Here is a 54,759-nt window from a genome sequence, read left to right as displayed (position 1 = left end):
TATTTATTCACAATAGAAGAAGTACCACCAAATTTGACGAAGAACCCGATTTGGCAATTCTATTTCTCATATTCTCATGAATATAAGTCAACCTGTTGAAACATAATGTAATAGAATATGAGAAATACTTTTAAAAGTTGGCATTTCTCATACTTTTCCTGTGATTTATCCCTAAAAATAGGCATTTCTCATACTCATTCTCGTTATTTCTCATAGTAGTTGTATAACAATCTACTGCTATTTTACGCCTGAATCATTAATAGCAAAGTTATTCTTCATTATAGATAAACTTGTTTTGGATTAATTGTAAACTTGCTTTTCATCTATTATAAACTATAATTGCAAGCTTTGATTATATAATTGCAAGTTTCATTTTTATAAATGCAACCTTTGATTATAAAAACGAAGCTTGCAATTATAGTTTATGATTAGTCGAAAGCTACTTTATATATAAAGGATTGAAAGTTTGCTATTAGGCAATAGCAACTTTACTATTAATACTTTCCGGACGGACAAGTAATAGTTTGTATGTGTTGATAAGGAGTAGCTGTGTTATGCGCGATGGAATAACAAAAGTAACAATGGCAGATAGTCTTTTAGTTCATTACGTAAAAGTTCCATCGTTTTTTGTTTATATCGATTGATAGACTTCACACTAAGATTCATCTCTTCTGCAATCTCTGTATGAGTTTTGCCTTCAAAGAAACTTTTCATAAATACTGTACGATAGTTTTCTGGAAGTTTGTCTAATGTCTCATACAACATTCTGTATAGCTCATCAAGAGTATATACACTATCCGGTTCTGTTTCATAGACAGGAGCTTTCTTCTGTATATTTTCCGCATAGCTCCATTCATATTCCTGATGTTTCAGGAAATTCAGGCAGCTATTTTTTACACACATTTTGATGTAAGCTAATGCAGTGTTCGATTGAAGATCAAAAGAATCAGTATCCAGTTTATCCCATAATGAGGTGAATACATCCGAAACGATATCTTCACGTGTTTCTTTATCATCAACAAACCTTTTTGCATACAGACAAAATGGGGCGTAATACTCCTCATAAAGTTGTTTGAAAGTCCGTTCTTTAGTTTGTTTGGAAAAAGATATTTTCATTATTTAGAGATTCTGTAGTTTTTCATTTCGTTGCAAATATATAATAAGATAATTATCAAAGCCTCATTTTCGATTCTTTTTTTTGCTTTCACCCCTAATGAATAGAAAATAATCAGATAAGACTGTCCTTTTGTATATAGGTTGATTGTATTATATATAAACAGGATTAAAATATGAAAAACAAGTTTTTTTTATTGGCTATAACCTTTTGTTTGCCAATACATTCTCAAGAAGTTTCCAAATCTTTTATTCCGATGGCTGAAATACCTGCCGGAAGTTTTTATATGGGAAGTGACGGATTAGGCGAAGATTTTGATGAGGCTCCTATCCATCAGGTAGTAATCTCCCGCCCGTTTCGTATGGGAATTACTGAAATAACGAATGCGCAATATGAATCATTCTGTCCGGAACATCGGGCATTACGAGGAAAAAACGGTGTTTCGCTGGAAGATGATGAAGCAGTCGTCAATGTAAGTTATTCCGATGCTGTTGCCTTTTGTGAATGGCTTAGCCGGAAAGAAGGCAGAAACTATCGTTTGCCAACAGAAGCGGAATGGGAATATGCTTGTCGGGCAGGCACATACACACTATTTTCTACAGGAGACGGGTTACCTGCAGTTTATCATCGGAATCAAAAAGTGGTTCGTGACTTTGATCCGGTATCTTTAAAAGTAGCCCAGACTCCTCCTAATACATTCGGGCTTTATGATATGCATGGAAATGTGGAAGAATGGTGCTTGGATAGGTATGCTCCTTATTCCGCAGAAAAGCAGAAAGACCCGGCAGGACCATTGACAGGAGAGTTTCGGGTCACTCGAGGAGGGAGTCATCACACCCCGGAGAAATACTTGCGAAGTGCCAATCGACTGGCTATGCTCCCGGAAGATAAACATTCCCAAACCGGATTTAGAATTGTGGAAGCCGATACTCGTTTGAATGTATCGGGAACATCTGCCCCTGTCCCGTTCAATCAGAAGTCTGTAGAAAATACATCTATAAAATGGAAGAAAGTATCTGCTATCACACCGATGTTTTTGCCTCCGATACCATTTGTGGTACGTCCGGCATGTGATTCGAATACCCCATTTTATCTACATAATCATCAGCCTGCAGTTACGTGGTGTGATAATGGAGATTTGCTGGCAATATGGTTTTCTGCAAATGAAGAGAATGGGAGAGGGATGACAGTACTCGGTTCCCGCTTGCGTGCTGGGCATACTGATTGGGATGTGGCTTCTTTATTCTTTAAGGTTCCGGATCGGAATATGACAGGAAGCGCTTTGCTCAATGACGGGAAAGGAAAATTGTATCATATCAATGGAGTGGAAGCATCGGGTGACTGGCAGAATCTCGCAATGGTACTACGTACCAGTACAGATAACGGTGCTTCATGGAGCACTCCTAAACTGATAGCTCCCGAACATGCCAAACGTCATCAGGTAATAGCTGGTACGATTCGCACACGTGAGGGATGGCTGGTTCAAGCCTGTGATGCGGGTCCTGGCAGTCATGATGGGGCAGCTGTTCAAATCAGTAAAGATGGAGGAAAAACATGGTGCGATCCTTGGGATGGTGCTCCTTTGCCGGATTTCAAAGAAGGAGGAACGGGAAGTACAATCGCAGGCATCCATGCGGGAATTGTACAATTAGGAAACGGAAGTTTGATGGCTATGGGGCGTGGTAATAGCATACGGAATAAAGAAGGAAAGCTCCGAATGCCTATGAGTATATCAGATGATATGGGAAAGACCTGGAAATATGTAGCAAGCGAACTCCCTCCTATTGACGGAGGTCAGCGTCTTGTTTTAATGAGACTGAATGAAGGACCTTTGCTATTGGTTTCTTTTACAGACCATCCGCAACGTACGCCTTTGGAAGAACGTGGTCTGGAATTTAAGGATAAAAATGGAAATGTGAAGAAAGGATATGGCATGTATGCGGCTCTTTCCTACGATGAGGGAAAAACATGGCCGGTAAGAAAACTACTGACGGACGGTGAATATCGCTTTTTAAACGGTGGAGCATGGACGGGATATTTCGAAATGGATGAAAATCATGCTGAACCACGTGGTTATCTTGCAGGAACACAAACTCCTGATAATGTGGTTCATATCCTTAGTAGCCGATTGCATTACCGCTTCAATTTGGCATGGCTCAAAAAATAAAATAAAAAAAGTTTGTTTTTGCTGTCCTTTTCCAATTGCTTCAGTTGTATTATAAGTGTAATTACAATTAAAAGATAAGATTTTGAAAGAAAATATGGAAAATATGAGTCCGGAATCATTGCTCCGTAAAGCACAAGCATTGGGAGATGATATTAAAGAAATGGAATCCATTGATGTATTGGGTGCCTATTATCAAGCACAAGCCAAAATAAAAACTAATAGAAGAAAGAACATGTATAATCAACTGATGCGTTATGCAGCATTTCTGACTATACCTTTATTTCTCTCTTCTCTGGTTTTGGGATATTTATATTTTAGTGGAACAGAAACCGACGAAAAATATGCAGAGGTGGTAACTGCTACCGGTTCTGTCATACGTTATGAACTTCCGGATCATTCTGTAGTATGGTTGAATGCAGGTAGTACATTGCGTTATCCTACCACTTTCAAGAAAGACAACCGGTTGGTAGAGTTGAAGGGTGAAGCATATTTCGAAGTGCAGGCAGACAAAGATCGTCCTTTCTATGTAAATACTCCGAATGGCTTGAGCGTATATGTTTATGGTACCAAATTTAATGTAGCTGCTTATGAGGATGATAATTATATAGAAACAGTATTGGAAAAAGGTAAGGTAAATGTGATAACCCCTAATCAGGAAACAATTGTATTGGCTCCTGGAGAACAGTTGCTTTACGATAAACAGAGTCAAAAGTCGAAAAAAAATAAAGTGGATGTCTATGGAAAGATAGCTTGGAAAGATGGAAAACTAATTTTCAGAAATGCTTCATTAGAGGAAATCCTGAAGCGTTTGGAACGACACTTCAATGTGGAAATTCAGTTTAACAACAAATCCGGGAAAGAATATAAGTACCGGGCTACTTTCCGAACTGAAACTTTGTCGCAGATATTGGATTATCTGGCCAAGTCAGGCGGTTTAAAATGGTACATCGAAGAACCGCAGCAGCAGGCGGATGATACATTGTCAAAGACTAAAATCAGAGTAGATTTATAGTAGAGTAGTAACCTTTAAAATAAAAGCCCATGGAATAACACAAGAGAATAAAAAGAAAGGAAGAAAGCTGCTACCAACAGCCGTCTTCCTCAAGTTTTTAAGATTTTCGGTACAAGTCTAGCAAACATGATATCCGAAATCAAACCATAGTTCATTTAGTAATAAACTTTAGTTAGCCACAAATGTATGAAAAAAAATCATTCATTTACAGCATTATGTCCTAAATATGCTTTAAATCTAAAACTTCCGTTAGTTATGAGGATTAGTCTAGCACTACTTTTCGCAGTAGTATTACAACTTTCTGCCGAAGATGGCTATGCCCAGCGAACGCGGGTTGCCATTTCAATGAATAATGTATCTGTAGAACAGGTACTGAATAAAATAGAGGAGACGTCCGACTATGTTTTTCTCTATAATGATAAAACAATTCAGAAGAACCGTATTGTTTCTGTGAACAGTAAATCAGGAAATATTACTGATGTCTTGAATGCCATGTTTAGAGGTACGGATATCTCTTATACGGTGATTGATAAACAGATAATTCTGTCCAAATCGAATGGAATCAACCAAAATGCCAGAGTAATTCAGGCACAAGGTACGGTGAAAGACGGTAATGGTGATCCTTTGATTGGAGTAAACGTGAAAGTAAAAGGAGCTGCAACCGGAACAATTACTGACATTGACGGTAAGTTTACTTTGAGTGTCAGAGAAGGAGAGGTAGTGGAATTCTCTTACGTTGGTTATACGACTAAAACGCTGAAACTAGTAAACGAAAATCCACTTATTGTTGTATTACAGGAAGACACGAGGACATTGAATGAGGTCGTAGTTACTGCTTTGGGTATCAAGAAAGAAGCAAAATCCTTGTCTTACAATGTTCAGCAGATCAGCAATGATGAAATAACCCGTATCGCTGATGCCAATTTTGTAAACAATTTGAATGGTAAGGTTGCGGGTGTTACTATTAATAGCTCTTCTGCCGGTGTCGGTGGTTCTTCACGTGTGGTAATGCGTGGTGCCAAGTCGTTGAATGGAAATAACAATGCCTTATATGTGGTGGATGGTATTCCCATGATTGATATGACAGCGGCTTCTACTCAACCCACGGACTCCTACGAAGGGGCAGGACAGTCGGGAGACCCGATTTCCGGCTTGAATCCGGATGATATTGAAAGCATTTCCGTATTGAGCGGTTCTTCTGCCGCGGCTTTGTATGGTAGTGCCGCTGCCAATGGAGTGGTGATGATCACTACTAAAAAAGGTAGGGAAGGACGTACCACAGTCTCTATATCTAACAATACAACATTCTCCGCTCCGTTGGTTTTGCCGGAATTTCAAAATACATACGGACAGACTGAAACGGGAAGTTATTATAGTTGGGGATCGAAGCTGAATACTCCCAGCAGTTATGACCCTGCCGATTTTTTCCAGACGGGAGTCAACGTGACAAATTCAGCCAGTTTGTCTACAGGAACGGATAAGAATCAGACTTATCTTTCTTTGGGTACTACGAATGCGCATGGCATTATTCATAATAATAACTTTGAACGTTATAATGCTACGGTACGCAATGTCTCAAAAATGGCGAAAGATAAACTGACGCTCGATCTTAGCTTTATGTTGAGTTCCGTGAAAGAACAGAATATGACGGCTCAAGGGCTTTATTTCAATCCGTTAGTGTCACTCTACTTGTTCCCTGCCGGTGATGATTTTTCCAAAGTTCAGGCTTATCAGCGTTACAACGGAGAACGTAACCTGCAAACTCAATATTGGGATTACAGTACCAATCTGGCTTTGCAGAATCCTTACTGGATTACAGAACGCATCAAAATGCCTAATCATAAAAACCGTTATATGGCTTCGGCTTCTTTGAAGTATGATTTTGCCGATTGGATTAATTTGACGGGACGTGTGAAGATGGATCGTAACAATGAACGCCGTGAACGTATGTACGATGCCGGGACAAACACACTTTTTGCTTCAGACTACGGTTACTATTCAAAGAGCAATGTCGAGAGCCAGCAGTTGTATGGAGAGTTACTATTGAATGTGAATAAGTATTTTGTAGATAATACGTATAACTTGACGGTCAATGCAGGCGCGAATTTTGAAAATAATGATTACCAATCAGACTACTTTGGTGGTAAATTGAAGTCGACCGCCAATTTATTCACTTTTGGTAATATAGATACTACAGGTGAGAATTTGGCTAATCAATATGGTTATCACATGAAGAAACGTGCCATTTTCGGTAGCGCGCAGTTGGGGTATAAATCAAGGGCTTATTTGGATGCAACTCTTCGTAATGACTGGTCGTCCACTTTCAAAGGGACGGATACTTCTTCATTCCTGTATGGTTCTGTCGGCCTTTCCGGAATCATCACGGATATCTTTCCTATCAGTAGTGATATCATGCCCTATATGAAGGCGCGTATATCTTATTCGGAAGTCGGAAATTCACCAGAAGTCTTTTTGGCCATTCCGACTTATAGTCTGGTCGGTGGCACGCCTGTAACAATGACACGTCGTCCGAACAGTCATTTGAAGCCAGAGCGTACCAAATCATGGGAGGCTGGTTTAAACTTTGTTTTCTTTAACAACAGACTGAAGCTGGATGCTTCTTTCTATCAGTCACGTACTTACAATCAATTCTTCACGCGTACCTTGTCTTCAACGACGGGATATACTTCGGAGGTCGTAAACGGTGGTCGTGTAGACAACAAAGGTATTGAATTGTCTTTGCGTTTTGATGACAAATGGGGAGACTTCGGTTGGAGCACTTATCTGACTTATTCATTGAATAAGAATAAAGTCGTAGAACTGTTGCGTAACTATGAAGATCCTTACACGCATGAACTCACTTCTTTGGACCGTATTGATATGGGAGGTACCAGTATGTATAAGATGATACTGACCGAAGGAGGTTCTATCGGAGATATTTATGTAAACACATTGCGGACAGACGAACATGGAGCCATTTATGTTCACCCTTCCGATCAGGTGGTAGTCCCGCAGTCTGATGAATTTGTAAAGGCTGGTAACAGTGCCCCTAAATATAATTTGGGTTGGGGAAATACGTTTACCTATAAAGGAATATCCTTAGGATGTTTGTTTACCGCACGTGTAGGAGGTATTGTTGTTTCTCAAACGCAAGCCACTATGGATGCTTTTGGAGCATCAAAGGCGACAGCGGACGCGCGTGATAACGGCGGAGCTTTGGTAAATGGCCGTCCTATTGATGCGGAAGCTTATTATACGACGATTGGCGGTTCGGGTTCTCAAGGTGGCATAGGTTCCATGTATGTGTATAGCGCTACCAATGTTCGTTTGGCGGAACTGTCTTTAGGATATGACATACCGATTAATAAGTATGTAAACTGGATAAAGGGGCTCAATGTTTCATTTATAGGTAAGAATTTGTTCTTCCTTTATAGAAAAGCACCGTTTGATCCTGAACTGACTGCAAGCACCGGTACTTACTTTCAGGGGATTGATATGTTCATGTCGCCCAGTTTACGTAATTTGGGATTTTCAGTGAAAGTTAATTTTTAACCAAACTCTTAATAGTCGAAGATATGGTATTAAATAAAATATTATCATGGAACAGACTTTCCATTTTGGGAATGTCGTTTCTTCTATTCAATAATACCTCGTGTATTGATTACGAGGACAATGTGAATCCGAATGAAGTCACCAATGCGATGATGGAGGTGGATAACTTGAAAACCGGAGCTTTTTTTTCACAGATGTTGCGCCGGGTGGTGCTCATTAATGATGGCTCTATCCTTGATTCCGATTATCAGATTGCGCAAAACCTCTCTCATGATCTCTATTCCGGATATATTGCGGCAACGTTGGGATCTACCAACCATAACGGGCAATATAATTTTCAGGAGAATTGGGTAAATGCAACGTTTGACTATGCTTATACCGGAGTGATGGCTCCGTGGCAAAGTATTCATAGTCTTGCCGCAGAGCAAAATTTGCCGGAAGTAGATGCGTTGGCTACTGTAGTGAAAGTAGCAGGTATGCATCGTATTGCTGATACGTTTGGTCCGATTCCGTATGTAAACTACGGCTCTTCCAGCTTGTATGACGCTTTGGATAAAGTGTATGCCAAGTTTTTTGAAGAATTAGACGATGCGATAGAAGTGTTAGGCAATTATGTCAGTGGAAATGTCGACGCGCGATTACTTAGTAAATATGATTATGTGTATGGCGGTGATGTAAAGCAATGGGTGAAGTTTGCCAACACTTTACGTTTGAGGCTTGCCATGCGTGTCGCTTATGCTGATGCGACATTGGCAAGGCAGGAGGCTGAAAAGTCTGTTCAAAATATGTATGGTCTCATAGAGAGTACTGCCGATCGTGCGCAATTATCCCACAATACATTGGAATACCATCATCCGCTGCATGAGATAGCTTATAATTTTAATTCCGGAGATTGTCGTCCGGGAGCCAGCATCGTTTCATATCTGAACGGATTGAACGACCCTCGTGTCAGTCGTTATTTTATTGCAGCAAGTGATGATGGTGGTTATCATGGCGTGCGCATTGGTATTACTACTAGTAATATGAGCAATTATCAAGGCAATAAGATTTCGAACTTTAATATTGACCGTGCTTCTACTCCTGTGGTCTGGATGACGGCTGCGGAATCTTTCTTTTTGCGTGCGGAAGGTGCGTTGAGGGGTTGGAATATGGGCACGGGTACGGCACAATCTTTCTATGAAGCCGGTGTACGGATGTCATTTGAAGAAACTGGTGCGGGCAGTGCTGACAGCTATCTGGCGGACAATACATCCGTACCGGGCGCATTTGATGATAATGTGGGCAGTGATAATTATTCTTTCAGCACTACTGTAACTCCGGCGTGGGATGCTGCCGCAAGTTTTGAAGGACAGTTGGAACGTATTATCACACAGAAATGGATTGCGATTTATCCTGACGGTCCTGAAGGCTGGAGTGAATATCGTCGTACAGGCTATCCTGAATTGATACCGGTAGTGCGAAATAGTAGTAATGGAACAGTGGATACGGATTTGCAAGTTCGTCGTTTGCCATATACCCGCGATGAGAAGTCAAATAATGCGGCGGGAGTAAGTAGCGGTAAAGCTGCCTTAGGTGGTCCGGACAATGGCGGAACCAAACTTTGGTGGGACAAGAAGGCTCGCTGATGGGTAAGAGAACATTGTTTAAATCTAAAAAACAGTTACGTATGAAAACAAAAATAACAAGTTTATTCATTTCCTTCATTGCAACGTTCGGTTTTTATAGTTGCGATACGGATGTTGAAAACATGGAGATTCAGAAATTGAAGACTTATGATGAACAATATTTCCAGAATCTGCGTGATTTTAAAAAAAGTGATCATGAAATAAGTTACGCCTATTATGAGGGTTGGTCGCCTATCGAAGGTGTTACCGGATATAAAGATCCCGCTTCATGGGGAGAACGTATGGTGGGATTGCCCGACAGCATTGATATTGTAAATCTTTGGATGGGCATACCGACGGCGGAAACTCATCCCATTGCCTATCAGGACATGAAGTATTGTCAGGAAAAGTTGGGCACTCGCTTTGTTATGCACGCCGATGCTTCCAACTATCGGCATCAGTTTACGGTTGACGGTGTGGATTATGATATGGGAGGTTCTAGTCCGAGCGATGAAGTAATGGCAGCTTATGCTAAGTGGATTATCAAACAGGTAGTGGATGGTGAGCTGAATGGTGTAGATATTGACTGGGAAGGTTGGAGCAGTGAAGACTTGATAAGATTGGTAACCATCATTGGCGAAACTTTCGGACCGAAGGGAAAACAACCGGATATGTTGCTGATTGTTGATTATTTTAGTGGGTCTCCTTCGGCCGATATTGCTCCTTATTGTGATTATATTGTCCAACAGGCTTATAGTAATCAAACAGGTTTTTTGAGCGAACCATCCAATCTTCCTTCGGAGAAAATGATTTATTGCGAATCCTTTGGAGTTTTCTATGAAGATGGGGGACAATTGATGAACTATGCGCGCTGGGAGCCGTCAAAGGGGCGTAAAGGCGGTTGTGGAGTATTCTATCTAGGAAGAAATTATTATTCTGCATCCGGTGTACCTTATAATGAATTCAGAGAGGCGATTCAAATAATGAATCCTGCGATTGAGTAAACAAATAATGATTAAACTAAGATTAGGATGAAAACATATATCTTTAAACATTCTTTATTAGCTGCCATATGGGGATTATCGGTCTTCGGTTGTGCGGATGGTGATAGTTTTGATTATAATAAGAATGTCGCTTTCATAACAGGTACTGAAACAACGCCTGTTGTCAAATTTGTAGTAGAAGATACTCCTTCTTCGTATACTGTAACCGCTTCTTCTACCAATAAAGTAGACAAAGATGTCAAAGTGAAGTTTGCTATTGACAACTCATTGGTGGAGGCTTATAATCAGGAACATAATACAAGCTATTATGCCATTCCGGAAAATGCGGTAGTTTTGGAGAATAAAGAGGTGGTTATTGAGGCGGGAAAGGCCTTTTCTACCCCCGCCACTGTCAAGGTCGTTTCTACAGAGGATTTTGCGGAAGGGCGTGTTTATGTAATTCCTGTTACGATGTCACAAGTGGAAGGTTTGGAAGTGTTGCAACCTTCCAAAACCGTTTTCTTGAAAGTAGCCCGCGTATTCTATTTCACTTCGTTGAATATCAGTAATACGGGACTTTACAGTAATTTTATCTTTCCTGATGACAAGAAGCAGGAACTTGCCAACTTTACGTATGAAATCAAGTGTTATTCTCAAGAATGGCATCGCATAGCCCGTTTGTGCAGTTTTACTTCGAAGAATGAGTCACGTTCTAGTATGCTTCGGTTCGGAGAAAACGGCTTGGACATCAATGCACTGCAATGGGTAAGCCCATCCGGAAGCATCGTTTCCACTACTCGGTTTAGCACCGACCGTTGGTATATGATTTCTTTGACTTATGACGGCAGTAAGCTGACAATGTATGTGAATGGCGTAAAAGACGCTCAAGGGGACGGTGACCGTAAACCGGTGGATTTCCAACGTTTTGAACTCGGTATGTCGTGGGCCGGATATCCGGGTAGCCAATATTTCCGCGGTCGTATGGCTGAAGTGCGTGTATGGAATCGCGCGTTAAGTCCGGCAGAGCTTCAGACAAACCTTTGTGGCGTTGATCCCCAATCGGATGGGCTGGTCGCTTACTGGAAAATGAATGAAGGCGAGGGACATATCTTTACAGATGCAACCGGGCATGGCTATGATATGGATTGGTCAAATACTGCTCGTGAAGTGACAGAATCAAGTGGTATGCAGTATAACCTTGATTACAGTGCTGCTATAGCATGGGATAGTGACGAGAAAAACAGATGTGCACAATAATAAAGTCGGTAAATTATGAATTTGAATAAATATATAATAGGATTGTTGGCTGTGGGTGGAATATTCTGCTTTCAGGCATGTAGCGACGAAAGTTATGATGTGGAGGGAAGTAGCTTGAATCAAGTGTATATCAATATGAATCGCTGGTCTTCAACGGAAAATCTTCAAAACGCGTTTGTCTATGAGGTGATGAGGACACCGGTGGGGTCTACGCTTAAAAGCGGACCGGAAAAAGTAAAAATAGGCGTCCGTTCTACTAAAGTCGCTTCGGAAGATATTACAGTGACTTTGGATATTGATAAAAATACGTTTATAGGCAATTACTCTTCTTTCCCGAATGGGGTAAATATAAGTTTGGATAAACACACACTTACTATACCTGCGGGAAGTATGCTTTCTTCTGATTCTGTTACTGTGGAAATAGAAGATGGAAAGTGGGATGAGTTTGCGGATGATTCATATCTTTTACCTCTGAAAATTATATCTGTATCTAATGCTGAATTGAGCGAAGGACATTCTTTGGCTTATTTGGTGGTTAATACGGCTTTTACTAATTGTGTGGAAGGAGCTACAAGTGTGGAAGGAACGTTGGTGAGCGATAGAAGTTCATGGACTGCTACCTATAAAGGTGCGGATGCCGGACGTGTATTCTTTGACGGGAATAATAGGTCTTATATCTCTCAAGATCGTTCCAATGTAGAACTTATTGTTGACTTGTCTAAAGAGTGTACAGGAATTTCAGGATTTAGGTTGACACATTATGGCAGCTGGTATTCTTGTTCCAGCGCAACTGTTTCTATTAGTGTGGATGGAGAAAGTTATATGAATCAAGGTAGTGTAAGTCTTCCGTCATATTCTTCTCCCCAATATATTCGCTTTTATGAAAATGTCAATGCCCGTTATCTTAAATTAGATTTGGCACCGGGCGGTTATGGCGTTGTCCTTACAGAGTTTGATATGTATCAAAACAATTAATTAGTACTTTTAAGTCTCTTGCAATGGTGTGTTGTACTTATTGCAAGAGACTTTATTTATAAAAGAAAATATGATGTTTCGCTTTATTCTATTATTGCTTTGTCTTAGTTCGCATCCTCTGTTCTCACTTTCACAAGAACCGCAACTTTCTGAAGCACTTCAGTTTGAAGAACGGAAGTTTGATTTTGGGGAAATTCAGGAGCAAGATGGAATCGTGTCTCATGTATTCCTGTTTAAGAATATAGGGAGGACGGTGGTTCATATAAGCGGCATAAGTGCTGGTTGTGGATGTGTGCAATATGAATTTCCGCAGGAGCCTATTTTACCGGGGAAGACTGGGGAAGTAACCGTCAGCTATAATCCGGCTTATCGTCCGGGCTTTTTCAGTAAGGAAATTGTCGTGTTGAGTAATAATAACACTTGTTATAATCGTATTTGGATAAAAGGGAGCGTCATCCCCTGCCGGCATTCTGTGTCGGAAAACTATCCATACGGGTATGGAAGCGGGTTGTGGATGAATTTCGAGGTAATGACATTTGGCACTATAAGTAAGGGGCACTCAAGAACAATGAAACTGAAATATGCGAATGATACCGATAAGGATATGCAACTTATGTTTGTGGTAGTGGGTGGAAATACGGATATTAAATTTATCAGCCCACATCTGGTGAAACCTCACGAAGAGGGGATAATGCCCATTACTTATCAAAATTCGGGACAGTTTGACGCGGAAACAAATATCTATCCGGTGGTGAACGGAAAGGTGCTGGCGAAACCGTTGAAAGTAACTTATATAAAAAGATAAATCTCAAAAACAATGATGGTAGAAAATGCCGTTAATTATAAATATCAGTTGAATCTTATACCATATTATACAATGATACAGCGCTTTTGTGTTTTGCTAATAATACTAGTAATGAGGGTGTCTGTTTTTGCTCAATCATCTCTGCCATATTATAAAAAGAAGGAGCTATCTGTTGATATAAGACTTTCAGATTTACTTTCCCGCATGACTCTGGAAGAAAAGGTCGGTCAGTTACTTTGTCCTTTAGGTTGGGAAATGTATGAAATCCATGGTAGTGAGGTTCATCCTTCCGGAAAGTTCAAGCAATTGATTAAAGAAAGAAATGCCGGAATGCTTTGGGCAACTTATCGTGCTGATCCCTGGACAAAGAAAACATTGGCTAATGGCTTAAATCCAGAATTGGCAGCGAAAGCCGGAAATGCATTGCAAAAGTATGTGATGGAGAATACCCGTCTGGGAATTCCGATGTTTTTAGCGGAAGAAGCCCCTCATGGGCACATGGCAATTGGTGCTACAGTTTTTCCTACGGGTATCGGAATGGCGGCTACCTGGTCACGGGAATTAGTAAAAGAAGTTGGTCAAGTTATCGCTAAAGAAATTCGTTCCCAAGGTGGGCATATTAGTTACGGTCCCGTACTTGATTTGACCCGTGATCCCCGTTGGTCCCGCGTGGAAGAGACATTTGGTGAAGATCCTGTGTTGAGTGGCATTTTAGGGGCGTCTATGGTTGACGGTTTAGGTGGAGGTAATCTATCACAAAAATACGCTACCATAGCTACCTTGAAACATTTTCTGGCATACGCTGTGCCGGAGGGTGGACAGAATGGTAATTATGCTTCAGTCGGTATTCGTGATTTGCATCAGAATTTTCTTCCTCCTTTTCGTAAGGCAATAGATGCAGGGGCATTGTCTGTAATGACTTCATACAATTCGATAGATGGGATACCTTGTACGTCGAACCATTATTTGCTGACTCAACTCTTGCGTAATGAATGGAAGTTTCGTGGCTTTGTAGTTTCCGATTTATATAGTATTGAAGGGATTCACGAAAGCCACTTTGTTGCTCCAACCAAAGAGAATGCAGCCATACAATCTGTAACGGCTGGCGTTGATGTTGACTTGGGTGGGGATGCTTATACCAACCTTTGTCATGCAGTTCAATCCGGACAAATGGATAAGGCTGTGATTGATACGGCTGTCTGCCGGGTGTTACGGATGAAGTTTGAGATGGGCTTGTTTGAGCATCCTTATGTGGATCCGAAAATTGCTGCTAAAACAGTACGCCGTAAAGAACATATCGACCTGGCACGTAAAATCGCACAGTCTTCCATAACACTTCTCAAAAATGAGAATTCAATTCTTCCTTTAAGCAAGACGATAAATAAGGTGGCGGTAATTGGCCCTAATGCTGACAATCGATATAATATGTTAGGGGACTATACAGCCCCGCAGGAAGATAGTAATGTGAAAACAGTTCTTGATGGAATTCTAACAAAATTATCTCCTTCTCGTGTGGAATATGTACGAGGCTGTGCTATTCGTGATACTACAGTGAATGAGATAGAACAAGCAATTGAAGCTGCCCGTCGCTCCGAAGTTGTAATTGTGGTTGTGGGTGGTTCCAGTGCCCGTGATTTTAAAACGAGCTATAAAGAAACAGGTGCGGCTGTAGCTGAAGAGGGTAGTGTAAGTGATATGGAGTGTGGAGAAGGATTTGACCGTGCTAGTTTATCCTTACTTGGTAGACAACAAGAACTATTGGAATCTTTGCAAAAGACAGGTAAGCCTTTGATTGTCGTTTATATTGAAGGTCGTCCTTTAGAAAAGAATTGGGCTTCGGAATATGCTGATGCACTACTGACTGCTTACTATCCGGGGCAGGAGGGTGGAAATGCCATAGCGGATGTTCTCTTTGGAGATTATAATCCTTCCGGACGTTTGCCAATCTCCGTTCCGCGTTCTGTAGGTCAGATTCCGGTTTATTATAATAAGAAAGCTCCTCGAAATCATGAATATGTGGAAGTGTCATTTTCTCCGTTATATAGCTTTGGTTATGGGATGAGTTATACCACTTTTGAATATTCTGATTTGCAGGTAGTGCAGAAATCTGCTCGTTGTTTTGAAGTCTCATTTAAAGTAAAGAATACAGGGAAGTGTGATGGTGAAGAAGTAGCACAACTTTATATGAGAGATGAATATGCATCAGTTGTTCAGCCGATGAAACAGTTGAAACATTTTGAACGTTTCCATTTGAAAAAAGGAGAAGAGAAAAAAGTTACTTTTGTTTTGACAGAGGAGGACTTTTTCTTGGTTAACTATACTTTGAAGAAAGTAGTAGAGTCTGGAAATTTCCATCTTATGATTGGTGCCGCTTCTAATGATATTAGGTTGCAGAATGTTATTTTAGTGGAGTAATTTTTATTAATATCTATATTAAGAGATTTCCAGTTTCGTTTTCTCTTAATAAAAAAGAGAGAATATTCCTTTTGCGGAAATATCCTCTCTTTCTCACCTAAAACCTAAACCTTTTATTTTAATTACTTGCTATTATAAGCAACCAACATCCAAACCAATTTTTCCTGTTCTTTCAGATAATCGCTCATCATCGAAACGGTTACTTCGTCTCCAGCTTGAGAAGCGATAGATAAGATCTTACGTTCTTCACCAATCAAATAGCTGATAGACTGAAGGATATTATTCAAAGCTTCGTCTCCGTTGCTTACCTTATCCACTTCATTCACATTTGCTACTTTTAGATAATCGCTGAATTTATTGGCAGGAGTACCACCCAGCATCAAGATACGTTCTGCGATTTCATCCACCTTTTCAGCCGTGTCATCATACATCTTTTCGAATTGACTGTGGAGTACAAAGAAATTATGTCCCTTGATATTCCAGTGGAAACCGCGAAGATTGGTGTAATACACTTGGAAGTCTGCTAATAGTTGTTGCAAAGATGCTACTACGTTGTTTGCTCCCGATTCGTTCAATTTGATAAATTCTAAAGTTTTCATATTCTTTTATTTTTAATGATTTATACTTGTTTTCTTTTTTTCTGTACTGCAAAGATAAGGCGTAAAATGCTTGTTGGCAAACTGAAAATTTCTATCTTTGCATAGATGAAATCTATAACTTAATAAGATTTGATAGATGACGATACAACAATTAGAGTATATACTGGCTGTAGACCAGTTCAGGCATTTCGCACGAGCAGCTGAATATTGTCGTGTGACGCAGCCTACTTTGAGTGCAATGATTCAGAAACTGGAAGATGAACTGGGAGTAAAGTTGTTCGATAGGACAGTACAGCCCGTTTGTCCGACAGCCATCGGACAGAAAGTGATAGACCAGGCTCGCGTGATTCTGGCGCAGGCAGCTCAAGTGAAAGAAATAATCAGTGAAGATAAACAGTCATTGTCAGGCGTATTCCGCTTGGGGGTATTACCTACTATCGCTCCCTATCTGCTTCCTCGCTTTTTTCCTCAACTAATGGAAAAATATCCCGAACTGGATATTCGTGTCACGGAAATGAAGACACAGGATATTCAGCAGGCTTTGCATGCCGGAGATTTGGATGCGGGAATTATTGCCAGCAAACTGGAAGATACGTTCTTGACAGAAGAAACTCTTTTCTATGAGCAATTTTACGCTTATGTGTCACGAAAAGAATCCTCTTTCAAGCATGATATGATCCGTACTTCTGATATAACAGGCGAACATCTTTGGCTTTTGGACGAAGGACACTGCTTTCGCGATCAACTCGTCCGTTTCTGTCAGATGGAGGCCGTGAAGGTTAATCAGATGGCCTATCGTTTGGGGAGTATGGAAACTTTTATGCGAATGGTAGAAAGTGGAAAAGGAATCACTTTTATTCCCGAACTAGCAGTGGTGCAATTGACGGAAGAACAGCGGCAGTTGGTACGTCCGTTTGCCATTCCCCGACCTACACGGCAAGTGGTACTGGCAACAAATAAAGATTTTATTCGCCACAGTCTCTTATGCGTCCTGAAAGAGGAAATAAAGGCGGCGGTTCCCAAGGAAATGCTTTCTTTACAGTCCATACAATGTTTGTTATAGCACATTAGGGAATCCCTTTTTCCATCGAGAACAATCTCTTTCTGTAAAAAATGTAGCAAAGTTGCGCTATAATAATACGGATATGTTTTGATTTCTAGTCTGAATTGCTTATTTTTGGAAAGTAAACAAAAAACAATATTAATTACTATGAAAAAGTACATTGCAGAAATGATTGGAACGATGGTGCTCGTCCTTATGGGATGTGGTAGCGCCGTCTTTGCTGGTGGTTTGGCTGATACAGTAGGTGCTGGTGTGGGAACGATCGGCGTAGCTTTAGCCTTTGGTTTATCCGTAGTGGCGATGGCGTATGCTATCGGAGGTATTTCGGGATGTCACATTAATCCTGCTATTACATTAGGAGTGTTTTTGACTGGTCGTATGAATGGAAAATATGCAGGTATGTATATGATTTTCCAGGTAATCGGAGCTATTATCGGCTCGGCTATTCTTTTTGCTTTAGTTTCTACCGGTGCTCATGACGGGCCTACAGCGACAGGTTCGAATGGTTTTGGCGATGGAGAAATGTTGCAGGCATTTATTGCGGAAGCAGTATTTACTTTCATATTTGTATTGGTAGTGCTCGGCTCTACCGATCCGAAGAAGGGAGCAGGTAATCTGGCAGGACTTGCCATCGGTTTGACTCTTGTGTTGGTACATATTGTATGTATTCCTATCACAGGGACTTCTGTGAACCCGGCACGTAGTATTGCTCCGGCATTATTCCAAGGAGGAGAAGCATTGTCTCAGTTGTGGTTATTCATCCTTGCTCCATTTGTAGGAGCTGCATTGAGTGCAGTAGTCTGGAATTATCTGGGAGATAAGAAATAACTCTTTTAGAAGAAAAAGAACATAAAATATAAAGAAGAAAGTAAAAGGGCGGCAGTTTCACAACTACCGCCCTCTTTTGCGTAATTAATATATTATATTAAAAAAGAGTGTGTTTCGCATGTTCACATTAGATTAGTCGTTTAAGGAAATTTTACTTCATAAGTTTTCGGCCCACCATAAATGGTGTTGACACGAATTCTTAGTCCCTTTTTCCCCTCCATCCGGTCTTTAATCTTATCCAGTTTGAAAGACACATATCCTTCACCCAAACGTTGAGGAGTATCTCCTTCACTGTTATGACGGAATTCCAGATTGATATATTCGTCCTCCGCATTGCCTTCGTCAGCAGTGGGAGCGGTCTCTTCTTTGTCGTTAATCACCAGATTCAGGAAATGTTTTTTATCTTCACTATGTGTTCCGTAATATTGGAATTCAATCGTCAGATATTTATTATCCTTATTGATCCACATATAAGTCGTGTTGATCTTATCATCTCCGATTTTCTCTTCGTCGTTGCCATCTTCACCCATTGTGACAATGTCTTTGGTTAAGATTGGATTGATACCTTTCACCTGAATATTAAGGTCGTATCCATTCACAGGCTCTTCCAGCTCGTTGAATATCACAAAAGCTCGTTGTCCTTCCACCCAATCTTCATTGTTCCATCCTTGTGAGTTGCTGGGATACATTTTTTTCCCGTTATCCAAAGTGAAATAAAATTCCTTGCTATCCTGGCTAATCATATTGATGGTGCTGATAGCCAGAAGATCGGACGAACTGTCATCGTCGTCCAAGCATGACTGGAGAATCGGCATGGTAGTCATAATAGCAAAGATAAAGGCAATGAATTTAAATTTCTTCATATACTTACTCGGTTTTAGATTTTATAATATTTGTTCTTTCTGTAGTGAAAATGCAAGGGGATAGAAAATATTGCATTCGGATCTGTTAAAGAAACAAAAGTGATAAAAGAGTTGTTCTCTCTGTGCAGTATTTCTATCTTTGTTGCATTTATAAGGTAAACACGTGTATAAGAGAATGGAAGAAATAGAGTTGTCGGAACAATGTAGGCTGGGTAATAACCGGGCCCGCAAGGAACTGTATGAACAGTATGCGGGGCGTATGCTTGGCATCTGTCTACGTTATACCGGCGACCGGGATACAGCCCAGGATCTGCTTCACGACGGTTTTTTAAAGATATTCGATTCGTTCGATAAGTTCACCTGGAGGGGTGAAGGCTCCTTGCGAGCCTGGATGGAACGGGTGATGGTCAACACAGCTTTGCAGTATCTTCGGAAAAATGATGTAATCAATCAGTCGACACCTCTCGAAGAGTTGCCCGAAGAGTATGAAGAGCCGGATGCTTCCGATGTAGAAGCGATTCCACAAAATGTGTTGATGCAGTTTATTGAAGAATTACCCGCCGGCTATCGTACAGTGTTCAACCTTTATACATTTGAAGACAAATCGCATAAAGAAATTGCACAGGTATTAGGTATCAATGAAAAATCTTCGGCTTCGCAACTGTTTCGTGCGAAGAGTGTATTAGCAAAAAGAGTAAAAGAATGGATAACGCATAATGGATAGATAGAGATGGAAGAGAAAGAATTGTGGATGAATAAGTTGAAGGAGAAGCTCGCGGATTATTCCGAGCCGGTGCCTGCTTCCGGTTGGGAACAACTGGAGAAAGAACTTATGCCTCCTGTGGAGAAGAAAATATATCCTTATCGAAAATGGATGATGGCTGCTGCAGCTGTTATAATATTAGCTGTCGTTTCGTCAGTAAGTCTGTATTTTCTAGGGACACCCGCTGCGGATGAAATACGTCATATACAAACTCCGGCATTGGCTTCCACGCCCGATGCATTGCCGGGTGTGCAACAACCGGATATGCAGGGAACTGCTGTGGAACCTGTCTTACGACCGGTAACTCGCGAAGATCGTTTGGCGAAAGTCGACAGGAATCATACGGAGCAGAAAACAGGTGTAGATCCATTAGGGATCGGTAATGAAAATGGACCTTCAACAGGAAATGGAGAGGACTCTTTGAGTGAGGAAGATAAGAATGTAAAAGGGGAGGGAGAAACTGAAAATGTAAAAGATGAACCGAAGCAGGCAGAAAATACAAATGTCAGTCAGGGACAGTCACAAGATACAGAGCGATTGAATAACAGACCGCGCCGCCCCTCCGGTAAAGACAAACTTCATATTCCGACAGAAAAAAGATCTTCTCAAAAGGGAACATGGTCAATGGGACTTTCGGTAGGAAATTCAGGAGGTGCTTCGACAGAAGTAGGTGCCGGATCTCATGCTTATATGTCCCGTGTGAGTATGCTTTCAGTTTCCAACGGTCTGATGGAGACGATTCCTAATGACCAAACATTGGTTTTCGAAGATGGAGTACCTTACCTGCGTCAGGCCAAACAGGTGGTTGACATTAAACATCATCAGCCTATTTCTTTCGGATTATCCGTTCGTAAAGGTTTGGCTAAAGGATTCTCTCTTGAGACAGGACTGACTTATACGCTGCTTTCTTCGGATGCAAAACTGGCAGGTGAGGAACAACAGATAGAGCAGAAACTACACTATATCGGTATCCCGTTGCGTGCCAACTGGAACTTCCTGGATAAGAAACTTGTCACTCTTTATGTTTCCGGTGGAGGTATGGTTGAAAAATGTGTTTATGGAAAGCTAGGTTCTGAAAAAGAAACAGTGAAGCCTTTGCAGTTCTCGGTATCCAGTGGTGTAGGTGCGCAGATCAATGCAACGAAACGTTTGGGTATTTACGTGGAACCGGGTGTTGCTTATTATTTCAATGATGGTTCCGATATACAAACTATACGTAAAGAGAATCCGTTTAACTTCAATATACAAGCAGGTGTTCGTCTGACTTATTAGTACGAATTACCTCACTAAATATAGTAACGCCATCCGGTTCGGATACCGTCACTATCCCGATTGGATAGCGTCATTATCCTGACCGGATGGCGTTACTATTTGCTATTTACTATCTTTTTCTTCAGAAAAGTCGGATAATTGAGAAAATATTAATAATATTGTCACCTGTTTATGACCTATGGCTGCATACCTTTGTTGCAAAATTCTAAGATATGGTAGATTCTACAGATGAAAAACATTTATTAATCGACTTAAAAGGCGGTTCCTTTCAGGCATTCGAAAGATTGTATAATATGTATAGTGGCAAACTGTACAATTTCATTATGCGACTCTCTTCCGGCAATCAATATATGGCCGAAGAAGTGGTGCAAGCCACTTTCATTCGTATATGGGAAGTGCATGAAAAAGTAGACCCGGCTTCCTCGTTTATCTCTTTTCTCTGTACGATTGCCAAAAACTTATTGATGAATATGTACCAGCGTCAGACCGTAGAGTATGTTTACAATGAATATCTCATGAAAAGTAGTGTAGACCGTGATTCACAGACAGAAGAGAATATTGATCTGCACTTTTTGAATGAGTATATCGATTCTCTTGCCGAAGAATTGCCTGCGCAACGGAAGAAAATATTCATTTTGAGCAAAAGACAGAATTACACAAATAAAGAAATAGCCGAAATCATGGGAATTTCCGAAAGTACGGTTGCTACTCAATTATCTTTGGCTGTGAAATTTATGCGTGAACAATTGATGAAGCATTATGATAAGGTAATTACCCTTTTGTTGGCCTTTTTTGTTAATGAAATGTAATAGTAATACTTGTTTTTGGATGGGAAGTAGGATGAAAGTGTATACTTGTAAATAAGTGAAAAGATGGATAAGACACATTATAAAGAGCTAATTGAAAAATATTTCGAAGAAACGATCACGGATGTCGAGATAAAAGAACTGTCAGACTGGATAAAGAATGACCATCAGTTGCACGACTGGTGGGAACAGGAGTTTGAGAGATCGGATTCCTCCATGAATCCGGTGTTGCGTGATAAACTTTTTGCCCAAATCAAAGAAGAGACTTTGGACAAGGAAGTGCGCCCCCTCCGTATCATCCCTTGGAAATGGGTTGCTGCAATTTTATTACCTGTCTGTGTCGCTTTCTTCACTTACTATCTTTTAGATTCTTCTCCAATAGCAGAAACACCCTTTATTGTGAAAGCGGCCAAAGGAGATAAAGCAACCATCGAGTTACCGGACGGAACAAATGTCGTGCTCAATTCAGCTTCCCAATTAAGTTATCTGAATAATTTCGGAGAAAAAGTTCGTCGCGTGCAACTGAATGGTGAAGCCTATTTTAAAGTAGCCCATGATGAGAAGCACGCCTTCATTGTGCAAATCGGTGATTTGGAAGTGAAGGTACTGGGTACCTCCTTCAATATATCTGCTTATAAAGATGATAAAGAGATAACGGTTGTTTTGCTGGAAGGAAAGGTAGGAGTATATGCACAAGAAAGATCCCATATCATGAAACCCGGAGATAAAATAGAGTATAACAAAACCACCCACCAAATAAAGACTACTCAAGTGCACCCGACTGACTATATTGAGTGGACAAAAGGAAATATGTACTTTGAGAAAGAATCTTTGGAAAATATCATGAAAACCCTTTCACGTATTTATGACGTAGAGATCCGCTTCGATTCCGGTAAACTACCTAAAGAATACTTCACGGGAACTATTCCGGGTGGCGGTATACAGAATGCTTTGAATATTCTGATGCTAACTTCACCTTTCTATTATGAGATGGACGGTTCGGTGATTGTCTTAAAAGAGAAATAAATAGATAAGCATTCTTTCAAATAATAATAAAAGCCATTTCGGAATTTCACTTCTAAGGAATGGCTTTTTTATTCTCTGGATTGAGTTGGTTAATAAGAGTTAAAGATTGATAGGCGCTTGGACGGGAGGATATAGCAGTCTGTATACCTATCAAACAACTTAAAAGTTTGGATATATGAAAAACAGAAAACACCTTGTAAATCTCCCTCAAACCCATGGGGAGAGAAGTAAGAACTGGAGAACGCTACGGGCTGTATGCTTGCTATTGTTCCTAAGCATCTCTTTTGCCGCTTATTCTCAAATAACGGTTAATTTGAAAGATTTGTCTTTAAGAGCCTCCTTAAAGAAGATTGAGCAAGTAAGCAGTTACAAATTTTTCTACAATGAAAATCTCCCCGAGTTAGATCGGAAAGTATCTCTGAATGTAAAGAACGCAACAGTAGAACAGGTGATGAACCAACTGTTGAATGGAATGGAACTGACTTATAAGCAAGAGAAGGATAATGTACTTGTTTTACTTCGTAAGTCATCGGAGAAGCAGGAGACAAAGAAAGTGACAGGAATCGTGGTTGATGAAAAAGGAGAACCCATCATCGGAGCCAGCGTTCAGGTGAAAGGAGAGAATAACGGTACGATCACCAATGTTGACGGATATTATTCATTGATGAATGTTCCCGAATCGGCTACCTTAACCATTTCCTATATCGGCTATCGGACAGTCACTCTTCCTGTTAAAAGCCAAAATACCGGTAAAGTGACATTGGTAGAAGATAGTAAGATGATTGATGAAGTAGTGGTGGTTGGTTATGGAGTTCAGAGAAAGAGAGACGTGTCCACCGCCATTTCCTCCATCCGTGCGTCGGATATTGCAGACGTTGCGGCAACAAGTATCGAACAGGCATTGGTCGGGCGTATGGCAGGTGTGCAAATCACTCAACCCAATGGTACACCGGGTGCAGGTTTTGAAGTCAAAGTGCGTGGAGTAGGAACAGTAACTGCCGGGAGTTCTCCGTTGTACGTTATTGACGGAGTGCCGTTGAGTGACGATACAGGAGATGCTACCGGTATCACGGTCAGCCCATTGGCATCCATCGAGACATCTGATATTGAATCTATCGAAGTGCTGAAAGATGCTTCAGCTGCCGCCATTTACGGTTCGAGAGGAAGTAATGGCGTTGTCATTATCACCACGAAACAAGGAAAAGAAGGAAAGCCGGTTGTGAAATACAACGGTTATGCAGGTGCGCAGATGGTGACCGATAAAATCGACGTACTCAATGCCTATGAATATGCCCAACTCGTATTCGACGGTCACAACAATGCCTATTATGACCAATTACGGACAGCCGGAAAAACGGATTTATATAACCCGTATGCAACGAATCTGGAACGTTGGAATAATCTGAAAACCGGAAGTATCAATGAAAATCAAGGCTGGATGCTCCCACCGGAAATACTGCCTTACGTCAAAGGTGAACAAGGATTAGTGGATACAGACTGGCAGGACGCAGTATTGCGTACAGGTTTCATCACGAAACATAACCTGTCTGTAAGCGGAGGAAACAAAAATATAAAATACATGCTTTCCGGAAACTATCAGAATGAAGAGGGAATAGTTATCAATTCCGATTTTACGAAGATGGGATTTCGAGCCAAAGTAGACGTGAACTATAATCGCTGGAAATTCGGAGGTAACATCAACTTAACCCGGAATATCTACAACCTGGTAAACACCGAAGGACGATATGGAGACGACGGTGTGCTGTCACTGGCATTGGGAGCAGCTCCTATTTATCCAATTTACGATGAAAACGGCGACTTCAATTATGAGCACAACAATACCAGCTACGGACAATCCAAACTGAATAATCCGGTAGCCGTAGCCACACTTATTGAAGACCAAATGACCTCCATCCAAATGTTGGGAACCGCATACGTAGAATATGAAATCCTGAAAGGATTGAACTACAAAATGCAGGGAAGCTGGAATTATAATAACTATGTGCGCGACTACTACCGTCCGGCCGCTTTGCCCAATTCGGCAAACCGCACCCCGCCATCCAATCCGACCGGAGAATCACGCACCAAGAACAAATATACCTGGGTTTGGGAGAATACATTAAATTATCAGAAGAAGATAAACAAACTGCATAACATTAGCGCACTGGCCGGATGGACAGCCCAACGTTATCAAAGTAACGCTAACCGGATAACGGCTACCGATCTTCCGATGAACGACCTGGTGCATACGATACCCGGCAATTCCACAGCCACCAAGTATGACTCCAATAAAGAAGCCTGGTCATTGCTTTCGGGTATTGCGCGTGCCCAATATAGCTACGCTGACAAATATATCTTTTCGGCCACCATTCGTGCCGACGGTTCTTCCCGTTTCGGAGAAAACAATCGTTGGGGATATTTCCCATCCGTGTCAGGAGCATGGTATGTGACAGAAGAGGAATTCATGAAACCGGTATCTTCCTGGTTGACTAACCTGAAACTTCGTGCAAGCTGGGGAGAAACAGGAAATATGAGTATCGGCAATTATGCTTCCTACGGCATTGTGAACGGAGACAACTACGTATTCGGCGGAGTGTATAGCATCGGCTCGAAAGAAAGTACTTATGGCAATCCCAATCTTAGTTGGGAGAAAACATCGCAAGTGAATCTGGGTGTTGAGATCGGTCTGCTCAACTGGTTGAATATTGAAGTGGATATTTATAAAGGTATGACCTCCGATATGTTGCTGGATGTGCCTGTTATGGAAGCTTCCGGTTTCTCAACCATTCTTCAGAATATCGGGAAAGTAGAGAATAAAGGACTTGAGATCACTTTAGGCACCAATCTCAAACTGGGTAAAGTGCGCTGGACCAATAGCTTTAATTATGCCATGAACCGTAATAAGGTGAAATCTCTGGGAGGTGCCACAGAAATGGTGACGCAGGCGAATAGCGTGATTGATTTCATCACTAAAGTGGGAGAGCCTATCGGCAATTATTATACCTATGTCACCGACGGGGTATATAAGAATCAAGCCGAGATCGAAACAGACATAGCCAATGGCATCATAGTTCCCAATGCACAGCCCGGAGATTTCCGGTTCAAGAAATTTGGAAAAGACGACACTATCAATGCCGACGATAAACAGATAACCGGAAACTATATGCCCGATTTTACTTATGGTTACTCTACTTCGCTGCGATACCAGTCGTTCGACTTTAGCCTCTCCCTGCAAGGAGTCCATGGTAATGAGATAGCCAATATTAATCGCCGTTACCTGGCTAACATGGAGGGAAATGCCAATCAGCTTGCCATAGCAAGAGAGCGCTGGCAGTCGAAAGACAACCCGGGCAGCGGCAGTGTATATAAAGCAAACCGTAGCGCAACGGGAATGAACTCCGTAATTTCTACCTGGCACATTGAAGATGGTTCGTATATGCGTATCCGCGAAATCACACTGGGATATACATTACCCAAATATTTACTGAAACGGATGGGAATAGGCAGTCTCCGCATTTATGGTTCGGCCTTCAATCCATTCACATTTACGAAATACAGTGGATACAATCCCGAAGTCAGCACCAATTCCAGCCCTATCATGCAAGGAGTTGATTACGGTACCTACCCGCTTTCGAAAAGTTTCGTGATTGGAATTAACTTTAGTCTGTAAAAACAAAAAATACAAATGAAAGATATGAAAACCATATTAATCCACCTGTGTATCATAACCGTTACCCTGTTCTCATTGTCGGGGTGTAGCGATTTTCTCGATGAGAAGCCAGAAGGAAACACCGGGACCACCGGGAACTTCTATAAAAACAAAGAAGACATAGAGTATGCGCTTACTGCTGCCTATGCCAACTTACAGGCAGGAGCTATGTATAAAGAATACATGGTGCTTATGACCGATGTCCGTTCGGACGATTTAGGATCATTTGCCAACACCGGAGGAAATGCCGGACGTGAATATAGCATTAAAATATTTACGGCACAGTCTGATAATCAGATCTTCCGTAGCGTATGGCAAAAAACATACGAAACGATATACCGCTGCAATAATGTGATTTACCACATTGACGTAGTAAAAGATAGCAAGTTGAAACTCCAGTACGAAGCCGAAGCACGTTTCCTGCGGGCCTTGTGTTACTTCAACATCGTTCGTTTCTGGGGCGATGCTCCGCTGATTCTCACTCCGCTGACGGCTACGGAGGTGGCAGAATGTGAACGCAATAAAGTGGCCGATATATACGCAGCCATAGAAACGGACTTGCAATTTGCTTCGGATGCGAATAACCTCCCGAAAGTGTTCACCGGGAAAAACTCCGGACGTGCCACCTCATTGGCCGCCAAAGCTCTGTTAGGCAAAGTGTATCTGCAGGAAAAGAAATGGCAGGCTGCCAAACAGTCACTGGGCGAACTTATAAATACGGATAATGTCGGCACACATACATTATTGCCCGATATTGCCAATGTATTCAGCACGGCACCGGTACAGGGAAGTTCGGCTTCCGATTTCAAGAATTATACCGGCTGGTCACCGCAAACCATGAATAAAGAAATCTTGTTTGAAGTCATTTTTGATAAAGATATAGCAGGAGAGGGACGCAATGCTCTGACCTATTACGCCAATCAGGCCGACTTGAACGAAGCATTCAAACTAAGTAATGCCGCTCAATGTATCTACCATTCTTCCGACCGTCGCGCCGATTTGATGCGAAGTATGAAAGGCACCAATACCGATAATAATCTGTTGGTGAAATATGCCGATATTCAGAGTACATTGGAACAGTACGGATACAATACTCCGGTGCTCCGTTGGGCGGATGTATTGTTGATGTATGCCGAAGCCTGCAATGAAGTTTCTTTCGATAATTCCGCAACCAGTCCGGCACTGTTGGCACTAAACGATGTCAGAACACGTTCTTACGCTGCCGGAGCATATACGGGCAATCAACTTTCCGATCAGGATACTTTCCGGGATGCCATCTTCCTCGAACGACGTTTGGAATTCCCGATGGAGATGCAACGCTGGTTCGACCTGATCCGTTCGGGAAATGCGATCAATGAACTCTCAAAGATTGGGATCATCATAGATAAAGACGATCTGTTGTTCCCGGTTCCCAATAGTGAAGTGACCTTGCGTGACAATCCGGACAAGTTCCCTCAAAATCCCGGCTACTAATGTGATATAATTGTATACTGTTATGAAAAACTAATAAGTATAACAACTCAGATGAAAATAAAGAAAACAATAATTGTACTGCTTTTATGTTTTCTCCCTATAGCCTCTTTCGCGCAGAAAGTGGGAGAGGCATTGCCTGCATGGGAGGAAGGATATATGGATATTCACCACATCAATACAGGCTGTGGAGAATGTGCCTATCTCATTCTTCCCGACGGCACCACGATGCTGATAGATGCAGGAGAAAACAAAGCCGGCAACCCCCGACACGTACTACCCAAACCCAATGCCGGCCGTACTCCCGGCGAATGGATAGTGGATTATATCAAAGCCATGGCACCTGCTCAAAATCAGAAGTTGGACTATGCGTTGATTACCCATTTCCATAGCGACCACATGGGAGGTGTACTCAAGATGAAGAACGAATCGGGCAGGTATTATAATACCGGAATAATAACGGTGGCAGAGAACCTTCAGATAAGTACACTGGTGGACAGAGGATTTCCGGATTACAAATTCCTGGTTGATACAGAAGATAAAATGATAAAGAATTACTTCAATTTTTTGCATTTTACGAAACGTAGAATCAATGCCGAACAATTCCGTCCGGGAGTGGAGAATCAATTCAAACTTTTGCATGATTCCATCCGCTATGCCGGGAATTTCAAAGTGCAAAACATCTATGCCAATGGCTGGCTATGGACGGGAAAGGGACACGAGACGAAATACCTGTTTCCCGATTTTAGTACATTGGAAAAGTATGATATTCCGCAAGAGAATACGTTGAGTTGTGCGCTGAAAATCACATACGGTCACTTTTCGTATTATACCGGAGGAGATGTAACCGGCTATCCGAAACCGGGAAGAAGCCTGTTTCATGATGTAGAAACGCCGATGGCTCCCGTCGTGGGGCGCACGGAGGTGTGTTGCGTGAATCATCACGGATACAACAATGCCACTAATGATGCCTTTATTTTAACTCTGTCTCCTCGGGTGTTTATTATTCAGGCAAGTGATGCCCTGCATCCCAATCATTCTACATTGGAACGAATGCTTTCCAAACAGTTGTATCCCGAAAAGAGAGATGTATTCGCCACCAATCTGCATCCTGCCGCTGAAATAGTCATCGGCAAGAATACGGAAAAGATGAAAAGCAAGCAAGGACATATTGTTGTCCGGGTATTGCCGGGAGGCGACGAATACTATGTTTACATCTTGGAGGATAACAATACCAAACGTAAAATCAAGCAGATATCCGGCCCCTACGTCTGTCGCCCGACATCCCGTCCGGAAGTTGCAAACTGATATGGAAATGAAGTTGAATTATAGCAGATAAAAAAGATATGAAAACAATCAATTATATAGTAAAGAGAGGCCCGTTAGCGGCATTATTTATCATGTTCATCGTGTTTTATGCTTGTAGCGATGACGACCAACCGCAGAATCAGAAAGCGGAAGTGACAGATTTCTCCCCTGTCACGGGCGGACGAAATACGTTGCTCACTTTGAACGGAACCAACTTTGGCACAGATCCCAATCATGTCAAGGTAACAATAAACGGAAAAGAAGCAGTGGTGAAAACAGTCACCAATGAAGTCATCACAGCCGAAGTGCAGAAAGGTACGAGCTCGGGAACAGTCAGAGTCATCCTCGGTGAAAGACCCAATGCGCAAATCTTGATTTATGACCAGAATTTCACTTATGTATCCAATCAGGTCGTGTCTACCTATTTAGGGGGAAAAGGCAGTGGTGAGACAGACGGAGCTTTTTCTGTGGCTACCCTGTCCAAACCCCGCTATTTGGCGTGGGGAAAAGACGAAGCATTGTATATTGTTGAAGACGGAGCAAGTCTGGCAGATGATATGGCATGTATCCGGGTGGCAGGGAACAACCAGCTGACCACTCTGCTGAAAGCTTCGGAAAGCTCATTGGTACAGCGAATGCGGGCTATCGACTTCTCATTGGACGAGAATACGATGTATATAGCCAATGATAATAATGCAGACGGAATTATGGGATTCGGCACAATGACTAGAAACGGAAATAAGTTCGAAAACCTGACTTCACTGTGGGAACAGGGAGGTATCACAGCCGTGAAAGTACACCCGAAGACAGGTGCTGTTTTCATTGGCTATCATTCCGGCTCATGGATATATCAGTATGACGGAACGAGCTTTATTCCTAAGTTCCAGCTCCCGGATGCTTCGGGCACGGCTGCGAGTAAGGGGAATATCAATGGAATTGCATTTGATAAGTCGGGCACGACCGCTTATATTGTTTCACGTAAGAATCATGTGATATATAAGGTAAGTTATGATCTCGTTACGGGAGAATTTAGTGGTGTGAAATTACTAGCCGGCTCTTTCGGAGTGACAGGATATGCTGATGGGACGGGCACTTCTGCCAAGTTCAACGAACCGTCACAAGGCGATGTGGGTGAAGATGGCAATTTCTATGTAGCCGACAGGGGAAACCATTGTATTCGCATTATCACTCCCGATGGCGAAGTTTCAACCTATGCCGGACAAAATAAAGCAGGCATGGCGGACGGAATTGCTTCACAGGCAGAATTCAATAATCCCGAAGGTTGCCAGTTCGGCCCCGACGGTGCATTGTATGTAGCCGATTACTCCAATCATGCCATCCGTAAGGTAGAAGACGGACCTGCGCAACCCTAATAATCCATATCAATCAAAGAAAGAATAGAATGATAAGAAATAGATTTTTATGTAGCTGTCTGTTAGTGTGGTGTGCTCTTATCTCATGTGCACAACAATCAGACGAAAATGTAAATAAGGCACTTCATAACATTGACGGGCAGTCGGTACTGGTCGTTTCACACCGTGCCGACTGGCGCAACGCTCCCGAAAACTCCCTGCAAGCCATCAAAAATTGTATTGAGATGGGAGTGGATATGGTTGAAATAGACTTGAAGAAAACCAAAGACGGGCATTTAATCCTGATGCACGATAAAAAGATAGACCGTACAACCACCGGAAAAGGATTACCACAGGATTATACCCTGGCAGAACTGAAGAAATTCCGTTTGAAAAACGGAGCCGGACATAAGACCGCCCACCTCATTCCAACTTTGGAAGAGGTGATGAACCTGTGCAGAGGAAAGATTCTGGTCAATGTAGACAAAGGATATGACTATTTTCAGGAGGCCTATCAGATTCTGGAAAAAACGGGTACTACTCATCAATGCATCATCAAGTCTGATTTTCCGTATGAAAAGGTAACAAGCGAGCATGGGGATGTACTTCAGAAAATGACATTTATGCCTGTTGTCAATCTGGATAACCCCGAAGCGGAGACCATCATTGACGGCTATATCCGGAATCTCAAACCTACTGTTTTTGAACTGGTATTTAGCAAGTATTCTGAAGAGACACTGCGCCTGATTAAAAAAGTGCGTGATAGTGGGGCCGAAGTCTTTGTAAATGCCATGTGGCCTGAACTGTGCGGTGGACATGATGATGACAAGGCAGTGGAGGAACAGAAGTACGAACAGAGCTGGGGATGGATTGTCCGGCAGGACATCCGTCTTATCCAAACAGACAGGCCTCGCGAACTTCTCGAATATCTGAAGAAAAAGAATCTCCATCCTTAAACGGTCAGACATGCTGAAACAACTAATCAACTTTTACAAGGTCTCTTCACCGAGACCTTGTAATGGGGAGTCTTTGTCCTCCTCCGAAGCCCGTCGCCTTAAATACCTGAAATGGTCTACTTTCCTTTCAGCCACTTTCGGTTACGGTATGTACTATGTTTGTCGTCTTAGTCTGAATGTCGTAAAGAAACCCATTGTGGATGAGGGTATCTTTTCGGAAACTGAACTGGGCATTATCGGCTCTGTACTGTTTTTCACCTATGCCCTCGGCAAATTCACGAATGGTTTCCTGGCCGACCGCAGCAATATCAATCGTTTTATGACCACTGGTTTGCTGGTTACGGCTTTGGTTAATCTTTGTCTGGGTTTTACCCATTCGTTCCTCCTGTTCGCCATACTTTGGGGAATTAGCGGATGGTTCCAGTCTATGGGAGCCGCATCTTGTGTGGTAGGCCTTTCCCGTTGGTTCACGGATAAGGAGCGGGGTTCCTACTATGGATTCTGGTCTGCCAGCCACAACATCGGTGAAGCATTAACCTTTCTGATTATTGCCTCCATCGTCAGTGTGCTGGGCTGGCGTTACGGTTTCTTCGGGGCGGGTGTTGTGGGGCTGATTGGCGCACTGATTGTCTGGAAGTTCTTCCATGACACTCCCGAAAGTCAGGGCTTTCCTCCTATGAATGCGCCCGAAGAGAAAAAGGAGATGAGTGCCACAGAAACGGCCGATTTTAATAAAGCGCAGCGACAAGTCCTATTGATGCCTGCCATCTGGATACTGGCTCTTTCGAGTGCTTTCATGTATATCAGCCGCTACGCTATCAATAGTTGGGGCGTTTTCTATTTGGAAGCCCAGAAAGGCTACTCCACACTGGATGCGAGTTTTATTATTTCTATCTGTCCGGTTTGTGGTATTATCGGTACCATGTTTTCGGGAGTCATTTCAGATAAGCTGTTTTCCGGTCGTCGTAATATTCCTGCTTTAGTATTCGGATTGATGAATGTTTCCGCTCTTTGCCTGTTCCTGCTTGTTCCGGGCGTACACTTCTGGATAGATGTACTTGCCATGGTACTTTTCGGGTTGGGTATCGGAGTGCTCATCTGTTTTTTGGGTGGACTGATGGCTGTCGATATTGCTCCCCGCAATGCCTCTGGCGCAGCATTGGGAGTGGTGGGTATTGCCAGTTATATTGGAGCCGGTTTACAAGATGTGATGAGTGGTATTCTGATAGAGGGTCAGAAGACGGTTCAGAACGGAGTTGATGTTTATGATTTCACGTACATCAATTGGTTCTGGATTGGTGCAGCTCTGCTGTCAGTACTCTTTGCATTGTTGGTTTGGAATGCAAAATCAAGAGAGGCGGATTAGCTTCAGGTATATTAGGTTAGATTGAAAATACTTGTTTTGAAATAAAGTGGCAGGTATTTGTTTTCGAGGTATTAGTTGCCATTCCGGAAAGTACGTGATTTGCATACTTCCGGAATGGTATTTTTTATGTATAAAAAGAATCGAATTTGCCCCCTTTTTCAATGTAGATGCCCTTTTCGTATATGTCACATTTATTTATAACTTATTTTCCCCTTTTGTCCCCTTTTATTTTTTGAAAAAAAATACAAAAAAAGAGCGAACTTTTTTTTAACCGAATGGTTGTTATAGTAAAGTTGCTAATATATGTGTCATGAAAAACGATCATCAACGGATACTATAGGAACCTTTGTAAGAATGTTACTGATAGTGATTCTATTTCTTTCATGCATTCATGATGATACTGATGATTGTATTCGTGAAAAAGAGATGATAACTGTGGAAATTCTTCCGGATTGGGAAGGGCAAAAGGGATTGCCGGATGGTATAAGAGTTTCTTTTTATTCACTTAAAACTAATAAGTATGTACAGGACAATTACTTAACCAATGGTGGGAATTCTGAAATCCGTGAAGATGATTATCAGTTAATTCTGTATAACAATGATTCTGAAAAAATAGTATTTCGAAATATAGGCAAATATGAGACGCATGAAGCCGCTACGAATCAGGTATACCGTCCATCTTTTCAGAATCCGGTGCAAGGGGAACAAACTTATGCACAACCTGATAACCTATGGTGGGATCATATCGATTCATTTGAAATATCATCCGAATCAACCATCATCCGTTTTAAACCTAAACAAATGGTCTGTTCGTATACGGGTCGCATCGAAGTTGAGGGACTTCAATATGCACACGAGGTGCGAGGCGCAGTAACAGGCATGATTGGTAGGCTGCAACTTGCTTCAGGAAAGGGTAGCGAAGCATCCACTATTTTTTTCGACGCAACTTCTAAATCGAATACCGTTTCATTCAATTTTCGCAGTTTTGGCACTTTTAGTGAAGAATCTGTATCCACAAAGCACTACTTAGCTTTAGAATTCTTGCTGAAAAATGGCATTGTACAAAGAAATGTTGATATAACTAACCTAATTAAAAAACTTCCCCACGGGGGTGACTTTGCAATTGACGCTGAAATATCACTTCCTCCCGATACCACAAGTACAAACGGAGGGTTTGATTCAAATGTAAACGATTGGAAAGAAATAATCTATCCTATACCTATTTAGTTGTTTTTTTAAAGAAAAAATCTTAATACGAAAAAGTATGAAAAAGAGTTTGTTGTTTTTAGCAAGTGCAAACGTTATGCTAAGTCTAATGATTTCATGTTCCCAGGATGATTCTGATATGCCTAATGACAATATCAATAGTAGTAGAACAATCGGTTTTAAAACATTCCTTGACAAGAATGTAACCAGAGGTATCTCGGCGGCGGCTGGAGCCCTAAAGCAGGATTTTTGGACCTATGCATATTATGATAGTGTTGGCGACCGTTCAACAGAAATTTTGAAACCTAATTTTATGTATGCCCAGCACGTGGTATATAATGATTCTACATTTACATATTCTCCAACGAAATATTGGCCTAATACGGGAGACGTAAACTTCTATGCCTGGACACCGAATACGGCTGCTAATCTGACTTTTTCTAACCCGACATCTGCCACATCAGTTGGCTTTCCGATATTCAATTATACAGTGAATAGCACGATAGCCAACCAGGAAGATCTTCTGATAGCCGTGGCTGAAGACCAGGACGGAACGAGCGGAACAGTCAATCTGCCATTCGACCATGCACTGACTAAAGTTGGGTTCTGTGCCCGTACCTTAGGTGACTATTCCGCATCGGGGGTGACTGTGAGAATTATGAGCATCACGTTGAATTCTATCGCTTACAAAGGCACATTTAGTTATGAAAAGTATGCCGAAGAGAATGCTAATACCACTTGGTGGACTGTGGATTCTTCTTCCAAAGTGAATTATGCTCCTGACATTCGTGCCGGATCTACAGGTCGCAGAGTGGGCTACTACGGGGTGAATACATATCTGGAACTTCCTGATGATAACCAGTTCCTATTGGTGATGCCACAGAGCTTTACAGGCACAGATGCTACCATAACAATAGTCTATAAAGTTCTCTATTCAGATGGCACACCGACCCAGACATTTACAAAAACAGTAGAAATGGCCGAAACTGTGAATTGGGCACCGGGCACTTATGTAAACTATGCAATCACCATCTCTCTGAATGTTGTAACCTTCACAGGAGTAGTTAGCGACTGGAATATTATTAATCCTGCCATCAATATAATACCTACTGATGACGATGAATAAATAATTGCCAGCTAAATACTACTATTCTAAATGAATAGCATAAAAAATGATGAGAGGCTGAATTCGATTTGTGTATTGAATTCAGCCTCTTACATATATTATGAGAAAATATAAGTCTGGAATCCCAATTCCACATCGGCCTTCATTATTTTCCAGCGTTTTTTCTGATGATTTGATGTCTCTCTCTTTGAATTTTCCATATCAAAGATAATTTCTATATAATAATTGTATTTGCGTAAACAACTTCCCTGTTTCTTTTTTCTCTTTGTACGCAACGAGTTGAATCTTTGCAGACGAGAACAAAATAATAAATCCTAAAAACAGTTGGAATGATGAAAACAGAAAGTTTTACGAATTACATGAGTCGGGTGATTGAAAACCTGAAAAAGGAAGAGCGTTATGGGACGGCTTACATTTACAGCTATGCCCTCAAGGCGCTCCGTATTTATAAAGGGAAGAATGATTTACCTTTCAGTGTCTTCAACAAGATGGAAATGAAGCATTTTGAGCAATACCTGCTCAATAACAAACGAAGTTGGAACACCATTTCCACTTATTTCCGCGCTTTGCGTGCCGTTTATAATCGGGCAGTGGACGAAGAAATCATAAAAGGAGAACTTCGATTGTTTCATCATGTATTTACAGGCGTGACTTCGGAAAAGAAACTGGCGCTGGAAGTCAGTGAAATGCGTGAACTGATAGCGAAAAATTGCAGCCGGACAATGCTTTGTGAAACAGGGCTATCCCCAAGTCTGCAACGTGCGCGTGATTTGTTGACATTGATGCTGCTACTACAAGGCATTGGATTTTCCGACCTCATCCATTTGCGAAACGTGAACCTGAAGAAGAGCGGTGGAAAACAATATTTCCTGCACTTCCGCCGACAGAAGACAGGTACGGAACTAAGTATTCAGGTTCCACCGGAAGCGATGGCAATCATCGAGCGCTATCGCAGCAAAGATTCCTTCTCCCTTTATCTGCTCGATTTGCTTGACGGACGAAGCAGGGGAGAGGAAGCGTATGGCGAATATCGCCGACAGCTGCGAATATTCAATTATAACCTTTCCCGCCTGGCCACGCTTTGCGGTGTGGACTCTCCTGTCAGCTCCTATACCGCCCGCCACACCTGGGCGACGCTGGCAAAATATTGTGAAGTCCCCGAAGAAGTCATTTCCGAGGGATTGGGACATTCCTCCCTCGAAGTGACACGCACTTATCTGAAGCGTTTTGAAAACGAGAAACTTAGTAAGGCTAATTTGATAATAATGGATTACGTATTTAAAGGAAATCAGAGGCTTTGGAATAGCTGATAGAAACACCGGAAACGGCAAAATAAAGACGTTACTTGCTAAGTAACGGAAAGGCATGATGGTTCGGCAAATATATGAAATATATGGATGAATGATTCCTTTTTTTATTGATTTTTTACTCACAAACAAAAAAGACTATAAAAACACAACTCCAAAAAGCTCTTATCACATATTAAATATAGGTTGAGCTACGAAAAATACAAAATTCTTCTCTATCCGCTTCCCTTCACTTTGGTGCAGACTACTCTTCTTGTGTATATTCTTTTACGAGAATTACAGTAAATGAGATGATTACAGTGCGCAGCGCCCTGTTCTGACTGTAGAATCTGTTTCCGTTACTTAGCAAGTAATTCAAGGCAGGTATGGGTAATCATTTATTTAATAACAAAACAAAGTAAAGTATGAGAAGAAACAGTCTCTGTTTGATGCTACTATTCGTAGTAATGGCTATTGGGTGTGATGACGGCGAGCTTGTGCAGCTGCAAAGAGATGTAAAAGATCTCCAGTCGAGAGTCACAACACTGGAAACGTGGTGTAACACGGCAAACACACAAATTTGTGCATTGCAAGGACTTGTCACTGCATTAGAGCAAAAAGACTTTGTGACAGGCGTTACCCCGATTGTGGAAAATTCAAAAGAAGTGGGCTACACTATTTCTTTCAGTAAAAGCGGTCCTATCACCATTCGGCACGGAGAAAAAGGAGTGGATGGAGAAAAAGGTACGGATGGCATTACTCCCGTCATCGGTGTGAAGCAGGATACGGACGGAAACTATTATTGGACGGTGAAAACAGGCGATGCCGCACCGGATTGGATGCTTGATGCCTCGGGAAATAAAATCTCCACTACCGGTGCTGACGGTCATTCCCCCGTCATCAGCATTGCCGAATTCGAAGAATGCTTCTATTGGAAGATAGATGGTGAATGGCTGCTTAATAATGGCAAGAAAGTACCTGTGACAGGCGAACAGGGAGATGCTATTTTCGCAGAAAATGGGATCGACTATACCACTGACTCTGCAAACGTCATCTTTACGCTTGCCGATGGAACAACGAAAATAACGCTTCCCAAATCAAGTTTTGTGACGGTTGGCTTTGACAGCTACGAGATTTTCTATGCTTCGGCAACCAACAACGAAATCACTCTGACGCTACCGTCTACTCTCAAAGAAGAAGATTATACCACCCTGGCAGCTACCGTTACCAACGAAAGTGGGACAGGCATGGACGTTCAAACCCGCTCTGCCGCCACGCAGGAAGTATGGGGTGTGCAGATCACTAAACCGAGCTTCGCAGGAGGTGCTGTTGTGGCGGGAAGTGCCAAAGTGACGCTCACCGCACCTGCCGACATCAAACTCTCGGCGACAGCCCTGCTGAAAGTAACCATTACCGATAAAAACGGCAAAGAATTTACCGTTGCCCGCCCAGTGAAATATTTTGATGGGGTGATCGCTGAAAGTACGGCAGGCAATTTGAGTACTGTTGTTACGGATGGCTCTGTACGCAAACTCGCCATTAAAGGCAGCATGAGTGCGGACGATTTTGCATATATTAAACAATCGCTGAACGCATTGGAGGTATTGGATTTGTCAATGACCGATCTGACCGTTATGCCCAACCGTGGACTGGCTTTTTATGACCCTCAACCGGTGAATACCACTCTCAAACGAGTGGTTCTTCCGGCCACCGTTACCGCGATTGAAGAAGCCGCCTTTGCCAATTGTCGCGCACTGGAAACGATTGATACGGAGAACGCCCGAAGCATAGGAAAATGGGTCTTTGAAAACTGCGTAAGTCTGCGCAATCTCCGCATAGGCGAAAAAATGGAAACCATCTACGATTCAGCATTTATGAATTGTACCGCTTTGGGAACTATCAATATCCCGGGAAGCGTGCAGACTTTGGGACGCTGGTTGTTCGAGGGTTGTGAAAATCTGGAAACGATCACTCTCAACGAAGGAGTACGGAATCTTTCACCGAGCACATTCTATGGCTGCGGCATCAGGTCAATCTCCATCCCCTCCACCGTGACCGAAATTCCCGACTGGACATTCCAGGAATGTCACAATCTAGAGCATATCACCTTGCATGATAGAATTACGTCGATAGGAGAATCCGTGTTTCTCCGTTGTTACTCTTTGAAAGATTTCCGCATCCCGAAAGGAGTCACCGTAATTCGTAACAATACTTTTGATTCTTGCCAGAGCTTGCAACGTGTGACATTTCATAACGGTATAACCGAGATTCAAGAACGGGCATTTGGCTATTGCATTAATTTGGCAGGAGATCCGGTGGGAGGATATCTTACGCTTCCCTCCTCATTGACGACTTTGGATAACGGAGCATTCCAAAGCTGCAATAGCCTGTTGGCTGTTGATATGTCGGAAACAGCCGTTACAGCTATACCGGAGTATCTTTTTGCTCATTGTGAAAAGCTTTCTGCCATCACTTTGCCCAATAATTTACAGTCAATAGGAGAATGGGCGTTCACTTTGTGTCCAATGGCATCAATTGCATTGCCCGCCAGCGTGACTTCCGTAGGCAACTATGCTTTCTGGCAGTGTGCACAGTTGAAATATGTTTATTCCAATGCTCCGACAGCCCCTACTATTGGTGCGCAAACATTTGATCCTGAATGCAAAACGGGCCGTACAGCGTATATTCCATCAACAGCCAATTATGCCTCATGGAGTAGCTATTTTGACTCAATAAGAAATTTGTAAATAATTAAGTTTAACTTTTTGCATCAATTAGTTAAACAAATATCTATCTTTGTCATTCCGGAAATACCGCAGCTTTCTGCCTTTTCCGGAATGGCTTTTTTATAACTAAAAGGATTGTTTTATGGAAAATTCATTTAATGATGAATTGTATTGTTCGTTGAAAGACGAACTTCGTGAAGTGAACGCACAAATTGATGTGCATAGTGAACAATTGATGAACTTGCTTGACCAAAAAAAAGAATTATCGGTCAACTGATTCGGGAAGTAAAGTCGCAGACGCCTGCTGCCATAGAATACCGGGGAAATCCGAAAAGGTATGTCGCCGTTATTCTGAATGCCATTGACCGGGGGCGCCTGACTTATGACGGGGCTTCTAATAGTGAACAAACCATTCGCGCTTTGTCAACAGTGATAGATGTGATAAGTCCGAAAACGGGCAAACCGCTTAGTGTGGAAACACTGGTCTCTTACGAGAAAAAAGAACATAGTGGAGATTTCAAAGATTATTGTGAAGGAGATTTCGACGAACTTACATAGAGTAGTGAGTTGATTTAAAAATGTGGCGGGAAATTTGAAAAAGACAGTTGTGTTTTTCAGATTTCCCGCCGTCTTTTTTAGAAAACAAATAAAAAAGTGGGAGGAGTGGGAGAGGATTTATAACATTCGTGTATTTTTTTATTAGAATTAAAAGAGAAAAAGAAGAAATCTAAAAAATGAAAAGTTGAAATTTCTCTCCCACTCCCCCCACTTTTTATTCATATAGCCTGTTAGATTTCACCTGTTCTATATCGATGATATGTACACAATACCTTCTTCCGTTGCTTCCCTTTGTTGAGTCAAAGTTATGTTTAGCCATCACTTTTCCCAACTGGATTTTTGCACCTGTCGAATATTGATAACCGGTGCGCTCCCGAATAAGTTCCGCTATTTCGGTTACCGTCAAATGAAATACTTTATCAAAACGTTCCGGTTTGCGAATGTGTGTGAGCACCAGTTCTTCTTCCGGTGAATGGAAAACGAAATCCTCATTATTTTCTTCAATCCGTTGATTTTCCGACTGCGTGAACCAATACTGATAACCCGGTTTATGGAGCAGATACTTTATTTGCGCATACAACTGTGTATAATTGATTTCTATAAACTTGATAGAGTCGGCATGAAAACAAAGGAAACGGCGGGTGCCCGTTGTATCGTGCAGTATCTCCTGATAGTTGCACGTTCCCGCAAAAGAAGCAGTGTGAGGGAAATTCTGCGAACGGCGTGCATACGGCAAACGGATACTAATCACTTTGCGGGTGACCAAATCCTTGAACGTGTTCAGATCACGCCCGCTCATTCCTTCGAACTCATCGAGGTTGATAAGCATTGCCTGCGCTATTTTGGCCAAATCATCTTTATTATTCGGATTGATAAGACCGGTGGAAAGATAGGCGCGCAGTTCGGGTGGCAGCAGGTTGTTGATGAATGTTGTTTTTCCGATATTCTGTATCTCGCTGCATAGTAAGAGTACCGTGTGGTTTACGATCTCATCTTGAGTGGCGGCAGCACACATTCCTACCAGATAACGCTCCAGGCACTCTGCCCAAAAGCTCTGATGATTGGTGCGGACACTGTCCGCCAAAATACGGATATAATCGATCCCGTCCCATTCGGGCAGCAAATCAAAATACTCACGGATGGGGTGATAACTTACACTGAAATCAGAGTATATTAAATTCTGAATCATTTTCACGTTGCAGGCATATCCTAACTCGTTTATCTCCATCCAGATACTGTTCTCCATCTTGTCATCCAGAATGCGGAAAGGCTCCGGCTGCTCTGTGTCGGCAACCCTTCGGCGGTATTCCATGATGTGGAGCAGCTCATTATAACGCGTTTCGTAGCATTCGCTGATATGCTGTTCTATCTGCAATATCCGTTTCTGTGTATTATTCAGCTTGCGCGTGTTGAACTCTTCCGTGTGCGTGTAAGCACTGGCAATCAACGAATCCGTTTCGTCTGCGGGGAGGTCGGTAAACTGGCTTTTGATAAACGCTGCCGCTTCTTCTTCGGGGATACCGTGCCGGTTGTATGTACACGAAAGATGATGCAGATAATTGTTCCGGTTTCCGATGATATACTTTTCAGACTTATTATGATAATAATTCAACGTTACCATTAATGCAGCGTGCGAAGAATGATAGTTGAGTGCTGTTTCTTCACTCATCGGGTGGCTGCCTTGTGCAATTTCCTGTTTTTTCTTTTCGGATACCTTCTTTTTCTTTTGCGATTTATAAAATATAGGTGGCTGATCTACGATAAAAGCACTTGCATCGGGATTGAAGTAAATATTCGGATCGTGTGAAAACAAACAGGTACGCCCTACATCCTGACCGGACGTGTCGATTTCTACCTCACAGAGCCGGGCATAGAAAGAAGCAATTTTGTTGTAAGCGGCAGTATGGAAATCTTCTATTTCCTGAATCGTTTCAGGCAATGTTCCGTCTGGGCGGCATACACGTACTACGATTTTCAGTCCCATTCCTTTTGGGCTGATAAAGGCGATGCGGGTGTGCTCACATCCTCTTGCCAAAGACAGGATGCGTATCAACTCTTCTTGATTCTGGTGGTCGATGTCTATCACGATGTATCCTTGGTATCTGATGAGTGTGGCGTTCGAACGTCCGCCCCGGTAGCTGGCCGAGAAGGTGACAGACGGCAGCTCTTTCTTTTTCTCATTGGCTACTTTCTCTCCCTGTTCCTGAAAACTGCGGCGTATATCCTCAATCATAAACTGATATTTTGAACTGCCGATAGTGGATACAATCTCTTCCTCGGTCATTTCTGCTATGATGCGGTAGAAGTCGCGGAAAATGGTGAAATGTTTCATGTCTTTATTTCGTTGTTTTTTCGGTTGCAAAGAAACTTCTTTACGGTGGTTTGTAATGAAACTTTTGAAAAAATAGTGATAAGTTATTAGGGCTCTCCCAAATAATGCACAATGGTCTGTACCTGTTTCGGAGAGAGCAGTCGGTTGCGTGCGCGATAGCCTTCTTCTTCGAGTTCGTGCAGGAGAGGGAGATTATAAACAATCCATCGGCGTAGAATTTGTAAAGCTACTTTTTGGCAGACGGTGGGATTGTAGAGATGAGCCAGTTCCGCTTTCGTATAGGTGCGGATAAGGAATGGGTTTTCTTTGTAATTCATGACTGTTTTTTCTTGTTTTATTCTATAAAGTTACTGAAAATAAATGGTTTACCGAAAGGAAAACCTCACTTTTATTCATTGGAAATCAGGAAACTTCGTTGGGGAATATCAACAATGAAAGAGGTCGTATATTTGTGTCGTTAACAAGAAAGGAATGCATTCCGAATGTACGAAAACTTTAAAATGATTAGATTATGGCAATGACAGTTTCTTATTCCGTAGTGCCGCGTAAGAATCCCGCAAAGAAGGATGAACCGGCAAAGTATTATGCACAGGCGCAGGCGTCGGGCGAGTTGGATTTCGAAGAGTTGTGTGAGGCGATTACCAGTCGTTCCACCTGTACGGAGACAGATGTGCGCGCAGCGATTTCCGGTATTCTTTATGAAGCGAAACGCTCGCTGAAAGCCGGACGCATTGTGAGGTTGGGCGATTTGGGTAGTCTGCAAATCGGGCTGAATAGTGAAGGTGCGGCATCCGTCAAGACCTTTTCCGGCTCGATGATTAAGGGGGCGCATATCATTTTCCGTCCCGGAAAAACGTTGGCGGAATTGATGAAGATTCTTAGCTATCAGCAAGTATTGACACGTGCGGTAGCTCAATCGGGTAGTGGCGATGATGGGGGAGATGGTGATGATGACGACAAGGGTTCCGGCAGTGGTTCGGGTGGTGGCGGCGAAGCTCCGGATCCGGCTGCCTGATATTTCTTTTTTTGATAACGTTAATACTTAGAAAAGATGAAAGAGATTGTAAGTAAGATTTTGGAGGTTATCATGTGCCTTTTGCCTTTCTTCGGAAAGAGAAAACGTGACAGAGTGGTGCGGGAAGTGCGTTATAACGCTACGCACAAGGAAGTGTGCAACGTGAAAACAACGGAAAGGGAGCAGGACGATGAGAAAGATTAATCTGATTGTGATCCACTGTTCCGCCACTCGTGCCGACCGCGATTTTACGGCTAAGGATGTAGATACGGCTCATCGCTTCCGTGGTTTTTCGTGCTGGGGGTATCATTACTACATTCGTAAATCAGGACAGGTGGAACCGATGCGGGATGAAGATATGGTGGGTGCACATGCGCGTGGCTATAATGCAACTAGTTTGGGAGTGTGCTATGAGGGCGGTCTGGATGAAAACGGAAAGGCGGCGGACACGCGTACTCCCCGTCAGAAAGAGGCTTTGCACCGTCTGGTACACGATCTGTTACTGCGTTATCCTGAAGCAAAAGTAGTTGGACACCGGGATTTGAGCCCGGATACCAATTACAATGGAATCGTCGACCCGTGGGAACGGATCAAAGAATGTCCCTGTTTCGAAGTGAAAGCCGAAATGAATTGACAGTTGAGAGTTGACAGTTGACAGTGCGCAGCCAATTCTCAATTCTCAACTCTCAATTCTCAATTTAATTAACTACTACCGTAGCGAAGTACTCTTTAAATACCTCCGCAGCTTGTTCAAGTTGTTCGGGGGTATTTTCTTTTACGTCTTTCAGTTTGTATTCTTGTTCCATAGCTTCGTACTTGTGTACGCCTAATGTATGGTAAGGAAGCACTTCCACGCGTTGAATCATTTTGTATGTTCCCATGGCTTCTCCCAGTTGGCGGATATCCTCTTCGAAATCGCTGTAGCCGGGCACTAATACGTAGCGCAGCCAGAACGGTTTTCCATTCTCTTCCAGCCATGCTGCTGTGCGGATCGTTTGCTCGTTGCTTCTCCCCGTCAATGCCTGATGGCGGGCGGGATTGAATTCTTTTACGTCTAGCAATACAAGATCGGTCAGGCGGAAAAGCTCTTCCACCTCTTCATTCCAGATGCCGCCGTTGCTGTCTATGCACACATGAATTCCTTTCTCTTTCAGCTCACGAACCAGTGGGATGAGTGCTTTTGCCTGAAACGTCGGTTCTCCTCCGGAGAAAGTAACTCCTCCGCGCTTTCCGAAGAAAGGGCGCTGGCTCATTGCCATGCGGACAATTTCTTCCGGTGGGGTAGGCGTGCCGCCTTTTCCGGCTATCGTGTCGGGATTGGCGCAATACAGGCAACGGAAGTTGCAACCTTGAAGAAAAACGACGAGCCGTAAGCCCGGCCCGTCGAATGTTCCCATACTTTCGTATGAATGTACGTTTATCGTCATATAGAGTAAATAGATTGTTACATACGTTCGTGGAAGCTACGGCTGATAACCTCCAATTGATGTTCGCGGCTCAACTTCACGAAGTTTACGGCATAACCGGAAACACGGATGGTAAGCTGCGGATATTTTTCCGGATGTTCCATGGCATCATACAGCATATCACGGTTCAGAACGTTCACATTCAGGTGGTGAGCACCTTTGGTGAAGTAACCGTCCATCATGGTAACCAGATTCTCGATGCGGTCTTCCGCGGTAGCTCCCAGTGATTTAGGAACGATAGAGAAAGTGTTACTGATACCGTCCTGTGAGTCGCGGTAACGTAGCTTCGCTACGGAACTCAAAGAGGCGATGGCACCGTTCTTGTCACGTCCGTGCATCGGGTTGGCTCCCGGAGCAAAAGCGACACCTTTGGCACGTCCGTCGGGAGTAGCACCTGTCTTCTTGCCATACATCACGTTGGAAGTGATCGTCAGCAATGAAAGAGTCGGACGGGCATTCTTGTAAACCGGAAGTTTCTTCAATTCTTCGCTGAAGAAATATACCAGGTCAACGCCCAGGTGGTCTACCTTGTCGTTGTCATTACCGAAGCAAGGGAATTCACCTTGAATATCGAAACCTTCTGTCAGGCCGATGTCGTTGCGGCGTGCGGTTACTTTCGCATATTTGATGGCCGATAGTGAATCGAGCGCGATAGAAAGTCCGGCTACACCATAAGCAAGGTTGATGCGTGGGTTGGTATCTACAAGTGCCATTTGGGCTTTCTCGTAGTAATACTTATCATGCATATAATGGATGATGTTCATCGCTTCGTTGTAAACACGGGCGATTTCAATCAATACCTTTTTATAGTTGTCCATCACTTCCTCGAATTTCAACGTGTCGCTGGTCAGTACGGGGATGTTTTTCACCATAACTGTACCGGTGTTTTCGCAACGTCCGCCGTTGATGGCAAGCAACAGGGCTTTTGCCAGATTGCAGCGTGCACCGAAGAACTGGATTTGTTTTCCGATTTCCTGGTAAGATACGCAGCAGGCAATTCCGTAGTCGTCTGACTGGCGTACTTCGCGCATCAGGTCGTCGTTTTCGTATTGGATGGATGAAGTGTCGATGGAAACTTTGGCACAGAATTCTTTGAATCCTTCCGGCAGTTCCGGGCTCCACAGTACAGTCAGGTTCGGTTCCGGTGAAGGGCCGAGGTTGTACAGTGTTTGCAGGAAGCGGAATGAGGTCTTTGTCACCTTGGTGCGTCCGTCGTTGAGGCGTCCGCCCAGAGATTCGGTTACCCATGTCGGGTCGCCTGCAAAGATGTCATTGTAGGATTGCATACGCAGGTGGCGCACCATACGCAGTTTGATGACAAACTGGTCGATCAGCTCCTGTGCGAAAGATTCGGTGATGGTTCCTTTGCTCAATTCATATTCCATATAAATGTCGAGGAACGAAGAAACGTTACCCAGTGACATAGCTGCACCGTCTTGTTCTTTTACGGCAGCAAGGTATGCCATGTACACCCATTGTACGGCTTCCTGTGCAGTGTAAGCAGGACGGCTCAAGTCGAGACCGTAATATTCGCCCATCACTTTCATTTCTTTCAGTGCCTTGATTTGTTCTGCTACTTCTTCGCGCAGGCGGATGCGGGCGTCGGTCATCGGACCGGTCAGGTTGTGCAGGTCTTCCTGTTTTGCCTTGATGAGTCGGTCGATACCATAGAGAGCCATACGGCGGTAGTCACCGATGATACGTCCGCGGGCGTAGTTGTCAGGAAGTCCGGTGAGGAATCCCAGAGAACGGAAGGAGCGAATTTCTTCGGTATATACGTCGAATACTCCGTCGTTGTGCGTTTTGCGGTAGTGAGTGAAGATGTCTTTTACACGGTCGTCCACTTCCATACCGTTTTCGTGGCAGGCTTTGCTTACCACATTGATACCTCCGAAAGGCTTGATGGCACGTTTCAGAAGTTCGTCTGTCTGCAGACCGACGATCAGTTCGTTTTCTTTGTCGATGTATCCGGCTTTATGAGAAGTGATGGTTGAGACGGTGACATTATCCAGTGAGCGTACCCCGTTATTGGCTCTTTCTTCTGCCAATGCTTCGAGGCAGCGATTCCATACGGCTTTTGTGCGTTCGGTAGGTCCTTCGAGGAAAGAAGCATCTCCGTAATACGGAGTGATGTTATGACTTACGAAATCTCTGACATTGATTTCAGTGCTCCAAAGACCGTCTTTAAAGATCTTATTTAATTCCATAAATGATAAAATTAGAGGTTGTAGTTATCCTTTTCTTTAGAGCGCACAAAGTTACAATGATTTTTCATATAATCAGCATAAATATGCTCTATTTTATGCTTTTCAACATAAAATACCTAGTTATTGCTATTCTTTGGAAATGACTTTCCTCCCCCCCTGACTGCATTACATAAAAGTGATATGTTTCATCAGTATGGAGGTGATCTGTCCTTTCAGTTGATTGGCATTGATGGGTTTGGGCATATAAGCGTCAAATCCGTTTTCCATCACTCTCTGTTCGTCCGAAGCATAGGCGAATGCGGTAACGGCTATAATAGGAACCCGTTGGGAGTATTTGCGTATCTCTTTGGTTGCCTCGTAGCCATCCATTACGGGCATGTTAATATCCATTAGAATGAGCTGCGGGTTATGTTCCCTGAATAGGCTTACTGCTTCTTCTCCATTCCAGGCATGTAATAAATTGTAGTCTTTTTTAAGAATGGATTCTATCAGGCGGTAGTTACTTCCATGATCTTCCGCCACCAGGATGGTGATTTTTTGCTTCTTTATTTTGATCGGTTCTGTTGTTACTTCCAGTTGCGGAGCTTCGAGCGCGGGACGGTAGGGGAGGGTGAACCAAAAAGTGGAACCCTCTCCGGGGGTTGAACATACACTGATTTCACCTCCCATTTGCTGAACAAGAGTTTGGCAAATAGAAAGTCCCAGTCCTGTGCCTTGTACGAAGTTGTTCAGTTTGACAAAACGTCCGAATACGCTTTCTTGTTTGTCTTCCGAAATGCCGCAGCCGGTGTCAGTCACATAGAAATAAAGTTGTTTGTTGTCGCGTATTTGGTAGCCTATGCAAATGTTACCTGTTTCTGTAAATTTGATGGCGTTTGTTACCAGATTAATGATAATCTGTGAAATACGGTTACGTTCGGCATGAATATAGCATTCCGGTAACGGAGTCTCGAGAGTGAGTGTGACTTGCTTCTCGGGAGAAAGTTTCAAGCGTAACGAGCTTTCCAACTCGGTCATTACACCGTTCAGTTCGAAGTCTGTGTAGACAAATTCCATCGTACCTGCTTCAATCTTCGAGAGGTCGAGAATGTCACTGATAAGTTGTAAAAGCAGTGTGTTGTTATTCTCGATGATGCTGACATATTCTCGTTTCTCCTCTTCTTCCTCGGTGGAAGCCAATATTCCGGAGAAACCGACAATTGCATTAAGCGGTGTGCGGATCTCGTGACTCATGTTGGCAAGGAAAGCCGATTTGAGTTGATTGGACTCTTCAGCGCGGTTTTTAGCGGAAATTAAATCGATTTCCATGCTTTTCCGGTCGGTGATGGTCAGCGAGGAACCTATTAAAGTAAGCGGCTGCCCGTTTTCATCATAACTTTCTACGGCTACCTGTGCTTCTATCCAGTCTGTATGTTTTACTCCGTCCACTTCATTGATGATACGGTATTCTATCTTTACTTTTCTAGTGTGTTTGGTAATAAGGCTTGTGTAGGCTTCTTTTACCTTGGGGAGGTCGTCTTTATGTATTTTGGCAAAATACAGTTCGTCGGAAATGAGAAGCTGTTCGTCACTTATTTCGGTGTTCTCATTGCCGGAAACGCCGGTTCTGTTTACGTCATAATGTATGGTATGTGTCTTTAAATCCCATTTCCAGGGGATGATGTTGGCAATATCGAGCGCCATGGATAATTTGTGATTGATAGAGCGCATTTGCATCTGGGCATGGTGCAACTCTGTACTGTCTATACAGAATATATGCATGAATCGTCCGTCGTCACTGGCATTGACTACTATGTCATAAAAAGTATCGATCTCTTTATAATAGTAGGAAAAAGTGATGGAACGTTTTTCTGTCAGGGAAATATTCATGAAATGTAGAAATTGCGGCATTGATTCCGGGAATATTTCACTTCCTCGCTTGCCGACCACTTTTTGCTTTTCGAAAAACTTCTTCTCGAAATGCAGGTTTACGTCTATATATATGGTATCTATAATTCGTCCGTTCTTATCTTTTATAAGTTCTTCCGCCATGTAGAGGATAGGCATGCTGTTGATAATGTTGTAATACTTGCCGGTGCTTTCTAACGCTTTGTGCTGGATACGCTTCATTCTTTCGAGTGAGCGAACACGGTAATATTGGAAGCCTAAGAGTAGCAGAATGACCAGACAGCTTGTTCCGATGATGGCATATTCATATTTCTCCCAGAATGTGGGAGGTGCAGCATAGAAAATTGTATTTTGAGGACATTTTTTCGGATCGAGTCCGCGTCGCAGTAGTGACTGATAATTGAATACGGGAGTTGCGTTCCCGGCATTATGGATAGGAATATAGCGGGGTTGCTTTCCGTGAATGACCTCTTTAATGGTGGTTAACATCCGGTTGATGTAATCTTTTTCATTGTAGATATAGCCACCCACAATGCCTCCTTCTTCCTGAATGCCTACTCTTCTGAATGAAAAAAGAGGGACGGAGGAGGTGGCGATAATACGGTGGGAGTTGCTGGTCATCACCAGATTGTCTTCATAGTCTTTTTTTCGTAGCCAGGAAGAAAATAAAAATCCGGTAGTGAGCGGGTTTTGTTGGCGAAGAATGGTGAAAAGACTATCGGTAGAGGTGTTTTCTGCAGAAATAAACTGATATTCCAATTCCGGATGTTTTTGCCTGATTGTTTCGGAAAGGTCATAATCGTTCTGTTGACATATATATGTACCGTCACCGATATAAACAACTTTCTTCATTTGTGGAATGAGCTGTCTCATGAGTTGCAGATTCTCTTCGATATATAGATTGGCATACAGCATGGTCAGGTTCATCGTCTTTTGTAAATCGCTGATAGGAATACGTTGCTGCGGAGCAAGTGCATGGGCTTGAATGATAAGGCTGTCCGGACCTGTATAATCCCGTTCGCCGCATAGCAGCATAGGAATGTCCGGCCATATCTTATTGAGGTTATCACAAAAAACGAAACTTGCATTCCCTATAAATACCACTATTTTGGGAGGAGTGGAAGGAAGCATCTCGCAGATACTTGCTTCAAATTTATCCACGTCTTTGGCATTTTGCAAAGCAAACATATTCAGATTCATGGTGTATGCTCCTATAGTGCTGTCTTGTGAAGCCATAGTGACAATCGGAGTGATGAAGCCGTTACTCCAGGGATTGGAGTCTGCATAAGCGCTGATGACCAAAATATGGTCGATATCTTTTTTAGGGGTACTGCCTACTAATAAAAGTGTGTTTGTGAGTAGACATATAAAAATTATACTTGTCTTAAATATACTTCCCATACTTCTTTTTTCGCTTATTGTTTATTTTGTGGTGAAAACGTGGCGAAGATATGCATAAAATGCAAATTTGCAAAGGAAAACGGGAATTAATTAATGCCGGACTATGGAGTCATTCTGCCGGCATTATTTTCCATCCTATTTTTATTTTTCGTAAATTTTGTCCTAAAAATATTTGCGTATCAAAAAAAGAGTTGTACCTTTGCACCGCTTTTAACGAAAAGCACTTCTGATAAAGAGGTTCTGGAGAGGTGGCAGAGTGGTCGATTGCGGCGGTCTTGAAAACCGTTGTACTGCGAGGTACCCGGGGTTCGAATCCCTGTCTCTCCGCAACAAACGCTGAAAATCAGCAGATTGCAAAACAAACACCCAGTTTTACACCCAAGAATGTAAAGTCGGTGTTTTTGTTTTATTTAAGATAATACAACCACTACATAATAAAAGAGTAGCGATATTAAAAGAATCCGATGAGAAAAGACTAATATTTATCTATCCATTCAGTTTGATTTTTCAGGACTTTACATCGTCCTGAAAGTATTTGTTATTGTATTCCAACGTCAGGAGTGGATTATAATACAAGTTTTTTGTGTGGATAGAATTTCGTTTTGCTTAATGTACGAAAGTACTTATCTATAAACGCATGAAATATTAGCACAATGAATCATTGGAAATCAACTTTGGCCGTGATAGGAATAGGCCAACTCATATCTATTTTAACAAGTACGATTGTTGGCTTCTCCATTATTTTTTGGATTAGCAACGAATTTAAATCCCCGACAGCTTTATCTCTGGCTATTTTAGCTGGATTTTTACCACAATTTGTATTAGGCTTGTTTGCCGGGGTCTATGTTGACAGATGGAATCGAAAGAAAACGATGTTTTATTCGGACTTGTTCATCGCGTTCTGTACCCTATGTCTTTTTATTGTGATAACCAAGGGTTATAAAGACCTTTCTTTTTTTTATCTATTGACTGCTTGTCGTTCAATAGGCAGTACGTTTCATGCACCTGCTTTACAGGCAAGCATCCCTCTACTGGTTCCCAAGCACCATCTTGTCAGGGTATCAGGTTTGTACCATTCCATTCAATCCTTCAGTGAGGTGATAGCTCCCGTTGTAGGGGCAAGCCTCGTTGTTTGGCTTCCCATACAGTATATTCTGCTCATAGATGTGATCGGAGCTGTTGCTGCTTGTCTGACCTTACTTTGTGTCCAGATTCCTTCTCTTCAAAAAACGAAAGTTCTTCCAGATTTCAAAAAAGAACTGACGGAATGTTGGCATACCTTGCGGCGTACAATGGGCATTTTGCCTTTATTCGTATGCTTTACGCTGGTGACTTTTGTCCTTATGCCTGTTTTTACGTTATTTCCTTTTATGACGCTTCTGCATTTCAACGGAAACATTTTGCAAATGGGAGTTGTGGAAATGGGTTGGGGCTCAGGGGCATTGTTGGGCGGTTTAGTACTTGCCTGTAAGGCTTTGAAAAGCAAGCAAACATTAGTGATGCATACGGCTTATGTGATATTGGGATTGTATCTGATTAGCGCCAGTTATTTACCATCAAGCGCATTTATAGGTTTTGTTTGCCTAACATTTACAGGAGGCATAGCCTATTCCATTTACCATGCGCTTTTCATCGCTATTATTCAGCAGAACTTGGCTTCGGACATGCTTGGACGGACTTTTTCTCTCATCTTTAGTTTGAGTACCTTTCCATCAATGCTGGGTATCGTAGCTTCAGGATATTGGGTGGAAGCATGGGGTATCACATCCGTCTTTATGATCAGCGGATGGGTTATCTTTCTGATTGGAGTGGGTGCAAATTTTATTTCTTCAATCAAGCAGTTGGATAATTACGCATAGTATTATTTATTAAAGAATTATTATATGACAAAGAAAGAACACACTACGATTACAGAGTTATTTCAAGTTTTGGACTTGTTGGAAAGCCTGGACATGCAGTTTTGGTTGGATGGAGGCTGGGGAGTGGATGTCTTGTACGGACAGCAAACCCGCTTGCATAGAGATATTGACATTGATTTTGATGCCAATTATACAGACCAACTCCTTGATCTTTTGCAGGAGAGAGGATATCAAATTGAAACAAATTGGTTGCCCACCCGTGTGGAACTGTATAGCAAAGAATTAGGCTATATTGATATCCATCCTTTTGTCTTGAATGCGGACGGCACTTCCAAACAAGCCGACTTGGATGGAGGCTGGTATGAATTTCAACCGGACTATTTTGGAACAGCAGTCTTTGAAGGCAGAAGCATCCCTTGCATTTCTGCAAAAGGGCAACAAGTATTCCATTCGGGCTACGATTTAAGAGAGAAGGATATTCACGATTTATCTATAATTAAACAATGTATAACAACAATGAGCCTAACAATTAGATAAGAACAAGAAAATGACAGAAAAACAAATTGTCTGGTATATCTTACTTACAGAAGTAAAGATAGACAGTGACACCCAGTCTGTCACATCCCTGAGTGTAGCTCCATTGGCAGTCTTGCCGGAATTCCAGCGTAAGGGAATTGGGGGGGGGATGTTGATTCAGTAAGCCCATCAGAGGGCAGCACTTTTGGGTTACGGCACAGCAGTCGTATTGGGGCATAAAGAGTATTATCCTCGATTTGGCTATCGCAAGGCTATCGATTTAGGAATTGAATTTCCTTTCGAAGTCTCTCATGAATATTGCATGGTGGCTGAATTAATACCTGGAGCTACTGAGAATGTGAAAGGTATGGTTTGTTATCCAACTGACTTTAAATAGTTTAACAAGTAAAATTCATTATATAACTCGGACTGGGTATTTCAATTTCCCAGTCCGTATTCTGATAGTACTTATTCAATTGGAAGATTGTGTTGCTTCAAGAATGAAAGTTTATCCCAATACCCTCTTTGAAAGACGATTTTGTTATCTTTTACATGAAAAAATCCGCATCCACGAAGTCCAAGAGAGTCTTTCCATTCCATGATAGCCCATTCGCCATCTTCAAAAATATTTTCCACCATACAAACCATTTTAGCAGTGGCAAATTCATTCACAAACATTTTGTAGATTGATTCTTTACCTATTATTGGTTCGTTTGCGACTTGATGATTTACTGCATTAGTAGCATACAGCTCTGCTATATGATAAGCATCTGCTTTGTTAAAGCAATCTATCCATTTTTCCAAAACTTCTTTAGGCTTCATTTTTTATAAATTCTTAGGATTTTGATTCTGTAATAAAAACAATCTGTTTGGATGCATAGATACTTGATTTTATTAATAATAGGCTATTCTATATTCTAAATCCTCTGGATTTTTGCTCTCTCTGCACCGAGTTACGTAGATTCTGCTGTAACTTTTCCCATTGTTCCTTAAACCATTGTACTATGGGTTGTCGGTTTATGGTCAGCATAAGCTTACCACTATCCATCGGATGTTTCTCAACCCTAAAAATATCATTCTTGATGTCAAATTTCCACCTGTGTTCTTCGGAATAAATTTTGCCACTACATTGTATGGATTCTTTCTTTGTCAAGAGGTTTTCTATCATGTCTTTGGTAAACCCGATAACAGCGCATAATTTTTCCATTCTCAACATCTCTTTGAACATGGGAAACCATTTGTGGGCTTTTTCAAGCAAGGTGCTCAATCGTGATATTTCCTTGTCTTTGGCTTCAAGTTCTTGATTATGTATTCTTTGAAGATTACGAATTTGTCTGCTATGCTGTTCCTGTATTTGTTGTATCTGAATTTTTAATTCATCAGTAGCTTTGTCCCGTTTGGTAATTTCCTGATGTAGCTGCTCGATGTGATGTTCCAGTTCTTTCAGCTTACCGCTTCCGAAAAGAGAACCTACACCGCTTGTTATGGCGGTAGCAGCATTGGTGGCTGTTTTCTTTAGTTTGTCCGTGCGTATCTCTGCTTTTACCTGTTTGAGTTCCTGTTCGGCAAGGCTTACTTGTTGTTCCTTGTGTCGCTTGGTTTCCTCTATACGTTGCAGTTCGGCTTTCTGCTTCTCAATGATGAAATCATTTCGTTCCAGATGCTCTTTACCTGTGACAGCTTTTGCCTGTCCACGTTCCATCAGGAGAATATCGGAAGCAAGGGTCTGCATGGTTGCCATATCCTCGTCATTGAGCTTTCGGCTCTTTCCAGTTTCATGGTTCATCCAGTCGAATACGACATGAGCATGATAATTTGGTTTGAACCATCTGTTACCGACTTGGAAGCTCTCCTTGTCTTCTGCTTCCGGCTGACCGTTCAGCCAATGCCCTTCGTCTTTATGCAGGAA

Annotated in this window: 43 protein-coding genes and 1 tRNA gene; 34 read left to right on the top strand and 10 right to left on the bottom strand. The window is 42.3% G+C overall.

The genetic code is table 11. The features are described from left to right. Positions 1-552 precede the first annotated feature (552 nt). Positions 553-1,116, bottom strand: a complete 564-nt coding sequence (locus DXB58_RS22800) for an RNA polymerase sigma-70 factor (protein WP_122138362.1) — start codon at positions 1,114-1,116, stop codon at positions 553-555. A 173-nt stretch (positions 1,117-1,289) separates the two neighbouring features. Between DXB58_RS22800 and DXB58_RS22795 the strand changes: the two genes are divergently transcribed. The 9 genes from DXB58_RS22795 to DXB58_RS22755 all read left to right on the top strand — a co-directional run bounded on the left by DXB58_RS22795 (position 1,290) and on the right by DXB58_RS22755 (position 15,884). Then, complete coding sequence (locus DXB58_RS22795) at positions 1,290-3,281, top strand: SUMF1/EgtB/PvdO family nonheme iron enzyme (RefSeq protein ID WP_122138361.1); 1,992 nt, start codon at positions 1,290-1,292, stop codon at positions 3,279-3,281. A gap of 94 nt (positions 3,282-3,375) precedes the next feature. Next, on the top strand, positions 3,376-4,293 hold the full coding sequence (locus DXB58_RS22790) for a FecR family protein (RefSeq protein ID WP_122138366.1): 918 nt from the start codon (positions 3,376-3,378) through the stop codon (positions 4,291-4,293). 255 nt (positions 4,294-4,548) lie between these two features. Continuing rightward, positions 4,549-7,845 carry a SusC/RagA family TonB-linked outer membrane protein gene (locus DXB58_RS22785; protein WP_074557735.1) on the top strand — a complete coding sequence of 1,099 codons (3,297 nt, stop codon included), beginning with the start codon at positions 4,549-4,551 and terminating at the stop codon, positions 7,843-7,845. A gap of 23 nt (positions 7,846-7,868) precedes the next feature. Next, the gene (locus DXB58_RS22780) at positions 7,869-9,470 is read left to right on the top strand and encodes a RagB/SusD family nutrient uptake outer membrane protein (protein ID WP_099146981.1); all 1,602 of its coding nucleotides are present in this window, start codon (positions 7,869-7,871) and stop codon (positions 9,468-9,470) included. Between the two features lie 41 nt (positions 9,471-9,511). Next, positions 9,512-10,453, top strand: a complete 942-nt coding sequence (locus tag DXB58_RS22775; RefSeq protein ID WP_074557758.1) for a glycoside hydrolase family 18 — start codon at positions 9,512-9,514, stop codon at positions 10,451-10,453. Between the two features lie 27 nt (positions 10,454-10,480). Beyond that, complete coding sequence (locus DXB58_RS22770) at positions 10,481-11,689, top strand: DUF1735 and LamG domain-containing protein (protein WP_074557739.1); 1,209 nt, start codon at positions 10,481-10,483, stop codon at positions 11,687-11,689. A 15-nt stretch (positions 11,690-11,704) separates the two neighbouring features. Next, complete coding sequence (locus DXB58_RS22765) at positions 11,705-12,664, top strand: BT_3987 domain-containing protein (RefSeq protein ID WP_074557741.1); 960 nt, start codon at positions 11,705-11,707, stop codon at positions 12,662-12,664. Positions 12,665-12,734: 70 nt separating this feature from the next. Further along, positions 12,735-13,469 (top strand): DUF1573 domain-containing protein, encoded by a 735-nt coding sequence (locus DXB58_RS22760; protein WP_074557743.1) that lies wholly within the window; start codon positions 12,735-12,737, stop codon positions 13,467-13,469. A 72-nt stretch (positions 13,470-13,541) separates the two neighbouring features. Next, positions 13,542-15,884 (top strand): glycoside hydrolase family 3 N-terminal domain-containing protein, encoded by a 2,343-nt coding sequence (locus DXB58_RS22755; protein WP_195401760.1) that lies wholly within the window; start codon positions 13,542-13,544, stop codon positions 15,882-15,884. Between the two features lie 122 nt (positions 15,885-16,006). Here DXB58_RS22755 and DXB58_RS22750 read toward each other — a convergent pair whose 3' ends face one another. Next, the gene (locus tag DXB58_RS22750) at positions 16,007-16,483 is read right to left on the bottom strand and encodes a Dps family protein (protein WP_004305814.1); all 477 of its coding nucleotides are present in this window, start codon (positions 16,481-16,483) and stop codon (positions 16,007-16,009) included. A gap of 136 nt (positions 16,484-16,619) precedes the next feature. Between DXB58_RS22750 and DXB58_RS22745 the strand changes: the two genes are divergently transcribed. Both DXB58_RS22745 and DXB58_RS22740 read left to right on the top strand, forming a co-directional pair. Further along, the gene (locus tag DXB58_RS22745) at positions 16,620-17,546 is read left to right on the top strand and encodes a hydrogen peroxide-inducible genes activator (RefSeq protein ID WP_122138360.1); all 927 of its coding nucleotides are present in this window, start codon (positions 16,620-16,622) and stop codon (positions 17,544-17,546) included. 147 nt (positions 17,547-17,693) lie between these two features. Then, positions 17,694-18,374, top strand: coding sequence for an MIP family channel protein (locus DXB58_RS22740; RefSeq protein WP_122138359.1), 681 nt, complete (start codon positions 17,694-17,696; stop codon positions 18,372-18,374). Positions 18,375-18,514: 140 nt separating this feature from the next. Here the strand turns inward: DXB58_RS22740 and DXB58_RS22735 are convergent, their stop codons facing one another. Continuing rightward, positions 18,515-19,237, bottom strand: coding sequence for a NigD-like protein (locus DXB58_RS22735; protein WP_122138358.1), 723 nt, complete (start codon positions 19,235-19,237; stop codon positions 18,515-18,517). Positions 19,238-19,412: 175 nt separating this feature from the next. On the opposite strand from DXB58_RS22735, the gene DXB58_RS22730 reads away from it, so the two are divergent. From DXB58_RS22730 to DXB58_RS28485, 16 genes are all read left to right on the top strand, one after another. Next, on the top strand, positions 19,413-19,961 hold the full coding sequence (locus DXB58_RS22730; protein ID WP_122138357.1) for an RNA polymerase sigma factor: 549 nt from the start codon (positions 19,413-19,415) through the stop codon (positions 19,959-19,961). A gap of 6 nt (positions 19,962-19,967) precedes the next feature. Then, a complete protein-coding gene (locus tag DXB58_RS22725; RefSeq protein WP_122138356.1) occupies positions 19,968-21,272 on the top strand; it encodes an outer membrane beta-barrel protein in 1,305 nt (434 codons plus the stop codon). A gap of 212 nt (positions 21,273-21,484) precedes the next feature. Next, complete coding sequence (locus DXB58_RS22720; RefSeq protein ID WP_122138355.1) at positions 21,485-22,081, top strand: RNA polymerase sigma-70 factor; 597 nt, start codon at positions 21,485-21,487, stop codon at positions 22,079-22,081. A 63-nt stretch (positions 22,082-22,144) separates the two neighbouring features. Continuing rightward, entirely contained in the window at positions 22,145-23,104 is a 960-nt protein-coding gene (locus DXB58_RS22715; RefSeq protein WP_122138354.1) for a FecR family protein, read from the top strand. A gap of 175 nt (positions 23,105-23,279) precedes the next feature. Beyond that, positions 23,280-26,774: a SusC/RagA family TonB-linked outer membrane protein gene (locus tag DXB58_RS22710; RefSeq protein ID WP_122138353.1), complete on the top strand. Its 3,495-nt coding sequence runs from the start codon at positions 23,280-23,282 to the stop codon at positions 26,772-26,774. Positions 26,775-26,798: 24 nt separating this feature from the next. Then, a complete protein-coding gene (locus DXB58_RS22705; RefSeq protein ID WP_158571582.1) occupies positions 26,799-28,286 on the top strand; it encodes a RagB/SusD family nutrient uptake outer membrane protein in 1,488 nt (495 codons plus the stop codon). A gap of 51 nt (positions 28,287-28,337) precedes the next feature. Then, a complete protein-coding gene (locus DXB58_RS22700) occupies positions 28,338-29,591 on the top strand; it encodes a ComEC/Rec2 family competence protein (protein ID WP_122138351.1) in 1,254 nt (417 codons plus the stop codon). A gap of 38 nt (positions 29,592-29,629) precedes the next feature. Continuing rightward, a complete protein-coding gene (locus tag DXB58_RS22695) occupies positions 29,630-30,964 on the top strand; it encodes an IPT/TIG domain-containing protein (protein WP_122138350.1) in 1,335 nt (444 codons plus the stop codon). 29 nt (positions 30,965-30,993) lie between these two features. After that, positions 30,994-31,899, top strand: a complete 906-nt coding sequence (locus tag DXB58_RS22690) for a glycerophosphodiester phosphodiesterase family protein (protein WP_122138349.1) — start codon at positions 30,994-30,996, stop codon at positions 31,897-31,899. Between the two features lie 10 nt (positions 31,900-31,909). After that, on the top strand, positions 31,910-33,265 hold the full coding sequence (locus DXB58_RS22685) for an MFS transporter (RefSeq protein WP_122138348.1): 1,356 nt from the start codon (positions 31,910-31,912) through the stop codon (positions 33,263-33,265). Positions 33,266-33,568: 303 nt separating this feature from the next. Further along, positions 33,569-34,492 carry a DUF5119 domain-containing protein gene (locus DXB58_RS22680; RefSeq protein WP_122138347.1) on the top strand — a complete coding sequence of 308 codons (924 nt, stop codon included), beginning with the start codon at positions 33,569-33,571 and terminating at the stop codon, positions 34,490-34,492. Positions 34,493-34,529: 37 nt separating this feature from the next. Then, positions 34,530-35,597 carry a fimbrillin family protein gene (locus DXB58_RS22675; protein ID WP_122138346.1) on the top strand — a complete coding sequence of 356 codons (1,068 nt, stop codon included), beginning with the start codon at positions 34,530-34,532 and terminating at the stop codon, positions 35,595-35,597. A 329-nt stretch (positions 35,598-35,926) separates the two neighbouring features. Continuing rightward, positions 35,927-36,907 carry a site-specific integrase gene (locus DXB58_RS22670; protein WP_309574115.1) on the top strand — a complete coding sequence of 327 codons (981 nt, stop codon included), beginning with the start codon at positions 35,927-35,929 and terminating at the stop codon, positions 36,905-36,907. Between the two features lie 401 nt (positions 36,908-37,308). Continuing rightward, complete coding sequence (locus DXB58_RS22665) at positions 37,309-39,630, top strand: leucine-rich repeat protein (protein WP_122138345.1); 2,322 nt, start codon at positions 37,309-37,311, stop codon at positions 39,628-39,630. A gap of 121 nt (positions 39,631-39,751) precedes the next feature. Beyond that, positions 39,752-39,886 carry a hypothetical protein gene (locus DXB58_RS28385; protein ID WP_255421189.1) on the top strand — a complete coding sequence of 45 codons (135 nt, stop codon included), beginning with the start codon at positions 39,752-39,754 and terminating at the stop codon, positions 39,884-39,886. Continuing rightward, complete coding sequence (locus tag DXB58_RS28485) at positions 39,886-40,167, top strand: hypothetical protein (RefSeq protein ID WP_369907205.1); 282 nt, start codon at positions 39,886-39,888, stop codon at positions 40,165-40,167. Before DXB58_RS28385 ends, DXB58_RS28485 begins: the two co-directional genes overlap by 1 nt. A 214-nt stretch (positions 40,168-40,381) precedes the next feature. Here the strand turns inward: DXB58_RS28485 and DXB58_RS22655 are convergent, their stop codons facing one another. Next, positions 40,382-42,499: a BT4734/BF3469 family protein gene (locus DXB58_RS22655; RefSeq protein ID WP_199488009.1), complete on the bottom strand. Its 2,118-nt coding sequence runs from the start codon at positions 42,497-42,499 to the stop codon at positions 40,382-40,384. An 86-nt stretch (positions 42,500-42,585) separates the two neighbouring features. Next, a complete protein-coding gene (locus tag DXB58_RS22650) occupies positions 42,586-42,816 on the bottom strand; it encodes a DUF4248 domain-containing protein (RefSeq protein WP_117935182.1) in 231 nt (76 codons plus the stop codon). 194 nt (positions 42,817-43,010) lie between these two features. Between DXB58_RS22650 and DXB58_RS22645 the strand changes: the two genes are divergently transcribed. Genes DXB58_RS22645 through DXB58_RS22640 form a run of 3 tightly spaced genes read left to right on the top strand, consistent with a single transcriptional unit; the run spans position 43,011 to position 44,148 of the window. Next, positions 43,011-43,514 carry an HU family DNA-binding protein gene (locus tag DXB58_RS22645; protein ID WP_117935180.1) on the top strand — a complete coding sequence of 168 codons (504 nt, stop codon included), beginning with the start codon at positions 43,011-43,013 and terminating at the stop codon, positions 43,512-43,514. Between the two features lie 36 nt (positions 43,515-43,550). Continuing rightward, on the top strand, positions 43,551-43,718 hold the full coding sequence (locus DXB58_RS28000) for a hypothetical protein (protein ID WP_187343815.1): 168 nt from the start codon (positions 43,551-43,553) through the stop codon (positions 43,716-43,718). Further along, a complete protein-coding gene (locus DXB58_RS22640; protein ID WP_122138343.1) occupies positions 43,705-44,148 on the top strand; it encodes an N-acetylmuramoyl-L-alanine amidase in 444 nt (147 codons plus the stop codon). The genes DXB58_RS28000 and DXB58_RS22640 overlap by 14 nt, the downstream gene beginning before the upstream one ends. 64 nt (positions 44,149-44,212) lie before the next feature. On the opposite strand, the gene pflA is transcribed toward DXB58_RS22640, so the two are convergent. From pflA to DXB58_RS22625, 3 genes are all read right to left on the bottom strand, one after another. Further along, positions 44,213-44,941: a pyruvate formate-lyase-activating protein gene (gene pflA / locus DXB58_RS22635; RefSeq protein ID WP_122138342.1), complete on the bottom strand. Its 729-nt coding sequence runs from the start codon at positions 44,939-44,941 to the stop codon at positions 44,213-44,215. Positions 44,942-44,958: 17 nt separating this feature from the next. Next, complete coding sequence (gene pflB / locus DXB58_RS22630; RefSeq protein WP_122138341.1) at positions 44,959-47,187, bottom strand: formate C-acetyltransferase; 2,229 nt, start codon at positions 47,185-47,187, stop codon at positions 44,959-44,961. Positions 47,188-47,352: 165 nt separating this feature from the next. Beyond that, positions 47,353-50,475 (bottom strand): ATP-binding protein, encoded by a 3,123-nt coding sequence (locus DXB58_RS22625; protein ID WP_122138340.1) that lies wholly within the window; start codon positions 50,473-50,475, stop codon positions 47,353-47,355. 242 nt (positions 50,476-50,717) lie between these two features. On the opposite strand from DXB58_RS22625, the gene DXB58_RS22615 reads away from it, so the two are divergent. From DXB58_RS22615 to DXB58_RS27995, 4 genes are all read left to right on the top strand, one after another. Next, positions 50,718-50,802 (top strand) — tRNA-Ser (locus DXB58_RS22615). Between the two features lie 326 nt (positions 50,803-51,128). Then, entirely contained in the window at positions 51,129-52,334 is a 1,206-nt protein-coding gene (gene mef(En2), locus DXB58_RS22610) for a macrolide efflux MFS transporter Mef(En2) (protein ID WP_005786079.1), read from the top strand. 24 nt (positions 52,335-52,358) lie between these two features. Continuing rightward, positions 52,359-52,871: a lincosamide nucleotidyltransferase Lnu(AN2) gene (gene lnu(AN2), locus DXB58_RS22605; RefSeq protein WP_004308783.1), complete on the top strand. Its 513-nt coding sequence runs from the start codon at positions 52,359-52,361 to the stop codon at positions 52,869-52,871. Between the two features lie 10 nt (positions 52,872-52,881). Continuing rightward, positions 52,882-53,034 carry a hypothetical protein gene (locus DXB58_RS27995; RefSeq protein ID WP_005786088.1) on the top strand — a complete coding sequence of 51 codons (153 nt, stop codon included), beginning with the start codon at positions 52,882-52,884 and terminating at the stop codon, positions 53,032-53,034. A 284-nt stretch (positions 53,035-53,318) separates the two neighbouring features. Here the strand turns inward: DXB58_RS27995 and DXB58_RS22595 are convergent, their stop codons facing one another. Together DXB58_RS22595 and DXB58_RS22590 are read right to left on the bottom strand one after the other, a co-directional pair. Next, positions 53,319-53,672 (bottom strand): nuclear transport factor 2 family protein, encoded by a 354-nt coding sequence (locus DXB58_RS22595; RefSeq protein ID WP_004308780.1) that lies wholly within the window; start codon positions 53,670-53,672, stop codon positions 53,319-53,321. Between the two features lie 88 nt (positions 53,673-53,760). Next, positions 53,761-54,759: mobilization protein (locus DXB58_RS22590; RefSeq protein ID WP_122138339.1), on the bottom strand; the 999-nt coding region annotated here is incomplete at its 5' end.

Origin of the sequence: Bacteroides sp. OM05-10AA, from assembly GCF_003439055.1 — a bacterium.
In the GTDB taxonomy this organism is placed as follows: domain Bacteria; phylum Bacteroidota; class Bacteroidia; order Bacteroidales; family Bacteroidaceae; genus Bacteroides; species Bacteroides intestinigallinarum.
This window is presented reverse-complemented; position numbering and strand designations above follow the sequence as displayed.

Coding starts and splice junctions, on each gene's coding strand:
- DXB58_RS22755 (WP_195401760.1), top strand. CDS start 13,542: ATGATACAGCGCTTTTGTGTTTTGCTAATAATACTAGTAATGAGGGTG.
- DXB58_RS22650 (WP_117935182.1), bottom strand. CDS start 42,816: ATGAATTACAAAGAAAACCCATTCCTTATCCGCACCTATACGAAAGCG.
- DXB58_RS27995 (WP_005786088.1), top strand. CDS start 52,882: ATGACAGAAAAACAAATTGTCTGGTATATCTTACTTACAGAAGTAAAG.
- DXB58_RS22775 (WP_074557758.1), top strand. CDS start 9,512: ATGAAAACAAAAATAACAAGTTTATTCATTTCCTTCATTGCAACGTTC.
- DXB58_RS22750 (WP_004305814.1), bottom strand. CDS start 16,483: ATGAAAACTTTAGAATTTATCAAATTGAACGAATCGGGAGCAAACAAC.
- pflA (WP_122138342.1), bottom strand. CDS start 44,941: ATGACGATAAACGTACATTCATACGAAAGTATGGGAACATTCGACGGG.
- DXB58_RS22680 (WP_122138347.1), top strand. CDS start 33,569: ATGTGTCATGAAAAACGATCATCAACGGATACTATAGGAACCTTTGTA.
- DXB58_RS22670 (WP_309574115.1), top strand. CDS start 35,927: ATGATGAAAACAGAAAGTTTTACGAATTACATGAGTCGGGTGATTGAA.
- DXB58_RS22730 (WP_122138357.1), top strand. CDS start 19,413: ATGGAAGAAATAGAGTTGTCGGAACAATGTAGGCTGGGTAATAACCGG.
- DXB58_RS22760 (WP_074557743.1), top strand. CDS start 12,735: ATGATGTTTCGCTTTATTCTATTATTGCTTTGTCTTAGTTCGCATCCT.
- DXB58_RS22640 (WP_122138343.1), top strand. CDS start 43,705: ATGAGAAAGATTAATCTGATTGTGATCCACTGTTCCGCCACTCGTGCC.
- DXB58_RS22645 (WP_117935180.1), top strand. CDS start 43,011: ATGGCAATGACAGTTTCTTATTCCGTAGTGCCGCGTAAGAATCCCGCA.
- DXB58_RS22785 (WP_074557735.1), top strand. CDS start 4,549: ATGAGGATTAGTCTAGCACTACTTTTCGCAGTAGTATTACAACTTTCT.
- DXB58_RS22690 (WP_122138349.1), top strand. CDS start 30,994: ATGATAAGAAATAGATTTTTATGTAGCTGTCTGTTAGTGTGGTGTGCT.
- DXB58_RS22705 (WP_158571582.1), top strand. CDS start 26,799: ATGAAAACCATATTAATCCACCTGTGTATCATAACCGTTACCCTGTTC.
- DXB58_RS22625 (WP_122138340.1), bottom strand. CDS start 50,475: ATGGGAAGTATATTTAAGACAAGTATAATTTTTATATGTCTACTCACA.
- DXB58_RS22720 (WP_122138355.1), top strand. CDS start 21,485: ATGGTAGATTCTACAGATGAAAAACATTTATTAATCGACTTAAAAGGC.
- DXB58_RS22695 (WP_122138350.1), top strand. CDS start 29,630: ATGAAAACAATCAATTATATAGTAAAGAGAGGCCCGTTAGCGGCATTA.
- DXB58_RS28000 (WP_187343815.1), top strand. CDS start 43,551: ATGAAAGAGATTGTAAGTAAGATTTTGGAGGTTATCATGTGCCTTTTG.
- DXB58_RS22685 (WP_122138348.1), top strand. CDS start 31,910: ATGCTGAAACAACTAATCAACTTTTACAAGGTCTCTTCACCGAGACCT.
- DXB58_RS22790 (WP_122138366.1), top strand. CDS start 3,376: ATGGAAAATATGAGTCCGGAATCATTGCTCCGTAAAGCACAAGCATTG.
- DXB58_RS22765 (WP_074557741.1), top strand. CDS start 11,705: ATGAATTTGAATAAATATATAATAGGATTGTTGGCTGTGGGTGGAATA.
- DXB58_RS22655 (WP_199488009.1), bottom strand. CDS start 42,499: ATGAAACATTTCACCATTTTCCGCGACTTCTACCGCATCATAGCAGAA.
- DXB58_RS22800 (WP_122138362.1), bottom strand. CDS start 1,116: ATGAAAATATCTTTTTCCAAACAAACTAAAGAACGGACTTTCAAACAA.
- DXB58_RS22725 (WP_122138356.1), top strand. CDS start 19,968: ATGGAAGAGAAAGAATTGTGGATGAATAAGTTGAAGGAGAAGCTCGCG.
- DXB58_RS22665 (WP_122138345.1), top strand. CDS start 37,309: ATGAGAAGAAACAGTCTCTGTTTGATGCTACTATTCGTAGTAATGGCT.
- DXB58_RS22595 (WP_004308780.1), bottom strand. CDS start 53,672: ATGAAGCCTAAAGAAGTTTTGGAAAAATGGATAGATTGCTTTAACAAA.
- DXB58_RS22780 (WP_099146981.1), top strand. CDS start 7,869: ATGGTATTAAATAAAATATTATCATGGAACAGACTTTCCATTTTGGGA.
- DXB58_RS22700 (WP_122138351.1), top strand. CDS start 28,338: ATGAAAATAAAGAAAACAATAATTGTACTGCTTTTATGTTTTCTCCCT.
- DXB58_RS22795 (WP_122138361.1), top strand. CDS start 1,290: ATGAAAAACAAGTTTTTTTTATTGGCTATAACCTTTTGTTTGCCAATA.
- pflB (WP_122138341.1), bottom strand. CDS start 47,187: ATGGAATTAAATAAGATCTTTAAAGACGGTCTTTGGAGCACTGAAATC.
- DXB58_RS22715 (WP_122138354.1), top strand. CDS start 22,145: ATGGATAAGACACATTATAAAGAGCTAATTGAAAAATATTTCGAAGAA.
- DXB58_RS22675 (WP_122138346.1), top strand. CDS start 34,530: ATGAAAAAGAGTTTGTTGTTTTTAGCAAGTGCAAACGTTATGCTAAGT.
- DXB58_RS22740 (WP_122138359.1), top strand. CDS start 17,694: ATGAAAAAGTACATTGCAGAAATGATTGGAACGATGGTGCTCGTCCTT.
- DXB58_RS28385 (WP_255421189.1), top strand. CDS start 39,752: ATGGAAAATTCATTTAATGATGAATTGTATTGTTCGTTGAAAGACGAA.
- DXB58_RS22735 (WP_122138358.1), bottom strand. CDS start 19,237: ATGAAGAAATTTAAATTCATTGCCTTTATCTTTGCTATTATGACTACC.
- DXB58_RS22710 (WP_122138353.1), top strand. CDS start 23,280: ATGAAAAACAGAAAACACCTTGTAAATCTCCCTCAAACCCATGGGGAG.
- DXB58_RS22770 (WP_074557739.1), top strand. CDS start 10,481: ATGAAAACATATATCTTTAAACATTCTTTATTAGCTGCCATATGGGGA.
- DXB58_RS22745 (WP_122138360.1), top strand. CDS start 16,620: ATGACGATACAACAATTAGAGTATATACTGGCTGTAGACCAGTTCAGG.